General features: G+C 73.8%; 52 protein-coding genes and 1 tRNA gene (2 of these 53 only partly in view). 20 read left to right on the top strand and 33 right to left on the bottom strand.

Annotation, left to right across the window (positions count from 1 at the left end; all coding sequences use genetic code 11):
* From O2W53_RS00795 to O2W53_RS00770, 6 genes are all read right to left on the bottom strand, one after another.
* A protein-coding gene (locus tag O2W53_RS00795; protein ID WP_269161141.1) for a glycoside hydrolase family 3 protein crosses the window boundary here: on the bottom strand, positions 1-906 show its 5' portion. 582 nt of this gene lie to the left of the window's left edge; only the first 906 of its 1,488 coding nucleotides appear in the window; its start codon is at positions 904-906; its stop codon lies off the left edge, out of view.
* 44 nt (positions 907-950) lie between these two features.
* Positions 951-1,931 carry an ROK family protein gene (locus O2W53_RS00790; protein ID WP_269161140.1) on the bottom strand — a complete coding sequence of 327 codons (981 nt, stop codon included), beginning with the start codon at positions 1,929-1,931 and terminating at the stop codon, positions 951-953.
* Positions 1,928-2,836, bottom strand: a complete 909-nt coding sequence (locus tag O2W53_RS00785) for a carbohydrate ABC transporter permease (protein WP_269161139.1) — start codon at positions 2,834-2,836, stop codon at positions 1,928-1,930. The genes O2W53_RS00790 and O2W53_RS00785 overlap by 4 nt, the downstream gene beginning before the upstream one ends.
* Entirely contained in the window at positions 2,833-3,822 is a 990-nt protein-coding gene (locus O2W53_RS00780; RefSeq protein ID WP_269161138.1) for a carbohydrate ABC transporter permease, read from the bottom strand. The genes O2W53_RS00785 and O2W53_RS00780 overlap by 4 nt, the downstream gene beginning before the upstream one ends.
* Before the next feature lie 113 nt (positions 3,823-3,935).
* Positions 3,936-5,273 (bottom strand): extracellular solute-binding protein, encoded by a 1,338-nt coding sequence (locus tag O2W53_RS00775; RefSeq protein ID WP_269161137.1) that lies wholly within the window; start codon positions 5,271-5,273, stop codon positions 3,936-3,938.
* A 91-nt stretch (positions 5,274-5,364) separates the two neighbouring features.
* Entirely contained in the window at positions 5,365-6,543 is a 1,179-nt protein-coding gene (locus O2W53_RS00770) for an ROK family transcriptional regulator (RefSeq protein ID WP_269161136.1), read from the bottom strand.
* Between the two features lie 437 nt (positions 6,544-6,980).
* Between O2W53_RS00770 and O2W53_RS00765 the strand changes: the two genes are divergently transcribed.
* From O2W53_RS00765 to O2W53_RS00760, 3 genes are all read left to right on the top strand, one after another.
* Complete coding sequence (locus tag O2W53_RS00765; protein WP_269161135.1) at positions 6,981-7,184, top strand: hypothetical protein; 204 nt, start codon at positions 6,981-6,983, stop codon at positions 7,182-7,184.
* A 127-nt stretch (positions 7,185-7,311) separates the two neighbouring features.
* Positions 7,312-7,569: a PASTA domain-containing protein gene (locus tag O2W53_RS23850; protein ID WP_442929265.1), complete on the top strand. Its 258-nt coding sequence runs from the start codon at positions 7,312-7,314 to the stop codon at positions 7,567-7,569.
* 172 nt (positions 7,570-7,741) lie between these two features.
* Positions 7,742-7,927 carry a hypothetical protein gene (locus tag O2W53_RS00760; RefSeq protein ID WP_269161134.1) on the top strand — a complete coding sequence of 62 codons (186 nt, stop codon included), beginning with the start codon at positions 7,742-7,744 and terminating at the stop codon, positions 7,925-7,927.
* A gap of 617 nt (positions 7,928-8,544) precedes the next feature.
* Here O2W53_RS00760 and O2W53_RS00755 read toward each other — a convergent pair.
* The 4 genes from O2W53_RS00755 to O2W53_RS00740 form a co-directional block, all read right to left on the bottom strand.
* Positions 8,545-8,784 carry a hypothetical protein gene (locus O2W53_RS00755; protein ID WP_269161133.1) on the bottom strand — a complete coding sequence of 80 codons (240 nt, stop codon included), beginning with the start codon at positions 8,782-8,784 and terminating at the stop codon, positions 8,545-8,547.
* A 383-nt stretch (positions 8,785-9,167) separates the two neighbouring features.
* Positions 9,168-9,860, bottom strand: a complete 693-nt coding sequence (locus tag O2W53_RS00750; protein ID WP_269161132.1) for a hypothetical protein — start codon at positions 9,858-9,860, stop codon at positions 9,168-9,170.
* A gap of 86 nt (positions 9,861-9,946) precedes the next feature.
* Entirely contained in the window at positions 9,947-10,324 is a 378-nt protein-coding gene (locus O2W53_RS00745; RefSeq protein ID WP_269161131.1) for a PadR family transcriptional regulator, read from the bottom strand.
* Positions 10,325-10,929: 605 nt separating this feature from the next.
* Entirely contained in the window at positions 10,930-11,358 is a 429-nt protein-coding gene (locus O2W53_RS00740; protein ID WP_269161130.1) for a VOC family protein, read from the bottom strand.
* A 60-nt stretch (positions 11,359-11,418) separates the two neighbouring features.
* On the opposite strand from O2W53_RS00740, the gene O2W53_RS00735 reads away from it, so the two are divergent.
* Positions 11,419-12,387, top strand: coding sequence for a helix-turn-helix transcriptional regulator (locus tag O2W53_RS00735; RefSeq protein WP_269161129.1), 969 nt, complete (start codon positions 11,419-11,421; stop codon positions 12,385-12,387).
* 272 nt (positions 12,388-12,659) lie between these two features.
* Here O2W53_RS00735 and O2W53_RS00730 read toward each other — a convergent pair whose 3' ends face one another.
* The 3 genes from O2W53_RS00730 to O2W53_RS00720 all read right to left on the bottom strand — a co-directional run bounded on the left by O2W53_RS00730 (position 12,660) and on the right by O2W53_RS00720 (position 15,851).
* Positions 12,660-12,935, bottom strand: a complete 276-nt coding sequence (locus O2W53_RS00730; RefSeq protein WP_269161128.1) for a hypothetical protein — start codon at positions 12,933-12,935, stop codon at positions 12,660-12,662.
* A 1,019-nt stretch (positions 12,936-13,954) separates the two neighbouring features.
* Positions 13,955-14,042, bottom strand: a tRNA-Ser gene (locus O2W53_RS00725).
* Between the two features lie 90 nt (positions 14,043-14,132).
* A complete protein-coding gene (locus O2W53_RS00720) occupies positions 14,133-15,851 on the bottom strand; it encodes a hypothetical protein (RefSeq protein ID WP_269161127.1) in 1,719 nt (572 codons plus the stop codon).
* Positions 15,852-16,218: 367 nt separating this feature from the next.
* Between O2W53_RS00720 and O2W53_RS00715 the strand changes: the two genes are divergently transcribed.
* Positions 16,219-18,039, top strand: coding sequence for a helicase-related protein (locus tag O2W53_RS00715; RefSeq protein WP_269161126.1), 1,821 nt, complete (start codon positions 16,219-16,221; stop codon positions 18,037-18,039).
* A 28-nt stretch (positions 18,040-18,067) separates the two neighbouring features.
* Here the strand turns inward: O2W53_RS00715 and O2W53_RS00710 are convergent, their stop codons facing one another.
* Both O2W53_RS00710 and O2W53_RS00705 read right to left on the bottom strand, forming a co-directional pair.
* Positions 18,068-19,126: a hemolysin family protein gene (locus O2W53_RS00710; RefSeq protein WP_269161125.1), complete on the bottom strand. Its 1,059-nt coding sequence runs from the start codon at positions 19,124-19,126 to the stop codon at positions 18,068-18,070.
* Entirely contained in the window at positions 19,123-20,523 is a 1,401-nt protein-coding gene (locus O2W53_RS00705; RefSeq protein WP_269161124.1) for a hemolysin family protein, read from the bottom strand. Before O2W53_RS00705 ends, O2W53_RS00710 begins: the two co-directional genes overlap by 4 nt.
* Positions 20,524-20,761: 238 nt before the next feature.
* Here O2W53_RS00705 and O2W53_RS00700 point away from each other — a divergent pair, with 238 nt between their 5' ends.
* Complete coding sequence (locus O2W53_RS00700) at positions 20,762-23,419, top strand: phosphatase domain-containing protein (RefSeq protein ID WP_269161123.1); 2,658 nt, start codon at positions 20,762-20,764, stop codon at positions 23,417-23,419.
* 57 nt (positions 23,420-23,476) lie between these two features.
* On the opposite strand, the gene O2W53_RS00695 is transcribed toward O2W53_RS00700, so the two are convergent.
* Genes O2W53_RS00695 through O2W53_RS00675 form a run of 5 tightly spaced genes read right to left on the bottom strand, consistent with a single transcriptional unit; the run spans position 23,477 to position 28,093 of the window.
* Entirely contained in the window at positions 23,477-23,635 is a 159-nt protein-coding gene (locus tag O2W53_RS00695) for a hypothetical protein (RefSeq protein ID WP_269161122.1), read from the bottom strand.
* Entirely contained in the window at positions 23,635-24,507 is an 873-nt protein-coding gene (locus O2W53_RS00690) for a class E sortase (RefSeq protein WP_269161121.1), read from the bottom strand. Before O2W53_RS00690 ends, O2W53_RS00695 begins: the two co-directional genes overlap by 1 nt.
* Positions 24,508-24,560: 53 nt before the next feature.
* Entirely contained in the window at positions 24,561-25,415 is an 855-nt protein-coding gene (locus O2W53_RS00685) for a MaoC family dehydratase (RefSeq protein ID WP_269161120.1), read from the bottom strand.
* 1 nt (position 25,416) lies between these two features.
* Positions 25,417-26,772 carry a 3-oxoacyl-ACP reductase gene (locus tag O2W53_RS00680; protein ID WP_269161119.1) on the bottom strand — a complete coding sequence of 452 codons (1,356 nt, stop codon included), beginning with the start codon at positions 26,770-26,772 and terminating at the stop codon, positions 25,417-25,419.
* Between the two features lie 37 nt (positions 26,773-26,809).
* Positions 26,810-28,093: an acetyl-CoA C-acetyltransferase gene (locus O2W53_RS00675; RefSeq protein ID WP_269161118.1), complete on the bottom strand. Its 1,284-nt coding sequence runs from the start codon at positions 28,091-28,093 to the stop codon at positions 26,810-26,812.
* Positions 28,094-28,192: 99 nt separating this feature from the next.
* On the opposite strand from O2W53_RS00675, the gene O2W53_RS00670 reads away from it, so the two are divergent.
* Both O2W53_RS00670 and O2W53_RS00665 read left to right on the top strand, forming a co-directional pair.
* Positions 28,193-28,873, top strand: coding sequence for a TetR family transcriptional regulator (locus tag O2W53_RS00670; RefSeq protein WP_269161117.1), 681 nt, complete (start codon positions 28,193-28,195; stop codon positions 28,871-28,873).
* Positions 28,870-30,927, top strand: coding sequence for an acyl-CoA dehydrogenase family protein (locus O2W53_RS00665; RefSeq protein ID WP_269161116.1), 2,058 nt, complete (start codon positions 28,870-28,872; stop codon positions 30,925-30,927). Before O2W53_RS00670 ends, O2W53_RS00665 begins: the two co-directional genes overlap by 4 nt.
* 42 nt (positions 30,928-30,969) lie before the next feature.
* Here O2W53_RS00665 and O2W53_RS00660 read toward each other — a convergent pair whose 3' ends face one another.
* Positions 30,970-33,798 carry a SpoIIE family protein phosphatase gene (locus O2W53_RS00660; RefSeq protein WP_269161115.1) on the bottom strand — a complete coding sequence of 943 codons (2,829 nt, stop codon included), beginning with the start codon at positions 33,796-33,798 and terminating at the stop codon, positions 30,970-30,972.
* A 196-nt stretch (positions 33,799-33,994) separates the two neighbouring features.
* On the opposite strand from O2W53_RS00660, the gene O2W53_RS00655 reads away from it, so the two are divergent.
* Both O2W53_RS00655 and O2W53_RS00650 read left to right on the top strand, forming a co-directional pair.
* Positions 33,995-35,086, top strand: coding sequence for an EAL domain-containing protein (locus O2W53_RS00655; protein WP_269161114.1), 1,092 nt, complete (start codon positions 33,995-33,997; stop codon positions 35,084-35,086).
* A gap of 89 nt (positions 35,087-35,175) precedes the next feature.
* Positions 35,176-35,349, top strand: a complete 174-nt coding sequence (locus O2W53_RS00650) for a DUF1059 domain-containing protein (RefSeq protein ID WP_269161113.1) — start codon at positions 35,176-35,178, stop codon at positions 35,347-35,349.
* A gap of 43 nt (positions 35,350-35,392) precedes the next feature.
* Here the strand turns inward: O2W53_RS00650 and O2W53_RS00645 are convergent, their stop codons facing one another.
* Entirely contained in the window at positions 35,393-36,316 is a 924-nt protein-coding gene (locus O2W53_RS00645; protein ID WP_269161112.1) for an aldo/keto reductase, read from the bottom strand.
* A gap of 347 nt (positions 36,317-36,663) precedes the next feature.
* On the opposite strand from O2W53_RS00645, the gene O2W53_RS00640 reads away from it, so the two are divergent.
* The 3 genes from O2W53_RS00640 to O2W53_RS00630 all read left to right on the top strand — a co-directional run bounded on the left by O2W53_RS00640 (position 36,664) and on the right by O2W53_RS00630 (position 39,337).
* On the top strand, positions 36,664-36,951 hold the full coding sequence (locus O2W53_RS00640; RefSeq protein WP_269161111.1) for an HU family DNA-binding protein: 288 nt from the start codon (positions 36,664-36,666) through the stop codon (positions 36,949-36,951).
* A gap of 132 nt (positions 36,952-37,083) precedes the next feature.
* The gene (locus O2W53_RS00635) at positions 37,084-38,331 is read left to right on the top strand and encodes a serine hydrolase domain-containing protein (protein WP_269161110.1); all 1,248 of its coding nucleotides are present in this window, start codon (positions 37,084-37,086) and stop codon (positions 38,329-38,331) included.
* Positions 38,332-38,383: 52 nt separating this feature from the next.
* The gene (locus O2W53_RS00630) at positions 38,384-39,337 is read left to right on the top strand and encodes an acetamidase/formamidase family protein (RefSeq protein ID WP_269161109.1); all 954 of its coding nucleotides are present in this window, start codon (positions 38,384-38,386) and stop codon (positions 39,335-39,337) included.
* A gap of 62 nt (positions 39,338-39,399) precedes the next feature.
* Here O2W53_RS00630 and O2W53_RS00625 read toward each other — a convergent pair whose 3' ends face one another.
* The 3 genes from O2W53_RS00625 to glsA form a co-directional block, all read right to left on the bottom strand.
* Positions 39,400-39,939: a DinB family protein gene (locus O2W53_RS00625; RefSeq protein WP_269161108.1), complete on the bottom strand. Its 540-nt coding sequence runs from the start codon at positions 39,937-39,939 to the stop codon at positions 39,400-39,402.
* A 133-nt stretch (positions 39,940-40,072) separates the two neighbouring features.
* Positions 40,073-40,618, bottom strand: coding sequence for a DinB family protein (locus tag O2W53_RS00620; protein WP_269161107.1), 546 nt, complete (start codon positions 40,616-40,618; stop codon positions 40,073-40,075).
* Between the two features lie 26 nt (positions 40,619-40,644).
* Positions 40,645-41,577: a glutaminase A gene (gene glsA / locus O2W53_RS00615; protein WP_269161106.1), complete on the bottom strand. Its 933-nt coding sequence runs from the start codon at positions 41,575-41,577 to the stop codon at positions 40,645-40,647.
* A gap of 48 nt (positions 41,578-41,625) precedes the next feature.
* On the opposite strand from glsA, the gene folP reads away from it, so the two are divergent.
* The 4 genes from folP to O2W53_RS00595 all read left to right on the top strand — a co-directional run bounded on the left by folP (position 41,626) and on the right by O2W53_RS00595 (position 45,720).
* On the top strand, positions 41,626-42,486 hold the full coding sequence (gene folP, locus O2W53_RS00610) for a dihydropteroate synthase (RefSeq protein ID WP_269161105.1): 861 nt from the start codon (positions 41,626-41,628) through the stop codon (positions 42,484-42,486).
* Between the two features lie 37 nt (positions 42,487-42,523).
* Positions 42,524-42,949, top strand: a complete 426-nt coding sequence (locus tag O2W53_RS00605; RefSeq protein WP_269161104.1) for a PaaI family thioesterase — start codon at positions 42,524-42,526, stop codon at positions 42,947-42,949.
* A gap of 92 nt (positions 42,950-43,041) precedes the next feature.
* Entirely contained in the window at positions 43,042-44,637 is a 1,596-nt protein-coding gene (locus O2W53_RS00600; protein ID WP_269161103.1) for a 4-coumarate--CoA ligase family protein, read from the top strand.
* A gap of 90 nt (positions 44,638-44,727) precedes the next feature.
* Complete coding sequence (locus O2W53_RS00595; RefSeq protein ID WP_269161102.1) at positions 44,728-45,720, top strand: NAD(P)H-quinone oxidoreductase; 993 nt, start codon at positions 44,728-44,730, stop codon at positions 45,718-45,720.
* 3 nt (positions 45,721-45,723) lie between these two features.
* Here O2W53_RS00595 and O2W53_RS00590 read toward each other — a convergent pair whose 3' ends face one another.
* The gene (locus O2W53_RS00590) at positions 45,724-46,941 is read right to left on the bottom strand and encodes a cysteine desulfurase-like protein (protein ID WP_269161101.1); all 1,218 of its coding nucleotides are present in this window, start codon (positions 46,939-46,941) and stop codon (positions 45,724-45,726) included.
* An 88-nt stretch (positions 46,942-47,029) separates the two neighbouring features.
* On the opposite strand from O2W53_RS00590, the gene O2W53_RS00585 reads away from it, so the two are divergent.
* Positions 47,030-47,560, top strand: coding sequence for a bacterial proteasome activator family protein (locus tag O2W53_RS00585; RefSeq protein WP_269161100.1), 531 nt, complete (start codon positions 47,030-47,032; stop codon positions 47,558-47,560).
* Positions 47,561-47,566: 6 nt separating this feature from the next.
* On the opposite strand, the gene O2W53_RS00580 is transcribed toward O2W53_RS00585, so the two are convergent.
* The 5 genes from O2W53_RS00580 to O2W53_RS00560 are packed head-to-tail and all read right to left on the bottom strand — an operon-like array spanning position 47,567 to position 52,563.
* A complete protein-coding gene (locus tag O2W53_RS00580) occupies positions 47,567-47,929 on the bottom strand; it encodes a glycerol dehydratase reactivase beta/small subunit family protein (protein WP_269161099.1) in 363 nt (120 codons plus the stop codon).
* Positions 47,914-49,800: a diol dehydratase reactivase subunit alpha gene (locus tag O2W53_RS00575; RefSeq protein WP_269161098.1), complete on the bottom strand. Its 1,887-nt coding sequence runs from the start codon at positions 49,798-49,800 to the stop codon at positions 47,914-47,916. The genes O2W53_RS00580 and O2W53_RS00575 overlap by 16 nt, the downstream gene beginning before the upstream one ends.
* A 1-nt stretch (position 49,801) precedes the next feature.
* Positions 49,802-50,386, bottom strand: coding sequence for a propanediol/glycerol family dehydratase medium subunit (locus O2W53_RS00570; protein ID WP_269161097.1), 585 nt, complete (start codon positions 50,384-50,386; stop codon positions 49,802-49,804).
* Positions 50,387-50,388: 2 nt separating this feature from the next.
* Positions 50,389-52,101 (bottom strand): propanediol/glycerol family dehydratase large subunit, encoded by a 1,713-nt coding sequence (locus O2W53_RS00565; RefSeq protein ID WP_269161096.1) that lies wholly within the window; start codon positions 52,099-52,101, stop codon positions 50,389-50,391.
* Between the two features lie 12 nt (positions 52,102-52,113).
* A complete protein-coding gene (locus O2W53_RS00560; protein ID WP_269161095.1) occupies positions 52,114-52,563 on the bottom strand; it encodes a diol dehydratase small subunit in 450 nt (149 codons plus the stop codon).
* 126 nt (positions 52,564-52,689) lie between these two features.
* On the opposite strand from O2W53_RS00560, the gene O2W53_RS00555 reads away from it, so the two are divergent.
* Positions 52,690-53,094, top strand: a complete 405-nt coding sequence (locus tag O2W53_RS00555) for a GlcG/HbpS family heme-binding protein (protein WP_036339425.1) — start codon at positions 52,690-52,692, stop codon at positions 53,092-53,094.
* A gap of 168 nt (positions 53,095-53,262) precedes the next feature.
* The gene (locus O2W53_RS00550) at positions 53,263-54,762 is read left to right on the top strand and encodes a GAF domain-containing protein (protein WP_269161094.1); all 1,500 of its coding nucleotides are present in this window, start codon (positions 53,263-53,265) and stop codon (positions 54,760-54,762) included.
* An 18-nt stretch (positions 54,763-54,780) separates the two neighbouring features.
* Here the strand turns inward: O2W53_RS00550 and O2W53_RS00545 are convergent, their stop codons facing one another.
* Positions 54,781-56,301: a chemotaxis protein CheW gene (locus O2W53_RS00545; RefSeq protein ID WP_269161093.1), complete on the bottom strand. Its 1,521-nt coding sequence runs from the start codon at positions 56,299-56,301 to the stop codon at positions 54,781-54,783.
* Between the two features lie 23 nt (positions 56,302-56,324).
* Positions 56,325-57,084: the 3' portion of a methyl-accepting chemotaxis protein gene (locus O2W53_RS00540; protein WP_269161092.1), read on the bottom strand. It continues 1,331 nt past the right edge of the window; 760 of the gene's 2,091 nt are visible here — the last part of the coding sequence; its start codon lies off the right edge, out of view — the gene reads right to left on this strand; it ends in the stop codon at positions 56,325-56,327.

The raw sequence follows: 57,084 nt of genomic DNA, 5'->3' as shown, positions 1-57,084 counted from the left end.
GTGCTCCTCGCCGTCCTCGGCACCCAGCAGCAGCAGGTCGGCACCGGCGGCCAGGGAGAGCACGGCGGCCCCGGCCAGCCCGTGCGCGGCCCGGACCCCCGCCATGTCGAGGGCGTCGGTGACCACGACTCCGGTGAAGCCCAGCTCGCCGCGGAGCACGTCGACCAGCAGCCGGCGGCTCAGCGTGGCGGGCGCGGTGTCCAGCGCCGGGAAGACGACGTGCGCCGTCATGACCAGGTCCACCCCGGCCCGGACGGCGGCGGCGAAGGGCGGCAGCTCGCGCTCCCGGAAGGTGGCCTCGTCGGCGTCGATCACCGGCAGGCCGAGGTGCGAGTCGACCGTGGTCGCCCCGTGCCCGGGGAAGTGCTTCGCGGCGGCGGCGACGCCGGCCGAGCGCAGCCCCTGCACGTAGGCCACCCCGTGCCGGGCGACCAGCGCCGGGTCGGCGCCGAACGAGCGGACGCCGATGACCGGGTTGGCCACGTCGCTGTTGACGTCCACCGACGGCGCGAGGTCGACGTCCACCCCGACCCGGCGCAGCTGGGCGCCGATCCCGGCGGCCACCGCGAAGGTGACCGCCTCGTCGTCGACCACGCCGAGGGCGGCGTTGCCCGGCCAACTGCTGCCGACCGCGTACTCCAGGCGGGTCACGTCCCCGCCCTCCTCGTCCAGCGCCACCAGCACGTCGCCGCGCACGGCCCGGGCCGCCGCGGTGATCGCCGCGACCCGCTCGGCCACCGGCGGGCCCTCACCGGTGAGGTTCTGGCCGTACAGGCAGACCCCGGCCAGGCCGTCGGCCAGTGCGTCGGCGACCCAGGCTGGGAGGGTCGCGCCGCTGAAGCCCGGCATGAGGCAGGCGTTCACCAGCCGGTCCAGGTCGGTGCTGTTGCGGTGCTCGGTGGCCATGCTGCGGTGCTCCTCGTCGGGGGAAGGGGGTGCCGCCGGACCGGTCACGACGGGGTGGGCACCGGGCGGCGTCCGCCGGCGGCGACCCGGTCCCGCACGGCGAGCGCGGCCCCGATCGGGGCCACCGGGACCCCGTCGGGCACCAGCTGGACCCGGTCGGCGATCTGCAGGCTGTCCAGGAACGGCGATCCGGAGGCCTGCCGCCGGCACTGGTGCGCCACCGCCGCCATCAGCGGGGCACCGACCTCGGCGACCCCGCCCCCGAGCACCACGTGCTCGACGTCGCAGGTGAGCACCAGCAGCCGGACGGCGGCGGCGACCGCCCCGGCGAAGGCGTCCCGGACCCGCACGGCGGCGGCGTCCCCGGCAGCAGCCGCCCCGAACACCTCCACGGCCGCGGGCCGACCGGTGCGGCTGGGCCAGGCCGCGCCCAGCGCCGCCCCGGAGGCGTAGAGCTCCAGGCAGCCCCGCTGACCACACGGGCAGCGCGGGCCCGCCGGGTCGTACGGGATGTGCCCGATCTCCCCGGCGCCGCCGCGGTGGCCGCGCCGCAGCTCCCCGCCGAGCAGCAGCCCCGCGGCCACCCCGGTGCCCAGGGAGAGGAAGGCCAGGTCGCCGCGCAGGCCGAGCACCCGGGCCGCGCCGACGGCGGCGACGTTCAGGTCGTTCTCCACGGCGACCGGCACACCCCCCAGCCGGTCGGCCAGCAGCGGGGCCAGCGCGACCGGCTCGTCGGAGATGCCCAGGTTCACCGCGTGGGAGACCTCGCCGGTCAGCGGGGCGACCAGCCCGGGCACCCCGGCGCCGACCCCGGTCAGCTCGCCCGGGGGGATGCCGGCGGTGCGGCACAGCTGCGCGACGACCTCGGCCGCGGCACCGACGACCCCCTCGGTGCCCGGCCGGCTGGGCACCCGCACGCTGGCCCGCACCGTCGCCGCGTCGTCCAGCAGCACCCCGAGCACCTTGGTGCCGCCGATGTCCAGCCCGACCGTGCACCCGCGCGCGCCTGCCGAGAGCGCGGTCACCCCTTCACCGCCCCGGCCACCAGACCGGAGCTCATCCGCCGTTGGACGAACAGGAAGAACACGATGACCGGCACGGTGATCAGCGCGGCGCCGGCCATGACCACCCCCCAGTCGGTGGCCCGGTTGGCCTCGACCAGGCCCTGCAGCCACAGCGGGAGGGTGCGCTCGGCCGGGTCGGTCATCACGACCAGCGCGAGGGTGTACTCGTTCCAGGCCTGCAGGAACCCGTAGACGCCGGAGGCGACCAGCCCGGGCGCGAGCAGCGGGAAGGTGATCCGGAAGAACGCGCCGGTCCGCGACAGGCCGTCCATCATCGCGGCCTCCTCCAGCTCGATCGGCACCCCGCTGACGAAGCCGCGCAGCATCCAGACGGTGAACGGCAGGACGGCGGCGACGTAGACGATCGACAGGCCCACCACCGAGTTGACCAGCTGCCAGGTGTCCAGCATCTGGTACTGGGAGATGAACAGCCCCTCGGCCGGGATCATCTGCACGACCAGCACCGTCACGACGAAGCTCTTGCGGCCCCGGAAGCGGAACCGGCTGATCGCCAGCGCCGCGACGAAGGCGAAGAGGATCGCGGCGGCCAGGGTCAGCCCGGTGACGGCGAGGGAGACCTTGACGGCGTCGTAGAACGACGGGTCGGTGAGCACCCGGCGGAAGTTGGCCAGGGTGCCGCCGAAGGGCAGGAACGACGGCTCCGGGGTGCGCAGCCGGTTGGTCGGCAGGAACGCGCTGTTGATCATCCAGTAGACCGGGAAGACCCAGGCCAGCGCGGTCAGCACCGCCAGCACGTCGAGCAGCCGGCGGGCCGCGGTGCCCCGGCGACGCGGCCGACGCCGGGCGGGCACCTCCCGGGCCCTGGCCGGCACCGCAGTGGCCGGCGGCGGGACGACGGAGGTCATGCCTCCTCCTCGCGCAGCATCCGGCGGATGTATGCGGTGGTCAGCACCAGCGTGATCACCAGCATGATCGTCGCCATCGCCCCGGCCATCGAGAACTCCTTGGACAGCGAGTAGATGTAGGTGCCCAGCAGGTGGGTCTCCCGGGTCGGCGCACCGGCCCGCTGCAGCACGTGGATCTGGGTGAACACCCGCAGGTCCCAGATCACCTGGAGCAGGGCCACCACGAAGAGCACCGGCTTGATCATCGGGAGCGCCAGCCCCCACAGCCGCTGCCAGCTGCTCGCCCCGTCCAGCTGGGCCGCCTCCATGCACTCCTCGGGCACCTGGAGCAGCCCGGCGTAGACGGTGAAGACGACGAACGGCACGCTCATCCAGACCACGATCACCGTGGCGACCGCGTAGAAGGACAGCGGCTCGATCAGCCAGGAGTGGCCGCGTTGCCCCTCCATCCCCAGCGGCTCGGCCAGCACCCAGTTGACGACGCCGTACTGGGAGTCGAACAGCCACTGCCAGACGGTCATCGTGGCCAGCACCGGCGTGCCCCAGGCCAGCAGCATGCCGACCTGCAGGGTGATCCGGGCGCCCCGACCGACCTTGGTCATCAGCACCGCCAGGGCGATGCCCAGCGCCATGGTCAGCGCGGCGTTGACCAGGCAGAAGGCGATCGACCGGGCGATCACCCCCCAGACGTAGGGGTCGGAGAGCAGGGTGACGTAGTTGTCCAGGCCGACCCACTCGGCCGGGCGGCCGAACTGCTGGGCCAGGCCGTACTCCTGGAAGGAGAAGACGAACTGGCGGACCAGCGGGTAGCCCAGCCCCACCCCGAGCGGGACCAGGGCCGGGACGAGCAGGAGGTAGGGCACGAGGCGGGAGCGGAGCGGCCGACGGCGGCGGCGCAGCGGGGCCGCGGAGGTGCTCCCCGTCGCCGGGGGCGACGTGCGGGGCGGAGGGGGTGCGGTCGCGGCAGGTGCGGGTGGCGCGGACATGGCGGGCTCCTGGATCCGGGCAGGACCGGGCCGGGCCGGGGACGCGATCGCGGCGCGCGGGCGCCGGACGGCGGGCGGGCGCGGTCGCGCCCCCGGCGGACGGGGTCAGGCGGTCAGTTGAGCGTGTCGGTGATCAGCTGGTCCGCCTCGGCCGCGGCCGTGGCCGGGTCGGTGCCGCTGGCGATCTCCTGGAAGAGGTCCTCCAGGATCCGGGCGCCCTCGACGTCGGCCCACTTCTCGGCCGGCGGCGTGAGCTCGGCGTCGACCGCAGCGGCCAGCGCCGCCTGGGCGTAGACGTCGTCGCCGAGCGCGTCGGCGTACTCCGTGTTGCCCGGGATCAGCCCGTTCTCGGCCAGCATCGTCTGGTACTCGGGGCTGAAGATGATCCGCAGCAGGTCCCGGGCCAGCTCCTGGTTGCCCGACTTCGCCGGGATGCCGATGTTCGAGCCACCGGAGAACACCGGCGCGACCGAGCCCTCCTCGAGACCGGGGAGGGCGAAGATGCCGGTCTTCTCCTCGTTGCACGCCTGCTGCTCGTCCAGCAGCGCCTTCGCGGCCTCGGACTCGTCGTCGGCGGCCACGCCCTTGTTGCACTCGGGCAGGTTGATGCTCCAGCGCGCCCAGGTCGGGGCGGAGAACATCGCCGCCTCGCCGTTGTTGAATGCGATCCACGGCTCGTCGGAGTCGGCGTCCCGCGGTGCGCTGGTGGCCGTGGTGAACAGCTCCTGGACCTCGGCCAGCCCCTCCTGCGACTCGGGGCTGGACAGCGCCCCGGTCCACTCGCCGTCCTCCTCGACGGCCAGCTCGCCGCCGTGGCTGTTCAACCAGGCGACGCCGTTGTACCAGTCCTGCCCGGGCAGCCAGAACCCGGAGAAGCCCGGCTGCCCGGACGGGTTGGCCTGCTGGAGCGTCTGCGCGACCTCGGTGAACTCGGCCAGGGTGGTGGGCACCTCGACCCCGGCGGCGGCGAAGAGCTCCTTGTTGTAGAAGACCGCGCGGGCGCCGGAGTAGTAGGGCACCGCGTAGAGGGTGTCGTCGACCGTGCCGGCGTCGACGAAGCCCTGCAGCAGGTCCTCGCCGCCCAGCTCCTCGTACATGTCGGTGATGTCGCTGAAGGCGCCGGCGTAGGTGAACGTCGGGCTCTGCGTGTTGCCGAGCTCGACCAGGTCCGGGGTCTGGCTCTCCGACGTCAGCGCCGTCTGCAGCCGCGGGACCAGCCCGTTCCAGTCCTGTTCCTCGATCACCAGCGTCGAGTCGGGGTGCTGCTCCTCGAAGGTCTCGACGAGGTGGTCGCGGAGCTCCTGCGGGGTGTCGGAGCCGGCCAGCCACAGCCGCAGCTCGCCACCGCTCTCACCGCCGGCCTCGGCGGCGTCCTCGCCGCCGCCGCAGGCGGTCAGTGCCAGCATCCCGGCGGCCAGAGCAGCCAGGCCTCTCGTGCGTACCCTCTTCATGTTGGGGTTCCTTCCCGATGCGCGGACGGTGCCGGACAGCGCCGTTCCAGGGGGCGTGCTCTCCCGACGTGCAGGGGTCGGCTCGGGGTCCTCACGTGACCCCGAGCTGACCGGACAGCACGAGCACGGCGGCCCCGGACAGGGCGCCGTGCTCGCCGAGCGAGGTCATCCGCAGCTGGACGTGGCTGCTGACGACCGGGATGGTGCGCTCGCGCAGGGTGGCCAGCGCCGCCTCACGCAGCGGCCCACCCAACAGCTCCTCCGGGCCGCAGAGAACGACCTCGGAGAGGTTCAGGGCGCTGACCACGGGGGCCAGCACGATCCCCAGCCGGCGCCCGACCGAGGCCAGCGCGGCGTCGGTGGCGGCTGGGTCGAGCCCGGCGATCCGCCGGCGCATCGCCGGCACGGACAGCACCGTCTCCAGGCAGCCGCGGCGCCCGCAGGCGCAGGGCTCGGGGCGGCCGAGCGGGGCCTGGTCGTGCTCGTCGCGCTCGTCGAGGGCGGTCACGTGCCCGAGCTCGCCGGCGGCGTGCTCGTTGCCCTGGACGAGGGCGCCGTCCAGCACGATCCCGGCGCCCACCCCACCGCCGACGGTGAGCACCAGCAGGCCGTTGCCGGAGGCGCCGCCCCAGGTGAACTCGCCCAGGGCCGCGGTGTCCGCGTCGTTGGCCACGTGCACCGGCAGCTCCAGCGCAGCGCTCAGCTGCTCGGCGAGCGGCAGGTCGTACCAGCCGCGGTTGGGGGCCTGCAGCACCCGGCCGGAGGGGTCGATGACGCCGGGGGAACCCACGCCCACCCCGAGCACCGGGCGGGTGGTCGCCGCGACGAGCTCCCGGCACAGCTCCAGCAGCACCTCGACCGCTGCGGCGCCGGTGCGGCCGCCGACCGCCGCCGTCCGGCGTTCCTGGACGGCGCCGGACAGGTCGAGCACGGCACCGTGCACCCGCTCGTCGTCGGCCAGGTCGACGGCGACGATCTGGAAGGCCTCGGCGTCCAGGCCGACCAGCGTGCCGGGCTTGCCGACCTTGCCGTCGGCCTGCTGACCCAGCTCGGTGACCAGGCCCTGGGCGAGCAGGGAGGACACGAGGTCGGAGATCGTCACCCGGGTCAGGCCGGTCGCCCGGGCCAGCTCGGCCCGCGACCGCGGCCCGGCGTGGAGGAGCAGCTGGAGCACCATCGACCGGTTGCTCGCCCGGGCGTGCTCGGGCAGCACCTTCGCGGTCGAGCGCAGGGCTCGTCGGTGCTGCGGAGTGTCTGCGACGGCGGTCACATTTGTTAGGCAACCGTCCTTACAAACAACTGTCAAGGGGGTGGCGCGCGGGTGAGCAGAACGAGACCTGCGGATGACCTGGGCACATCGGCCCGGTACCGGCGGCACGGCCGGCGGTGATGCGGAGGGCGTGGGATTCGAACCCACGAAGAGCTGTGAACTCTCAGCGGTTCCCAAGATCGCTCCGACGCACTCCTCTCACGTGTTCTTTCCGCAGTATCTGCAGCTCAGCGCGCTGATGGGACTCGCCGTCAGTCACCCCCGCTGACCCTCCCGTGCCCGTCCTACGGGCACGTAGCGGGCACGGCCAGGGAGTTGATCGGTCCGTGCTGTTCTGTATCTGAAACGGGCGGTCGACGCTCGAGCACCTGCGAGTCACCTCCTGGGACAACCTCCCTACAGCCCTTGAGGAAGCCGACCGGATCCTCGACCCGCCCATGCCCGTACGTGTCCGGTGGGGCCGTGAATGGCACACGCCCGCGCTGCTGCACGCCTGGGCGCAGAGCGAGGAACGCGGCGACGGCTGGCTCGGCTACGTCGAATACCACCGCGAGACCGCGCCCGGATTCGCCTTCGCCGTAGGCCGCTGGACGCCGGCGTGGAACGTCCAGCCAGAAGGCGCGACCACCCCGCCCTTCTGACTCCCACCCCTACGCTGAAGCCAGCCTCCGCCGGTACCCCCGTATCGGCGGGGTCCCGCGCCATCCAGCGGCACAGGAGGTCCATCCCGTGGGTCGAGGACGAGCCAAGGCCAAGCTGGCAACGCCCATGCGAGAGCTGGCAGGCGCGGCGCTGGTAGCAGTGCCGGCCGTGACCGGGCTGACGGTCCCCGAGGCCCTCATGGTCGCCGGACCGTTCGGGCTTTCGCTGGTGAGCGTGAGCGGCGAACCACCCCTCGCACTGACCGGCCTGATCACCGCACAACGGCCCGCACCAGGCACAACCGCGCCCCCTGGCACCGCCCTCACCATCTGGACGACCGGGCCGGACGGACCCGACGGACCCAGTCCCTCGCTGGTCTCGTGATCACGGTCGGCTCACGCCGGCGCAACCAGCCGGCGCCACCGCACGTGCTCTACGAAGCGCTGACCACGCCGAACCACGACCTCGCCCGTCCGTGATTGCTGCTGCTGGATGACGAGCTGCAGCCCGACATCCTCACAGCCGAAAAGCCAGACCTGGTGGTCTGGTCATCGCTGTGGAGCGCAGACCCGAGGCGCGGATCCGGTTCGAGCTGCCCGGTGATCGCAGCGGCTACGGCACCGACCTGAGCTGGGAGCTGCTGGTCAAGGAACCACCGCCCGACGCCTCACTGCTGGGTCACATGCGACGACGGATCAACGAGCTCATCAACGCCAACCTGCGCTACACGTTCGGCCAGTAGCGTCCCGAGCAACCGACGATGACTCCTCTTGCGCAAGCTGACAGAACAGCTCTTACGGCGCCTTGATGTTCGCTTCACGATCACGCGGTGCGCTACTGGGATGTTCCGCTGCAGCGGAGGCGACGATCGGCAAGCAAGCGTGGCAGGAGGGCACCGTATGACGCAGTTCAGCCCGGGCAGTTGGGTGCCACCGCCCGGAGTGCTGCCGGGATGGAACTGGCTTCCTCCGGAACACGGTGTGCGACCAGACCTCGACCGCGTGCCGCTGTGGGTGCGACTTTGGTACCGGACACCGCTGATCGACCGGAACGCCTACGCCTGGATGTGGCGCCACGGCGGCCTGGAGATCCTGCCGCCACATCAGGGGCCCGCCGATCCAGCCGGCGACCGCGAGCCCCTTCGCCCACTTCCGCGCACCGATGATGGTGCAGCCGACCGCGTAGACCGAAGGCAGGACAGAGGAGGCCGCGAGCCAAGGCCGACCAGCAACCTCTGAGCTCGCCCGTGCGGCGATGAGCGGCTCTCCGGGTACCCGGCCCGGCCGCCGTGGGTCCCAGGTCGCCGTGGCATCGCGCTCCGGGCGCCAACCACGCTGGTATGACGCCGCCCGGTCTCGCTCAGCCAGCCAGCGGCGCGGTGCGGTCGGGACGTCGGTCGGCCCAGGACACGAAGGTGGCCGTCACCATGAGCAAAGACGGCAGGAGGAGCTGGGCGAAGCCCAGCGCCACGATCAGCGACCACCCGAGCGACACAGCCGCGAGCACGCCGGCAAGGACCGGGGCGGCCGTCCCACGGCCCGCACGGTCGGTCCAGAGGGCACCGGCCGCGCACAGCAGGGGCACGCCGAACAGGGCCACGGCGAACGTCCCGCCTCGGTGCCGGTCGAACAGCAATGTGAAGGCCTCCCCACCACCGGGCACACTGCGTGACCTCGTCCCAACCCGGCTGACCGGAACCGCCCGTCAACGGACTGCCCGAAACCTGACCGTTTTCGGGACGACAAGCGCTGGCGCCCCTGCGGGTGCGGTTCACGATTGCCTCACCCGGTGTGCCAGGAGAGCCGGGCGACCTTCGAGAGCCCGCGGGTGATGGAAAGGCGTTTCGCGCGTGTCGCCCTGGCTGGTGGCACGCGTCGTGCGCGACTCAGCGACGGCAGGCGATCAGATCGAGACCAGTCCGACAACTGCCGGCGGAACGCTGTCGCCTCAACGCGGCACGCCGTCGGACTGGTTCACGTGCTTCAGCCGAAGACCCAGGAGAGGATCCCCACCGCAAGGTAATAGGTGGGGATCATCAGGGCCGGCACCAAGGCGATCCAGCCTGATCGCTGGGCTGCCCTGTTCGCTCGCGGCTCAGGGGCGAGAGGGGAGGTGACGAGATCGTCGGCGGAGTCACCAGTCAGCTCGCGGTACTCGAGCCAGGACAGGGCGAGCACCACCACGAAGAGCCCGATCGCGATCACTGCCGGTGACACCGGAACAACGGTCGCTGACGAAGTCCCACTGGCTGCTGCGGCTCCGACACCAGCCGCGGCGACCACGGCGACGAGGGCGAAGAGGGCGGTGCCCAACACCCAAGGGCGCGCCATCAGCGGGCGCAGCACTCGAGGTAGGCACAGCAGCGCGGCCGCGACCACGGCGAGACAGCCGAGTTGCACCAGGTTGTAGGTCAGTGGCTCACCACTGACCCAGTTTCGGACCGCAGCGGTGCCCACGAGCATGGCCAGCACCTGACCGGCGCCGAGGGCGGCGATGGTCCACACCCCGGACACGCGCTCGGGAGAGCTCTCCGCATCGATCTCCCGGGCGTAGTCGGTGGGATCACCGAACGCTGCCGATGGGGGTTCACCGGTCTCCGTGCAGTGGCCCTCCACCTCGCCCAGGCGCTCCCCGATCACCGGACCGGGGACGTCTCGCAGCCGCAGCTCGAGCACGAACGCACTGCACCACTCCTTGTGGGCCCGGACGAACGGACGCTCCCAGACCTCCTGCGGTGCAGCCTGCACGCCGGGGGACTCGCTCATGCTGAACTCCTCGAGGAGTGGGTGGAGTGGACGAAGGCGTTGCCGCCCGCGGCAAGGTGGACGCCGACCCGGGCCGAGAACGCCTCCCACCGGGTGACGCCGTGCTCCAGCTCGGCGCGGCCGGCGTCGGTGAGGGTGAAGTACTTGCGCCCCGGACCGGTGTCACCGGTCCGCCAGTCGACGATGACCAGCTCGTTCTTCTCGAGCCGGGCCAGCAGCGGGTAGAGCGTGCCGCCCTTGATGTCGCCGAAGCCCGCGTCGGCCAGCCGACCGGCGATGGCATAGCCGTAGGTGGGCCCATCAGCCATGACCCGCAAGACGCACAGCTCGAGGACCCCGCGGAGCCACTCGCTGGGCTGCGGTCCGGTCGGCACACCTTGATAGTGCCTCTACTCAGAGCGCCTGTCTAGTAGCTTCTGGCCGGACTTCCCGGCGTGTCCCGGGCGCGGACCGTCCGCCCGCCCCAACGAAGTCCGAGCTCGCCACGCCGCCCAAGAGCTCGAACGCCCGTTAGCGGACTGACCGGTACATCAGCGTTCTCGGCATGCAGAGCCGCCAGTGGCCCAAGGTGAGCGCTGCGTCCTGCTGCGGCCGACCGGCCTGCTACTGGCCGTTCTGCCGAGAGCAACTAGCGGAAACGGCCATCCTGCTCTGCGTGACCAGAAACGGGTTCCGAAACTGCAGCTCACAACCACCCGTTAACGGACTGACCACTACCGGACCGTTTTCGGGCCGCCCAGCACCCTTGGCCCGGCGTCCGCGGCGGCGCCGAGGGGGACACCGGAGTCAGGCGCACCCCGCAGCGTCGCCTGGGAGACAGCCAGCCCGAGCTTCATCCACCACGCCCTTCGTCGTTCCTCCCGACCGTGACCGTTGCCGCACTGCCCAGGCGCTGCCACCGTCCCACAAGTGGACTGAAGGCCCGGCGACGGACTGGGTCCGCCACGGCTCTCCCCATCCCCACGAAGTGGACGGGCCGTCACCGTCCGGCTCGCGCCCGGGCCTCCGGCGTGACCGGGGTGAAGAGGTTGACGAGGTTGCCGTCGGGGTCGCGCAGCAAGAGTGAGCGGTTGCCCCAGGGCATGGTCGTAGGCTCGTTGACGAACTCGGGTGCGAACTCCTGGAGGCGCACGTACTCGGCGTCGACGTCCTCGACGAGGAACTCGACGATCACCGTGTGGTTGTCCGCCGGCCGTGCCGACCCGGCCCCGAACAAGGCCACGGTGCGCGTGCTGCCGATGGCCACGGTCCCGATGGGGGTCCGCAGCTCGGCGAAGTCGGGGGTCGACCACGCGACGGGGGCGCCGGTGACCTGTTCGTAGAAGGCGGCCAGGCCGGCGACGTCGTCGGTGATGACCCGGATCGAGACCAGGGCCGGGCGGGCGGGGGGCGGCGGTGGCTGCGTCATGTCCGGCACGCTAGGAGCGCTACCGGACAAGATCCGCCCGGTTTGGGCGACGATGTCTGCGTGACCCGTCCCACGGCCAGGGTGCTGGCCCTGCTGGAGATCCTGCAGACCGGTGGCATGCACACGGTGGGCGATCTGGCGGCCCGGCTGGGTGTCGACGAGCGGACCGTCCGCCGCTACGTGGGCCACCTCGTCGACCTCGAGATACCGGTCGAGACGGTGCGTGGCCGCTACGGCGGCGTCCGGCTGGTCCCCGGGTACCGGATGCCGCCGCTGATGCTCACCGGGGAGGAAGCGCTCGCCGTCGTCCTGGGGCTGGTCGCCGGCCGCCGCGCCGGACTCGTCAGCACGTCGGTCCTGGCGGTCGAGAGCGCCGCCGCCAAGCTGCGGCGCGTGCTCCCGACGGCCCTGTCGTACCGCCTGGAGGCGGTACTGCAGACCGCGGGGTCCACCTCCGCACCGGGGCCGCAGGTGGCCGAGACGACGACCCTGCTAGCCGTTGCCGAGGCGGCGCGCGACCGCCGCGCGGTCGACCTGGCCTACGTCGACGGCCGTGGGCGGGCCAGCCGGCGCACCGTGCACCCCTACGGGATCGTGGCGCACGCCGGACGCTGGTACCTGACCGGCGCCGACGCATCGACCGGGGAGGCGCGCACCTTCCGGATGGATCGGGTCGCGGCGATCGAGCTGCTGCCCGGCACGTTCGAGGTCCCTGCCGGCTTCGACGGGGCGGCCGCGGTCGTGACCGCCATCGCCGAGGCGCCCCGGCAGCACTTGGTCTACCTGATCGTCGACGGCACGGCCGAGCAGGTGCGCCGGTCGTTGCCCGCCACGCTGGCGACCGTAGAGGAGCATCCCGACGACTCGGACCGGGTCCGCGTGCTCATCCGGGCGGAGCGGCTGGACTGGGTGCCCGGACTGCTCGCCGCGATGGACCTGCCCTTCCACGTCGAGGGCCCGGACGCCCTCCGGCCGATGCTGCGGGCGCTGGCCCAACGGCTCACCACAGCCGCCGGGCCCACGCCCTGACGAGGAAACGGGCCCTGCTGAGCGAGTTCTCCACCGATCGAATCGAGCGATGTCCTCACACGCCACCAGATCGAAGGGAAGATCATGCGCTACCTCAGCGCGCGCCAGGTGCGCCTGCCAGAACCGGACGGCTCGGCTAGGGCGCTGATCAAGATCGCCCGTTTCCGGACTGCCCGATACCGAACCGTTTTCGGGCCGATCAGTACCCAGGGGGCGGCGCGAGCGCCTCGTACGCATCCAACGCCCGAGGGTGGCTGCGGGTGACCGGTAACTCAGCGCGGTTGGGCGTCAGTCGACATGCCGATGAAGCGGACGCCGGGAACTGAGGGATAGGCGAACTGGCCGGTGACGAGGGCCAGGGACGCCTCCGGAGTCAGCGACACATCGTCGGCCTCTCCTGAGGCACCCTCGGCTACTGCTTCGCCATCGGACCGGACCGCCCACCCTTCGGCGGCTGACCCATTCCAGGCAGCAGCACCAGCGGTCGACAGCTGTTCTTCGTCCAGGACCTCGACGATGTAGGTGATTGTCACCGTGCAGTTCGCCACCTGGCCGAGCTTGCACCCAACCCACCGGCCACCGCGCATCCGGCGCTCGGAACAGCCAGCAACCGATGCCGCCGCAGAGCAGTTGCAGTCGGCCTCCCGATGGCGAGGGCCCAGGCGTCTTGCTCATCGAGGTCGACGGCCAGCCACATGGCTTCTTCCGGCAAGTGATGTTCTAGGCGCACCATCGGCTACGCGACTAGCGGAAATCGGCCGGCTCGCTGCGAGTGACCAGAAAGGGGTTCCGAAACACCGGCTCACAACCACCCGTTTCTGGGCCGCTCTTCGGACCACTGGACTCGTCGGGCGTTTGCGCAGGTCGTCCGACGGGTCAACCGGCCCAGAACCCGTGCCCGAAATCAACGGCCCGAATCCTCCGGCCTCTGACGTTTGTGGGCCGCTCCCGTTGGCCTCCGGGCGCGAACATGGTCGGCTCGCCGGCGCTCGGGTTGCGCCAGGTGCCCTTGTGGAACCCGGTTTCGATCGCTCCGGCGACGTGGCCCAACAGCGCGACCGGCAGCCGCCGTCGCTCAGCTGCTCACCGCTGGTCAGCGTCGGCTCGCCCTTGACCGTCGACCACAGGCCGGGGGCCTCGATGGGCAGGTCCGCGCTCGCCCCGTCTTGGGCGGCGTTGGACTGCCCCGACAGCCACCGCGACAGCGACCGGGGGTCGGTGGTCATGGTCTCGACGGCGAACCGAAGCGCGCCCTTGGGCGACGCGCACGCCTCAGCCGACGGCAGGGCGCTTGAGCGGGCTCAGGGGCGCCGGCCAGCGAGGGAGCACGCCGCGGGTGAGGGGCGACGGCAGGCCAGCCACCTAGCGCCCCCGCCGCTCAGAAGACGAAGACGGCCTCTGCTTGGCGGAGCCGCACGTTCCGGGCGGGCGTCGCTCTCCGTGATCGACGGCTGAGCTGCATGGAGGCACACGAGGAGCCGCACCCGCTGCGATGGCTGCATGTTGGCTGCGCGAATGTCCGAGCGACGTCAGCGCTGTCCAGTCCACGCGCGGACGCGCAGGTCAGCGGAGGGCGTGGGATTCGAACCCACGAAGAGCTGTGAACTCTTAGCGGTTTTCAAGACCGCCGCCATCGGCCACTAGGCGAGCCCTCCTGGCGGTCTGAGGCTAACGCCCCGGCCTGGAACGGGTCCGGCCCCGCCCCGCGCATGCGGGACGGGGCCGGAGTGGTGCAGTGGAGCGGGTTACTGCGCGCGGCGGCGCGAGGCGACGAGCAGACCGCCACCGACCCCGAGGGCCAGCACACCGGCGCCGACGAACGGCAGCGGCGAGAAGCCGGTGAAGGCCAGGACGGCGGTGCCTCCGGAGACGGTGACCTCGACGACCAGGTTGCGGACGTTGCCGTTCACGTCGACACCGGTGGCCACCAGGTGGTGGACGCCGTTCGCCAGGTCCTTCGGCAGGGTCACCGTGGCACTGAAGGTGCCGTCGGACAGGACGGTGACCGTGCCCAGCGAGACCGGGTCGGAGTAGACGAGCAGCTGGACCGTGGAGCCGGGCAGGAAGTCCTTGCCGGAGATGGTGACCTTCTCGCCGGCGACGACCTTGCCGTCGGCGTCGTCGCTGGTCAGGGTGCCATCGGCCTTGGGCAGCGAGGCGGCGACCGCAGTGGCCGGGACGGCCTCGGTGGTCACCCGGTCGGAGACACCGATCCGGTTGCCGTCGGCGTCCAGCGACTCGACACCGACGACGTACACGACACCGGGGGTGGCGCCGAGGACGCAGGAGGTGCCGAGCGCGGTCGTCGGCATGCAGAAGACGCTGCCGTCCGAGGACTGCTGGCCCTGCGGACCCGCGAAGGCGCGGTAGCCGGCGACGCCGGTCGCGTTCTCCGGTGCGGTCCAGCTGACCTTGATCTGGGACGCGCCGGCGACGGCGGTGACGGCAGCCGGGCCCGGCACGGCCGGCGACCCGGTGAGCACCGAGGAGGCCGCGGTGTGGCCCTTGGCGGTGGCGAAGCGGAAGGTGACCGAGTACGTCTTGCCGGTCGTCAGGCCCGTGATGGTGCCCTCGTACTGGTAGTCGCCCTGGTTGACCGTGGTCACGGCGGTCCACGTGGTGCCACCGTCGAGGCTGTACTCCACGCCCTTGACGAGGTCGTCGGAGGCGACCGTGGACGTGGTGAGCTGGAAGTCCAGGCCGTTCTTGACGCCGTACACCCACTTGGCCTGCGGTGCGCCGGTGACCTGCGTGTCCACGGGCGCCGGGGGTGCGGGGACGGCACAGGGGATGACGATGCCGGTCACGGCGCCGGGGCCGCTGCCGGCGACGGTGTCATCGGCGTCGGGGTCGGCCGGGAAGACGTCGGCCTCGTTGCCCGCGCCGGCGCCGCCGTTGGCGGGCTTGCCCGCGTCGGACCCGCCGTCGCCACCGAAGGCGCTCATGAAGGACGCGCCGTTCTTCGTCACCGTGGTGAGCCCGCCCCCGCCACCTCCCAGGCCGTCGGCGTCGTTGCCGGTGCCGGCCGCGCCCCCGGGGGCACCCCCCGCACCCGGCGTGCCGGGGACCGCGGGCTGCAGGACGGTGACGCCGTCCTGCTCGTAGGTCTCCGGGGTCCCGGGCTCGGCGTCCCCGCCCTGCTCGCCGACCGTGAAGGCGAAGACGTCGCCGGCGACCACGGTCGTCATGGTCTGGAAGCCGCCCCCGTCGACACCGAACGAGTTCTCGCTGGAGCCACCGGATGCGCCGTAGACCAGCCAGTCGATGCTGCAGTACCCGTCCGGGACGGTGAGGGACGCGAGCTCGTCCTGGCTGTAGGTGGCGTCGGTGTCGGTGGTGAAGTCGAAGGGCTCCAGCGGGGCGGCCGAGGCGACGCCGGTGACGCTGAGGACGGCGGTGGACAGGCCGATCGTGGTGACGGCCAGCAGGCCGGCCGCACGACGGGCCGGAGACGTGAGACGCACGTCGAACTCCAGGTGAGGGTGCCCGGAACGCCGGGCGCGTCTACCCGGAGGTCCGGGCGCTGCACGGAACCTGGCACCGACCCGGGAGCCGACTGTGCGCCGCCGAGCCGATGGTGCGTCGCGTTACCTGATCGTTATCTGCTGACGAATGTGCCGGTCCTCGGCATTACCAGACGTAGGACTCGCTCAGTGTGGAGCCGCTCCACTTCCGCTCACCCCAAGTTGTGCCAGTGAAACGGCACGATGGTCTCCAGTCTCGCAATAGGGCATGATGGGCGCGCTGGCGGTGTTCCACCCAGCGACGGTCCGCGCACGTGCGCGTCGACCTCCCACCGCCTGATCCCTCAGCGAAGGACACTCCCTGCCTGTGACCGGCCCCCAGCACTCCCCCACCCGGCGCCGTGAGCGCAGCGCGGCCCGCGAGACCGCCTCCCGTGACGCCGACCGGGTGGCCGCGCGCGACGAGAAGCGCGCCCAGCAGATCTGGGTGGACGGCGCCGCGCCCGAGCTCCCCACCCGCGCCACCCGCCCGGAGAAGGTGGTCTTCCACCTCGGCCCGACCAACTCCGGCAAGACCTACGAGTCGCTCCAGGCGCTGGCCGCCACCGGCTCGGGCGTCTACGCCGCCCCGCTGCGGCAGCTGGCCCACGAGGCCTACGCCAAGCTCTCCGCCCAGCTCCCGCCGGGCACCGTGGGCCTGTCCACCGGCGAGGAGGAGATCGACCCCAACGCGGCGATCGTCTGCTGCACCGTGGAGAAGGCCCCCGACCGCGGCGAGCTGCTCGTCCTCGACGAGTCCCACTGGGTCACCGACCCCGACCGCGGCCACCACTGGGCCCGGCTGCTGCTGACCGGCGAGTACCGCGAGATGCACCTCATCTCCGCCGCCGAGGCCTATCTGGTGCTCAAGCCGCTGGTCACCGACGCCCAGCAGGTGCAGGTCGTCAACCACAAGCGGCTCTCCCGCCTCGACGTCCTCAAGGCCCCGGTGCGCACCGACGCCGTCCGCCCGCAGACGCTGGTCGTGGCCTTCTCCCGCAAGGCCGTCTACGCCGTCGCCGCCGAGCTCGACCAGCACCGGCCGGGCAAGGTCGGCGTGCTGTACGGCGCGCTGCCGCCGGCCACCCGTCGCCAGGTCATCGACCGGTTCACCCGCGGCGAGCTCGACGTCCTGGTGACCACCGACGTCATCGGCCACGGCATCAACGTGCCGGCCACCACGGTGCTGTTCGCCGAGACCACCAAGTTCGACGGCCAGGAGCTGCGCCCGCTGCGCACCTGGGAGGTCGCCCAGATCGCCGGGCGCGCCGGCCGGTACGGGCTCACCGGGCACGGCCAGACCGGGATCCTGATCGGGGTCGCCGGGCTCAAGCCGGTCGGCGCGCTGGTCGGTGCCGGTGCCGCAGTGGCCCGGGGTGACGAGATGAGCGACCTGCCCAAGCGCCGGCCCCGGCTCCGCCCGGAGCTGGAGGACCTCGGTGCCCACGAGGCGGTCGACCTGCCCGAGGCGCTGACCCGCTGGATGGCCTGGGCGCGGGTGGCGACCCAGGGCGAGGGCATGACCGCCGACGACGTCACCGGCCTGGTGCTGCGCGTGCACGCCCTGCTGCCGATGCTGCGCGGGCCGCTCGGCGAGGCCGGCGACCTGCAGACGGTGTGGCGGCTGATCAACCTGGCCATCGACTACAACCCGCCGCGGCGCACCCGCTGGCTGGTGCTGGCCCGGGCCGCCCTGCAGCACGCGGTGGGCCTGCCCGTCCCGGTGGCGACCGTGCTCCCCGAGTACCCGGTCAAGGGCTCGGTCGAGGAGTACGAGCAGGCCGCGGCCGCCGCGCGGGACGCCCAGACGCTGCTCCGCCAGTTCCCCGGCGTGGCCGGGCTGGACAGCGACGACGCCGCCGAGCTCGAGGAGGCGTGCGCCGAGACCATCACCGAGCTGCTGCCCGACGCGATCGCCATCGGCCGCTCGGGCACGTGCACGGAGTGCGGCACCTCGATCGCCCCGTGGTTCACCACCTGCCGCCCGTGCAGCGGCCCGCGGTCCGGCCGGGGTGCCGCCGAGCGCTCCCGGCCGGCGGGGAGTCGTGGCGGTCGCGGTCGCTCCGACGGTCGCCCCGCCCCAACCGCGAACACCGGCGGGGGCGCCGGACGGCGCAACCGCTCGTCCCGGGGGTCGCGCCACAGCTGACCGTGGTCGCCGGTGGGGGGACGTCCCCCTACCGGCGCCCGGCCGCCACGGTCTGCGCGGCGTCGCGCACCTCGCCGACCAGTTCCTCCAGCACGTCCTCCAGGGCCACCACACCCACGGTCCGGCCGGTGTCGGCGTCGCGTACGACCGCCAGGTGGGCGCCCTCCCGCTGCATGGTCGCCAGCACCTCCCGCAGCCCCTGGTCGGTCGTCGCACCGGCGAGCGGGCGGATGAGCGCGGGGTCGACCGGTGAGTCCCGCTGCTCGACCGGGACGGCGAGGAAGTCTTTGAGGTGGACGTAGCCCTCGAGGTCGCCGTCGCCGTCCACCACCGGGAAGCGCGAGTAGCCGGTGGCGCCACAGACCTCCTCGAGCTCGCCCACGGTGATCCGGGACGGCACGGTGACCAGGTCCGCCGTCGCGATCGCGACGTCCGCGGTCCGCTGCTCGTCGAACTGCAGGGCGCCGGTGAGCAGCTGGTGCTCGCGCTCGTCCAGCAGCCCCTCGCGGTGCGACTCCCCGATCAGGCCGGTCACCTGGTCCCGGGTGAACGTGGAGTTGACCTCGTCCTGCGGCGTGACGCGCAGGACGCGGAGCACCAGGTTGGCGACCTGGTTGAGCAGCCAGATCAGCGGGTGCAGCACGCGGACGACCCAGTACAGCGGCGGCCCGAGCAGCAGCGCCGCGCGCTCCGGGCCGGCCAGCGAGATGTTCTTCGGCACCATCTCCCCCAGCACCATGTGCAGGAAGACCACGACGGTGAGCGCGATGGCGAACGCCACCGGGTGCACCAGCGCCTCGGGCATGCCGGCCGCGGCGAACGGTCCCTCCAGCAGGTGGGCGACGGCGGGCTCACCCACGGCACCCAGCCCCAGCGAGCAGACCGTGATGCCCAGCTGGGCGCCGGCCATCATCAGCGAGACGCTCTCGATGGCCTTCAGCGTCGTCCGGGCGCCGCGTGCACCCTCGGCGGCACGCGGCTCGATCTGCGTGCGGCGCGCGGAGACGAGCGCGAACTCCGCCCCGACGAAGAAGGCGTTGCCGGCCAGCAGGGCCAGGCCCACCAGGATGGCGACGGTGTCGCTCATCGGCCGACCTCCTCTGTCGTCAGTGCGTGCTCCGTGCGGGAGGCAGCGGTCGCGCCGCCGGTCCGCCGCAATCGGACGCGGTCGACCCGGTGCCCGTCGAGCCGGGTCACCGTCACCGCCACCTCCGTCGGGACGGGGACGCCGTCGGGGTCGGGGTGGGCGACGTCGTGGGCCTGGAGGACGACGCGGTCGCCGACCTGCGGGAGCCGGCCGAGCCGCTCGGTCAGCAGTCCGCCCAGCGTCTCCGACCCCTCGCCCTCGGGGAGCTCCAGACCGACGGCGTCGCCGGCCTCGTCGGGCCGGAGGAGCCCGGAGAGCACCCACGACCCGTCCGGTGCGCGACGTTGCCGGGTGACCGGTGCGTCCTGCTCGTCGTCGATCTCCCCGACGATCTCCTCGATGAGGTCCTCCAGGGTGACGATGCCCGCGGTGCCGCCGTACTCGTCGACCACGACGGCGAACTGCAGCCCCGGCTCACGGAGGGTCTCCAACAGCGGGTCGAGCTCCACCGTCTCGGGCACCGCGCGCACCGGCACCATCACCTCACCGACCGTGCGGGTCGCCCGCTGCGCGGCCGGGATCTTCATCGCGTGCTTGAAGTGCACCACCCCGATGACGTCGTCGACGCTCTCCCCCTCGACCGGGAACCGCGCGTGACCGCTCGACGCGGCCAGCTGCAGCAGCTCGGCGACCGACTGGTCGGCGCTGAGGAAGCGGACCCGGGGGCGCGGCGTCATCACGTCGGCCGCCGTCCGGTCGCCGAACTGGATGGACCGGGCGACGAGGTCGGCCGTGCCCACGTCCAGCGTGCCGGCCTGGCCGGACCGGCTGACCAGGGACGCCAGCTCCTGGGGCGCCCGGGCCGAGGCGAGCTCCTCGGTCGGGGTGATGCCCATCAGGCGCAGCAGCCGGTTGGCCGACCCGTTGAGGAAGGCGATGAGCGGCCGGGTGGCGGTGGTGAAGGCCCGCTGCGGCCCGGCCACGACCTTGCCGACCCGGGTGGGCTCGGCGATCGCCCAGTTCTTCGGCACCAGCTCGCCGAACACCATCTGCACGCCGGTCGCGACCGCGAGCGCCAGCCCGACCGAGATCGCGGTCACCGCCCCGTCGCCCAGCCCGGTCAGCCCCACCGGCCCGCGCAGCAGGGTCGCCAGCGACGGCTCGGCGATGAACCCGACGACCAGGCTGGTCACGGTGATGCCCAGCTGGGCGCCGGAGAGCTGGGTGGACAGCGACCGCATCGCGGCCACGACGCCGGCCGCCCGGCGGTCGCCGGCGTCCGCCTCGCGCTCCAGCGTGACCCGGTCGGCGGCGATGAGCGAGAACTCAGCGGCGACGAAGAGCGCGTTGGCGGCGACGAGCAGGACGGCGGCGAACAGCAGCAACCACTCGATCACCGGCTGCCGTTCCCTGCGACGTGGGTCCGTGAGCCGTGCGTCAACACGCTGTGTTCCTCTCGAGGGGCGGTCCGGGGTGCCGCACGGCAGGTGGGTGCCCAGCGCGCGGCGTCCGCACGCATGGCGGAGGACATCAGCGAGCGCAACGCCCGCGCGGACCAGCCGGTTCCACGGTAGGACTGAGGACTGGCCCACACCGGCCGGCACCGCTGCGCGCGGGACCGCCCGGGGAGCACCGATGACGCAGGGAGCCGCCTGGATGACCGAACAGCCCCGCCCCGAGCACGCCGTGCCGGACCCGGGCAGTCTCACCGACGAGGCCCCCAGCCGACTGGTCCGGATCGCCTACCGGCTGGAGAACGGCCTGCGGGACCAGCTCGCCCGGGTCGCCCGGCGGCGGGGCTGGCACCCGGCGGCACTCAGCTACCCGGGCTACGGGGCGAGCGGCAGCGCACGGGTGCTGGGCCGGTTGCTGCTCGCCCCGGCCGGCACCGACCCGGGGGCCCGGCGGGACATCCCGGGCTGGCGGCGGCTGCTCACCCTCGAGCAGCCGCAGGGCGAGGTGGAGATCGAGCTGGGCGGGGTGCGGCACCGGGCCCGGTCCGACGCGGCAGGGCTCGTCGACGTCACCCTGGACGTGGAGCTGCCCCCGGGCCGGGCAGAGGCCCAGTTGGTCGTGCCCGGGCGCGAGCCCGTCCGGGCCACCGTGCACCTCGCCGGCCCGGACGTGCGCCGGGGCGTGGTCTGCGACGTCGACGACACCGTCTGGGTGACCGGGCTGCGGCACCCGCTGCGGGCCGCCTGGCGCACCCTCGCCCGGTCCAGCAGCGGGCGCACGATGGTGCCGGGGATGGCCGGGCTGCTGACCCGGCTGGTCCAGGACCATCCGCACGCCCCCGTGGTGTACCTGAGCAACGGACCGTGGAACCTGGCGGGGCCGGTGGCCCGCTTCCTCGACCGGAACCGCTTCCCGGCGGGGGCGCTGCTGATGACCGACTGGGGGGTCACGCCGCGCGGCTGGTTCCGGGACGGCCGGGCCCACAAACGCGGCGCCCTGGAGCGGCTGACCACCGATCTGCCCGGCATCCGCTGGGTCCTCGTGGGGGACGACGGCGAGCACGACCCGGAGATCTACCGCGACTTCGCCCGCCAGCACCCCGACCGGGTCGAGGCCATCGCGCTGCGCCAGGTGCACCCGGCCGACGCTGCGGAGCCGGACGGCGACGTCGACGGTGTACCGGTCGTCCGGGCTCCCGACGGCGCCCAGCTGGCCGCCCACCTGGACGGCGCGCTCGACCTGCCACCCGCGGCCCCGGTCGGTCTGGAGGCATGGTTCCTCTCCGCCACCGAGCGCGGCAACGACGCGACCCGGCTCCAGGCGTGGACCGAGGGCAACCGGGTCCGGCCCCTCGTGCACGGCCGCAGCTACCTCCCCGTCCTGGCCGACGTGCTGGCCGACGCAGGACGCGGCGACCTGGTCTACCTCGCCGGCTGGCGGGGCGACACCGACGAGCTGCTCACCGACGACGGCCCGACGGTGGGCAAGGCCCTGTCGGACGCCGTCCGTCGCGGTGCCCTGGTCAAGGGGCTGATCTGGCGGTCACACCTGGAGTCGATGGCGTTCTCCGCCGAGCAGAACCGCGACCTCTCCCGCGACGTCAACGAGACCGGCGGCGAGGTGCTGCTCGACCAACGGGTCCGGCCGATGGGCAGTCACCACCAGAAGTTCGTCGTCGTGCGGCACCGCGACCGCCCGGACGAGGACGTCGCCTTCCTCGGCGGGATCGACGTCGCGCACAGCCGCCGGGACGGCGTGGCACACGAGGGCGACCAGCAGCCCCGGCCGTTCGCCGACGCCTACGGCGACACCCCGGCGTGGCACGACGTCCAGGTCGAGCTGCGCGGTCCGGTCGTCCGCGAGGTCGAAGCGGTCTTCCGGGAGCGCTGGGAGGACCCCGCTGCGCTGTCCCGGATGCCGTGGCACGTGCTCCCCGACCTGTTCCGCGGCCAGGACCGGGCGCCCTCCTCCCTCCCCGAGGCGCGGCCGGCGCCGCCCGGCGAGGGGTCGTGCGCGGTGCAGCTGCTGCGCACCTACCCCAACCGCTGGCCCGGGTACCCGTTCGCACCGGACGGCGAGCGCAGCGCGGCCCGCGGTTACGCCAAGGCGCTGGCCCGGGCCGAGCGCCTGGTCTACGTGGAGGACCAGTACCTGTGGTCCACCGACGTCGCCCGGGTGTTCGCCGACGCGCTGCGCGCGCGACCTCGGCTGCAGCTGGTCGTCGTGGTGCCCCGCCACCCGGACAAGGACAGCCCGGTCAGCGTGGTGCCGGTGGCCCTGGGGCACGCCCGGGCGCTGGACATGGTCCGCGAGGCCGGCGGGGACCGCGTGCAGGTCTTCGACGTGGAGAACGAGCAGGGCGTCCCGGTGTACGTGCACGCCAAGGTGTGCATCGTCGACGACGTCTGGGCCACGGTCGGCAGCGACAACTTCAACCGGCGCTCCTGGACGCACGACTCGGAGCTGACCGCGGCCGTCGTCGACAGCGACCGCGACCTGCGGGAGCCCTTCGACCCGGGCGGGCACGGGGACGGAGCCCGTCGGTTCGCCCGGGACCTCCGTCTGCGGCTCATGCGCGAGCACCTGGGCCGGGCCGACGGCGACGACGCCGACCTGCTCGACCCGGACGAGGCCGTCGCCGCGGTGCGGCACGTCGCCGCCGCCCTGGACGCCTGGCACGCCGGCGGACGTCGCGGCCCTCGCCCGGCCGGCCGGCTGCGCGCGCACGTCGTCGAGCGCCCGCCCCTGTGGCAGCGGGTCCTCGCCGTCCCGCTCTACCGCTACGCCATCGACCCCGACGGCCGCCCGCCCCGGCTCAAGGTGCGCCGCAGCGTGTGAGATGCGGGCCGTCCGGGCGGCGGCGGGCGCCGGCCGGCGGCCGGCGGCCGCGTCAGCTCACTGGTCGATGGTCACGTCGTTGAACGGGAGCATCGGCTCGACCCACGGGAAGACGACCAGCAGCAGCAGCGCGCAGACGGCGAGCACCAGGACCAGGGAGAGGAACGCCTTGCTCGCCCGTCCACCGGGGAGGGCCCGCCAGAGCCACCCGTACATCAGGCCTCCCCTCCGCCGTCGCGCAGTGCCGGCGGGCCGTCGGGTGCCTCGGCCTTGGAGACCGCGGCGCCGTCCAGCCGGGCGTGCACGATCAGGCGCTGCCGCGCGGAGTACTTGGGGTGGCAGGTGGTCAGGGTCAGGTACTCACCCGAGGGCGGCGCACCGGCTGCGCCCGGCGTCGGGGCGATGACGTCGATGTCGGCCGGCGTGACGATGTGCTGGCCGGGGATCCCGCTGGGGTCGGTGGTGGCGTCGCCGGTGGCCGGGTCGCCGAGCACCCGGTAGACGAACCAGCTCTGCGCGGTCTCCACCACGATCGGGTCGCCGGGCCGGAGCTGGTCGAGGTCGAGGAACGGCGACCCCTTGCCCACCCGGTGCCCGGCCAGCGCGACGTTGCCCGGCTGCCCGGGCATCGCCGTCCCGGCGTAGTGACCCGGCCCCTGGGCGAGCTGGGCCTCCTCGGTGCCCTGCAGGACGACCTGCTGGTAGTCCTCGCCCAGCCGGGGGATGCGCAGCACGGCGATCGGCTCGCCGGCCGCCGGTTCGACCAGCACCGGCGGCGGGCCCGACGTCGGGGTGTCCGCCCAGACGTCGCGGATCTCCTCGGTGAGCTGGTCCTGCCGGCGGTCGTTGAGCAGGTCGGTGACGTAGACCTCGTAGACGACGAACAGCAGCAGGACCAGCCCCGCCGTCACCATCAACTCGCCGAACCCGCGGGTCAGCACCCGCCAGACCGGCTCCCGTGCCGGCGACTCCGCCGCGGGCTCGTCCCACTCGGGCTCGTCCCACTCCGGCTCGTCGAACGACGACTCGTCCCACAGCGGCGGCAGGGCGCGCTGGGGACCCACCTGCTGGATCGGCTGCGTGTCCATGACGGACCGATGCTAGGGGCCGAACGCTCCGTGGTCGTGCGCCGCGCGGGTGGTCAGGCCGGACGGATCGTGCCGAGCAGGTGCTCGGTGCCCGCCTTCGCGTTCCGGACGGCGACGTCCCAGCCACCCTCGACCGGCTCGGTCGACAGCGTCACCGTGCCGGGCAGCAGCAGCGGCTTGCGGAACGCCACGTCCACGCTCACGGCGTCGGGCAGCCGGCCGGCCAGCGCCGCCAGGGTGCGGCCCTTCACCCACATGCCGTGCGCGATCGCCCGCTTGAACCCGAACGCCTTGGCGGTGACCCCGGAGAGGTGGATCGGGTTCACGTCCCCGGAGACCGCTGCGTACCGGCGGCCGGTGTCGCCGGGCACCCGCCACTGCGCACCGACCCGGTCCAGCGCCCCGACCGACACACCGACGTCGGCCTCCGGCGCGCCCTCGGGCGCCGTGGCCCCGCGGGCCAGGTACGTCGACCGGCTGCGCCAGACCTCCGCACCACCCGCGGCGACCGAGGCACACAGGTCGACGGTCGCCCCGCGCACGTGTGCGGCGAACCGCTCGGCCCACACCTCGACGTCCAGCGCCTCACCGGCGCCGATCGGTCGCAGCTGGTCGACCTGGTTGCGCACGTGCACCAGGCCGGGCAGTGCGAGCGGGAACTCCCGCTCGGTCATCAGCGCCACCTGCAGCGGGAAGGCGACCAGGTGCGGGTACGTCACCGGCAGGCTGTCGGCGAGCGGGAACCCGCAGACCCGGCTGTAGGCCGCCACGGACGCCGGGTCGACCTCGACCCCGAGCCGGGCCAGCCGGGTGTCGGGCAGGTCTCCGCTCCGGCCGCGCGCGGTCAGCGCGGCCCGGGCGAACAACGCCGGCAGCGCCGGCGGGGCGTCGAGCACCGTCCGCGTCACGTCAGGCCCCCAGCAGGGACTGGCCGCAGACCCGGACGACCTGGCCGTTCACCCCGGCGCTGCCCGGCTGCGCCAGCCAGGCGATCGTCTCGGCGACGTCGACCGGCAGGCCGCCCTGCTGCAGCGAGTTGAGCCGGGAGCCGACCTCGCGGGTGCCCAGCGGCATCTTCGCCGTCATCTCGGTGACGATGAAACCGGGTGCGACGGCGTTGATCGTGGCCCCGCGCTCGGCGAACTCCGGTGCCCAGCTGCGCACCATGCCGATGACACCGGCCTTGGACGCCGCGTAGTTGGTCTGCCCGCGGTTGCCGGCGATGCCGGACTGCGAGCTGACGCAGACCACCCGCGCATCGGGCTTGAGCGCCCCGTCGGTGGCCAGCAGCGCCTGCGTGAGGTCGAGCTGGGCCTGCAGGTTGACCGCCATCACCGAGTTCCAGCGGGCGGCGTCCATGTTGACCAGCAGCTTGTCCCGGGTGATGCCGGCGTTGTGCACGACGACGTCCACCCCGCCGTGCCGGGCCACCAGCTGGGCAGCCAGCCGCGGGCCGGCGTCGTCCCCGGTGATGTCCAGCGCGACCGCCGTCCCGCCGACCTCGTTGGCCACCTGGGCCAGCTGCTCGCCGGCCGCCGGCACGTCCACGGCGACGACGTGGGCGCCGTCCCGGGCCAGCACCCGGGCGATGGCCGCACCGATGCCGCGCGCGGCACCGGTCACGACGGCGACCTTGCCGGCCAGCGGCTGCTCGGCGTCCGCGGCGGCGGGCAGCTCGGCGGCCGTGACCGCGAGCACCTGGCCGTCGACGTAGGCCGAGCGGCCGGAGAGGAAGAACCGCAGCGGGCTGGCCAGCGAGCCCTCCGCGCCGAGGGGCACGTGCACCAGGTTCGCCGTCGAACCGCTGCGCAGCTCCTTGGCCAGCGAACGGACCAGCCCCTCCAGCGCCTGCCGCGCGGCAGCCTGGGCCGGGGAGGACGTCTCCGTCGGCGGGTCGGCCAGCACCAGCACCCGGCCCGACGGCCGCAGCCGCTTGAGCGCGGGGGCGAGGAAGTCGTGCGCCGCGGCCAGGTCGGCCGGCCCGGTCAGCCCGGTGGCGTCGAGCAGGACCGCCGCCAGCTTCTCCCCGTCGGTCGAGCCGTCGGCGGCCACCGGGGACACGACGGTGACCCCGGCGTCGCGCAGCAGCCCGGTCACCTCCTCGCGCAGCCGGCCCTCACCGGCCGAGCCGACCACCGCCGGGCCCGGCAGCAGTGGCTGCCCGGGCTCGTAGCGGCGCAGCTCCGCCGGCCGGGGCAGGCCCAGCTGCTTGGTGATGGTCGTGCCGAGGCCGGAGTTGGCGAAGTCGCGGTACCAGTCGCTCATGGGGCTCTCCTCAGGGACGTGCGCGCGGGGCAGGGGATCAGGACTCGAGGATCGCGACGACGCCCTGGCCGCCGGCGGCGCAGATCGAGATCAGGCCGCGCTTGCCCGGCCCCGCCTCGTGCAGCGTCTTGGCCAGCGTCGCGACGATCCGGCCGCCGGTCGCGGCGAACGGGTGCCCGGCCGCCAGCGACGAGCCGTGCACGTTGAGCTTGGCCCGGTCGATCGAGCCCAGCGGCGCGTCCAGCCCCAGCTTGTCCTTGCAGAACGCCGGGTCCTCCCAGGCCTTCATCGTCGCCAGCACCGTGGAGGCGAAGGCCTCGTGGACCTCGTAGAAGTCGAAGTCCTGCAGGGTCAGCCCGTTGCGGGCCAGCAGCACCGGCACCGCGTAGGCCGGGGCCATCAGCAGCCCCTCGCCGCCGTGCACGTAGTCGACCGCGGCGGTCTGCGCGTCGACCAGGTGGGCCAGCACGGGCAGGTCGTGCTCGGCCGCCCACTCGTCGGAGGCGAGCAGGACGGCGGAGGCGCCGTCGGTCAGCGGGGTCGAGTTGCCCGCCGTCATCGTGGCGTCCGCACCCTGCCCGAACACCGGCTTCAGCGTCGCGAGCTTCTCCAGCGAGCTGTCCGGCCGGAGGTTCTGGTCGCGGGTGAGGCCGAGGAACGGCGTCACCAGGTCGTCGAAGAAGCCGCGGTCGTAGGCCGCGGCCAGGTTCTGGTGCGAGCGGACGGTCAGCTCGTCCTGCTCCTCCCGGCCGATCTCCCACTCGGCGGCGGTGATCGCCGCGTGGTCGCCCATCGCCAGGCCGGTGCGCGGCTCGGCGTTGCGGGGGATCTCCGGGACCAGCTGACCGGGCCGGATCCCGGACAGCGCCTTGAGCCGCTGCTGCAGCGTCTTCGCGCTGTTGACCGCCAGCAGCGCCCGTCGCATGTCCTCGTTCAGCGCCATCGGCGCGTCGGAGGTGGTGTCGACGCCCCCGGCGATGCCGGACTCGAGCTGCCCCAGGGCGATCTTGTTGGCGACCAGGACGGCCGCCTCCAGACCGGTGCCGCAGGCCTGCTGGACGTCGTAGGCCGGCGTCGCGGCCGACAGCCGGGAACCGAGCACGCTCTCCCGGGTCAGGTTGAAGTCGCGGGCGTGCTTGAGGACGGCGCCGGCGACCACCTCGCCCACCTGCTGCCCCTGCAGCCCGAAGCGGGCGACGAGCCCGTCGAGGGTCGCGGTGAGCATGTCCTGGTTGCTGGCCCGCGCGTACGCGCCGTTGGAGCGGGCGAACGGGATGCGGTTGCCGCCGACGATCGCGGCCTTCCGGGTCTGCGGTGCCATGGGGACCTCCAGGAGGTGGTCACCACCAAAATGGCCATTTTGGTGGGGGGTGTTCCAGTCGCGATTCCGATACCGAGAGTATCAGGTACCGTCGGTGTCGTGAACACGGAGACGGCGGCCAGCCCGCGCGACCGGCGCGACTCCCGGTGGGACGAGCACCGTCGGGCCCGCCGCGAGCAGCTGGTCGACGCCACCCTCGTTGCGGTCGGCAAGCACGGCGCCCGCGTCGGCATGGAGGAGATCGCCGCCGAGGCCGGCACCAGCAAGACCGTCGTCTACCGGCACTTCGCCGACCGCAGCGAGCTGTACGTCGCCGTCTGCGCGCGCGTGGCGGCGCAGCTCACCCGCAAGCTGCGCGAGGCGATGGGCAGCAGCGACCACCCCCGGCAGATGGTCACCGCCGCCGTCGAGACCTACCTGGCCTTCATCGAGGCCGACCCGGAGGTCTACCGGTTCGTCGTCGGGCAGGCGCTGGTCGACCGCCCGGTCGATGCCGACCCGATCAGCAGCCTGTCCGACCTGGTCGGCGACGAGGTCGGGGCGCTGGTCGGCGCCGCGCTGACCAGCGCCGGACAGGGGACCGCCGCGGCCGCCCCGTGGGGGCACGGCGTCATCGGGCTGGTCCGGGCCGCCGCCGACTGGTGGTTGCGCGCCGACCGCCCCATGCCGCGGGCCGAACTGGCGACCCACCTCACCGACCTGGCCTGGACGGGGTTGCGCGGCGTCGTGACCCCCGACCCCTCAACTCCTGCACCCGCGAGTCCGATGGAGGAATCATGACCAGCACCCCCACCCCCCTGCCGCCGGTCGACCCCGCCCGGCTCACCGAGGTCCTCGACGGCCGCTGGGCGCAGGTCCGCCGGGACAGCCGTGCACAGCTCGACGACCCGCGATGGGCCCCGGTGTACGGCGAGTCGATGACCGAGGCGCGGGAGCGGGTCACCGCACTGACTGCGGAGCTGGCCTCCACCGGCCGGGTCGCCTACGGCTTCCCCGTCGAGTACGGCGGCGCCGACGACGCCGGCGGCTCGGTCACCTCCATCGAGATGCTCGCCTACGCCGACCTGTCGCTGATGGTCAAGGCCGGCGTGCAGTGGGGGCTGTTCGGCGGGGCGGTCCAGGCGCTCGGCACCAAGCGCCAGCACGACCGGTACCTGCCCGACATCATGAGCTTCGCGCTGCCCGGCTGCTTCGCGATGACCGAGACCGGCCACGGCTCCGACGTCCAGCAGCTGCGCACCACCTGCACCTACGACCCGGCCACGCAGACCTTCGACCTGCACACCCCGCACGAGGCCGCCCGCAAGGACTACATCGGCAACGCCGCGAAGGACGGCCGGATGGCCGTCGTCTTCGCCCAGTTGGTCACCGGTCGCGAGGGCCAGGCAGCTGAGGGGAAGGGCGTGCACGCGTTCCTCGTGCCGATCCGGGACGCCGACGGCGCTCCGATGCCCGGCGTCACGATCGGGGACGACGGCCCCAAGGCCGGGCTGCTCGGGGTGGACAACGGGCGGCTGACCTTCGACCACGTCTCCGTGCCGTTGGACATGCTGCTCGACCGCTACGGCCAGGTGGCCGCCGACGGCACGTACACCAGCTCGATCGAGAACGAGACCCGGCGCTTCTTCACCATGCTCGGCACCCTGGTGCGCGGGCGGGTCAGCGTCGGCGGATCGGCCGCGTCGGCGACGAAGGTGGCCCTGGAGATCGCCGTCCGCTACGGCGACACCCGCCGCCAGTTCTCCGCCCCCGGCGAGGACCGGGAGGTCGTGATCAACGACTACCTGGTGCACCAGCGCAAGCTGCTGCCGGCCCTGGCGAAGACCTACGCCCTGAGCTTCGCGCAGGAGGAACTGACCTCGACCATGCACGACGTGCTGGGCGCCGCCGACCTCGACGAGGCCGCCCAGCGCGAGCTGGAGTCCCGGGCCGCGGGGATCAAGGCCGTGAGCACCTGGCACGCCACCCGGACCATCCAGCTGTGCCGTGAGGCCTGCGGCGGGGCGGGCTACCTGGCGGAGAACCGGCTGCCCACGCTCAAGGCCGACACCGACGTCTTCACCACCTTCGAGGGCGACAACACCGTGCTGATGCAGCTGGTCGCCAAGGGCCTGCTCACCGGCTACCGGGACGCCTTCGGCTCACTCGACGGCTGGGGCCGGGCGGCCTTCGTCGCCGAGCAGGTGCGCGAGACCATGCTGGAGCGGACGGCGGCCCGCGGGCTGATCCAGCGACTGGTCGACGCCGTGCCCGGGCGGGACGAGGACGTCTCGATGCTCGACCGGGGCTGGCAGCTGGCCGCCTTCGAGGACCGCGAGAAGCACCTCCTGGAGAGCGCCATCCGGCGGCTCCGCGGGGGCGCGGCGGCCAAGAAGGACCGGCCGTTCGAGATCTTCAACGACGTGCAGGACCACGTGCTGACCATGGCCGAGGCGCACATCGACCGGGTCGTGCTGGAGGCCTTCGTCGCCGGCATCGAGCGCACGACCGACCCGGCCGCGAAGGCGCTGCTGGCGAGGGTCTGCGACCTCTACGCGCTGAGCACCATCGAGGCCGACAAGGGCTGGTTCCTCGAGCACGGCCGGCTCACCCCCACCCGGGCCAAGGCGCTGACCGGGGTGGTGAACGACCTGCTCAAGGAGCTGCGGCCGCACATGCGCACCCTGGTCGACGGCTTCGCCATCCCCGAGTCGTGGCTCAACTGCGCGATCGTGGCCGAGGAGCCGGGCCGGCAGGAGGCGATGGCCGCGCACGACGCCGCGCTGCGGTCGGCCGGGGCCCAGCCCCAGCAGGACGCCACCGCGACCGCCCTGGAGATGGCCCCCGCCCAGTAGCCGGAGGGACCACCGGAATGGCCGTTCTGGTGGTCCCGGCCGTCAGGCGGGGCCGGCCACCGCCGGGTGGACGTCCGGGGACGGCTCGATGCCCGGCGGGACCCGCTGGGGGCCGGCCTCGGGGGGCCGCGGCGCGTCCTGCGGGTGCAGCCGGACCGCCAGCAACGCGACGTCGTCCTCGGTGTCGGGCAGGTACATCCGCTGCAGCAGCCGGTCGCACAGCGCCTGCAGCGGGAGCTCGGTGAGCCCGGTCAGCACCCGGCACAGCTCGGCGACCCCGGCGTCGAGGTCCCGGTCGCGCCGCTCCACCAGCCCGTCGGTGTAGAGCAGCAGCGTGCCGCCGCGGCCGATGACCGCGACCCGGTCGTTGCGCGCGGTGCCCGGCTCCACCCCCAGCAGCAGGTCGGGGTCGTCGCCGTCCAGCACGGTCACCTCGCCGTCGGCGCTGATCAGCACCGGCGGCGGGTGCCCGGCGGTGGCCCACCGCACCCGGGTCTGCGCGGCCGACAGCTCCGGGTCGTCCTGCTCCAGCCGGGCGATCAGCGCGGTGGCCATGACGTCGAGGTCCAGGCCGGCACTGGCCCGGTCCAGGCCGGTGAGCACCTCGGCCGGGGTGCCGCCGGTGTGGTGCCCGATGCCGCGCAGCAGCCCGCGGAGCTGGCCCATCGCCGCCGCGGCCCGGCTGTCGTGCCCGACGACGTCCCCGATGACCAGCATGGTCGCGCCGTCGGGCTGGACGAACGCGTCGTACCAGTCACCGCCGACCTCGGCCCCGGCCGCGGCCGGCACGTACCGGACGGCGATCTCGCAGTGGTCCGGCGCCGGCGGTGCGGTCAGCATGCTCCGCTGCAGCGTCTCCGCCAGCTGCCGCTGCTGGCCGAACAACCGCGCCTGCTGCAGCGCCACCCCGGCCCGCCGCCCGAGCTCCAGGGCGGTCTCCAGCGCGGCGTCGCTGTGCCGGCCCCGTTCGGCGCTCACGTACAGCCCCAGCGCGCCGAGGGTGCGCCCCCGGCTCACCAGCGGGACGACGATGCCGGAGTCGGGGTGCAGCCGCGCCAGCTGCTCACGGGCGACCGGGTCCGGCAGTGCCCGCGCGATGTAGGCCTCGTCCAGGCCGGGCACCCGCAGCGGTCGCCCGGTGCGGGTGACGACCCGGGCGGCGGCGTGCTCGGTCATCCCGCCGACCATCGCGCGCACGTAGTCGGCCAGCTCGCCGGACCTGGCCGGGTCGCGGTGCGCCGAGGCGATCTGGTGCATCCGGCCCTGCTCGTCGGTGACGACGACCCAGCACCAGTCGCCGAGCGCCGGCACCACCAGCTCGGCCAGCCGGCCCAGCTGCTCGGTGATCTCCAGCGTCCCGGAGAGCACCCGGCCGGTCTCGGCCAGCAGCTCCAGCCGGGCGTTGGCCGCGGCCATCTCCGCGACCGCGGCGTCCCGCTGGGCGTCGGCGTGCAACCGGGAGACGCTCAGCCCGATCTGCGCGGTGAGCGCGCCCAGCAGCTCGACGTCCTCGGGGCTGAACGGGTGGTCCTCGGCCCACACCGCCACGAAGCTCCCCAGCACCCGGCCCTCGAGCCGGAGCGGCAGCGCGGCCAGGGCGCGGACCCCGACCAGGTCCCCCACATGGGCCATCCTGGGGAACCGGGCCACCGCCGAGGCGCGGTCGGGCAGCAGCACCGTCTCCCCGTACCGGGCCACGTACTGGGTGGGGAGCTCGTCGTCGAGCGGGAGCTCCACGCCCTCGTCGGACAGGACGGCGTCGGTACCCGACTCGACCGCGTCGACCAGGCGGCGGGTCATGTGCAGCCGCAGCGGCCCGCGCCCGCCGGCGAAGACGGCCAGCGCGCTGGCGTCGGCGCCGAGCACGGCCACGCCCCGCAGGGCCGCCTCCGCCAGCTGCGACATCCGGTTGGCATTGGCCAGCTCAGCAGCGACCTCGGCGATCACCGCGGCCCGCTGGACCGCCGCCAGCCTCAGCTGCGCCTGTCGGCGGGCCTCGGTGACGTCGACGGTCGTACCCAGCAGCCGGACCGGCTCGCCCGACTGGTCGCGTTCCAGCCGACCGCGGGAGACCGTCCACCGCACCTCACCGTCGGTGCGCAGCACCCGCATCTCGACGACGAACTCCCCCGTGCCGGCGAGGGCGGTCTGCATCGCCTGCTCCACCGCGCCGTGGTCGTCCGGGTGGATCCGCTGACTGATCAGCTCGTCGCCGGGCATCTCGACGGGGCCCCGGAGCCCGAAGATCGCCGCGTTGCGCTCGTCCCAGGACGCCACCCCGGTCTGCAGGTCCCGCTCCCAGCTGCCGACCTCGCTGGCTTCCAGTGCGACCTCCAACCGGCTCAGCGAGGACTGCACGGCGATCGATGCGGCGACCAGCTCCAACTCGGTGACGACGGTGGCCGCGACCTCCCCGGCGAGGGCGACGTCGTCCTCGCTCCAGGACCGGGGTTCCGGGGAGAGCAGGGTCAGCGCGCCCACCACGTCACCGCCGGTGAGCACCAGCGGCAGGGACAGGCAGGCGCACACCTCGCCGGAGGCCACCGCCGACAGGTCGGCGACCCGGGGGTCGGTGGCGGCATCGGGCACCACCAGCGGCGCCCGCAGGCGGGCGGCGACGCTGCCGGGCACCTGGTCCAACGGGGTGGCCGACCCCATCGCCGTCGGCCGGCCGAAGCCACCCACCCGCACGGCGACGTCGGTGAGCAGCACGACCTGCGCCGTCGGGACGCCCAGCAGCCGGGTGGCCAGGTGGGCCAGCCGGTCGAACGGCGCGCTCCCGTCCAGCGCGGCGAGCAGCCGGCGGACCACCGCGACGCGGGCCGGGACGGCCAGCGGGTCCGGTTCGGCAGGCGTGCTCGGTGGGGGCACGGCTGGCAGCCTCCCCTGCTGGCGCCGGCGGTGCCGGACACGGGTGTCGGCGGCCGCCGACACGCCCGACTCGGAGCGGGCTGCCCCATGCTGGCACGTCCGGCCCACCGAGCCCGGCACCGACGGCCGTCGCGGTGTCCGCTGCCGGATCGTGGGCGGCCTCAAGCAGCTGGGCGGTTCGGCCGATCCAGAAGGGGTGACGTCGACCCTCCCGGACCACTGGGACTGCCGCCCGCTGCTCGCGGGTGAGGAGGACCTGACCGTCGTCTTCCAGCCGATCGTCGACCTGGCCGCGGCCGAGGTCGCCGGCTACGAGGCGCTCGCGCGGTTCCCCGGCACCGCCTCCCCCGACGTGTGGTTCGCCGCCGCCGCCGAGGCCGGCCTGGGCGCCGAACTGGAGGCGCTCGCCCTGCGGAAGGCCCTGGCCGCCCTGCCGGACCTGCCGCCCAACACCTTCCTGACCGTCAACGTCAGCCCGCACCTGCTGGGCACCGCGCCGGTCGCCGCCGCCCTCGCCCAGCCGGCCACGCTGCGCCGGGTGGTCGTCGAGCTGACCGAGCACATGCCCACCCCGGACCTGGCGGCGCTGCGGGAGCAGACCGCCGCGCTGCGGGGCCGCGGCGCGCTCATCGCCATCGACGACGCCGGCTCCGGCTACGCCGGGCTCCAGCAGCTCGCCGAGGTCCGGCCGCAGCTGGTCAAGCTGGACCGGGCCCTCGTCTCCGGCGCCGACACCGACCCGGTGAAGGCCGCGCTCGCCGAGATGGTGGGCACCTTCGCCAGCCGGATCGACGCCTGGCTGCTCGCCGAGGGCGTGGAGACCGCAGGTGAGCTCGCCGTCTTCGCCCGGCTCGGCGTCCCGCTGGCCCAGGGGTGGCTGTTCGGCCGCCCCACCCCGCACTTCGCCCCGCTCACCCCCGAGGTCACCCAGCTGGTGCGCACCCAGGTGGCCCGCGCCCAGCTGACCGAGAGCGTCGCCAGCCTGCTGCGCCCGATCCGCCAGCGGGAGGCGTTCGACTCCGACGACGGCCCGCCGCCCTACGTCGTGCTGGACCGCACCGAGGTGCCCACCGAGCTGGTGCTCGCCGACCCGCGGACCGGTGCGCCGTACCGGGCGCCGGTGTCGCTGCGCGTGCACCCGTCGGCCGGGGTCACCGAGACCCTGCACCGCGCGCTCACCCGCCCGCCCGTGCACCGGTTCGACCCGGTGCTGTGCACCGACCGCAGTGGCGCCGTCCTCGGCCTGCTGCGGGTCGAGGACCTGGCGGCGGCGGCCGCCACCTGCTGAGCTCCCGGGGCCCTGCCCCAGCCCCGGCGCACTGCCCCGACCGTCGTCCGGCGGCCGGGTCCCCGCACCACCTGCGCATCGGAGCCCACATGAAGGCCTTCGCCTGCGGGGACGTCGTCCCCGGCTGCACCATGACGTTCACCGGCCCGGACGAGGACGCCGTCCTCGGTCAGGTCGCCGCACACGCGACCGCCGACCACGGGCTGGGCAGCGTGCCGCCCGAGCTCGTCGAGCAGGTCCGCGCCCACATCGTCGCCGTCTAGAGGCAGCTCCCCCGGCCCCTGGCCCGGGGCCGGGGAGCCGACCTCATGCGCTGGCGTCGGTGAGGCGCTGCCGCTCCTCGTCGGTGAGCACCAGGTCGAGCATCGGCAGCAGGTCGGCCAGCTGCTCGACCGAGCGGCCGCTGGCGATCGGCGCGGTGACCGCCGGGGAGTCGGCCAGCCAGCGCAGCGCCACCGCGGCACCGGTCACCGCGTGCGCGTCGGCGACCTCGGCCAGCGCGGCCAGCACCCGGTCGCCCTTCTCCCCCACGTACTGCGCGGCACCCTTGGCCCGCGGCGAGTCGATGGTCTCGCCCGCCCGGTACTTGCCGGTCAGGAAGCCGCGGGCCAGCCCGAAGTAGGGCATCGACCCCAGCCCGCGCTCGGTCACCACGCCGGCCAGCTCGGCCTCGTAGACCTCACGCTCCATCAGGTTGTAGTGCGGCTGCAGCGCGACGTAGCCGGTGACGCCGAGCTGCTTCGCGGTGTCCAGTGCCTCGGTCAGCCGCTTCGCCGAGTAGTTCGACGCCGCCGCGTACCGGACCTTGCCGGCCTGCACCAGCTCGTCGAAGGCGGTGAGCGTCTCCTCCAGCGGCGTCGTCTCGTCGTCGTAGTGCGCGTAGTACAGGTCGATGGTGTCGACCTGCAGGTTGCGCAGCGAACGCTCCGCCGCGGCCTGGATCTCCGGGGCCGAGAGCGGGTGCTCCTTCTCCCCCGGCGAGGCCTTGGTGGCCACGACCAGCCGGTCGCGCACCCCGCGCTCGGCCATCCAGTTGCCGAGGATCGTCTCGGAGACGCCGTTGCCGTACATCTCGGCGGTGTCGACGAACGGCGACTGGGTGCTGGGGACGGCGTCGAGGAAGCGGTCGAGCAGGGCGAAGGACGTCGGCTCGTCGGCCGTCCAGCCGAACACGTTGCCACCCAGGCAGAGGTCGCTGACGGTCAGATCGGTCCCGGGGAGCTGAGGCATGGCTCCAACGCTAGGACGACCGTGGGCGGGTCGCGCGCCGGGCGGGAGGGCCACGGAACGTGACGGTTGTGACCAACGAGCAGGAAATCCCCGGAAATCCGGGGTCACCGCTCGCCAACACCCAGGTCGGCATGGCAACGTGCCCGCCGTTCCTGGTCGACGACGGGGTCGGCCAGATCCGCCCACCGGACCCCCGCTGCACACCTGGTGTCCAGCGAGTTGGCACGGTGGAGACTCGGAGGTCCACCAGGACGACCGGGGAACGCACCCGGTCGACCAGGCGTGACACCACGTCTGCGCCCACCCCGCACCGGGGTGGGCTGCTCCACCCACGCGAGAGGAACACCATGAACAAGGCCGAACTCGTCTCCGCCATCTCCAAGCGCGCCGACGTCCCGGCGTCCACCGTCGACTCGGTCCTCAACGGGCTCCAGGAGGAGCTCGTCGAGGCCATCACCCGGGGCGACAAGGTCGCCGTCCCCGGCCTGCTGACCGTCGAGCGCTCGCAGCGTTCGGCGCGCACCGGCCGCAACCCGCAGACCGGCGAGTCGATCGAGATCGCCGCTGCGCACACCGCCAAGGTGACCGCCGGCTCCAACCTCAAGAAGGCTGCTGCCGCCGTCCCGGTGCAGTGAGCTGAGGCCCCGGCCCGGGGCCGCACCGAGCACCACCCGACGCCCTCGTCGCGCTCCTGGCACCCCGTGCCAGGATGCCCGGCGGGGGCGTCGCTCATCGGGGAGCGGTGCCCGCGACGAGCGGAGTGCCGCGTGACGGCTGTGCAGACCGACCTGTCCGTGACCACCGACCCGGCCGAGGTCGGGCTGGACGCCGGCCGGCTGCAGCGGCTGGACCGCCGGCTGGCCCGCTACGTGGACGAGGGCCGGCTGCCCGGGTTCCTGGTCACCGTCGCCCGGCACGGCCGGTTGGTGCACGTCGGCCGGCACGGGCAGCGCGACGTCGAGGCCGGCCTGCCGGTCACCGACGACACCCGCTGGCGCATCTACTCGATGACGAAGCCGGTCACCTCGGTCGCGGCGATGTCGCTGTACGAGGAGGGCGCCTTCGAGCTCACCGACCCGATCAGCCGCTGGCTGCCCGAGTTCGCCGACACCCGGGTCTGGACCGCCGGCCCGGCGCAGAAGCCGGTGACCGTGCCGCTGCTGGAGCCGATCCGGGTCTGGCACCTGCTGACGCACACCTCCGGGCTGACCTACGGCTTCCACCACGCCCACCCGGTCGACGGGCTGTACCGGCTGCGCGGGCACGAGTGGGGCACTCCACCCGGCGCCGACTCGGCCGAGGTGGTGCGCCAGTTCGCGGAGATGCCGGTGCTGTTCCAGCCGGGCACCGAGTGGAACTACGGCGTCTCCACCGACGTGCTCGGCCGGCTGGTCGAGGTGATCGCCGGCAAGCCGCTGGACGAGGTCTTCGCCGAGCGGGTGTTCGGGCCGCTGGGCATGACCGAGACCTCCTTCGGGCTGCGCCCAGAGGACGACGTCGACTCCCTGGCCCAGCTCTACGGCCCCGGGGTGACGCTGCTGCCGGCCCCGTTCGCCCAGGCGGCGCTGCGCAAGCCCACCTTCCTCGCCGGCGGCGCCGGACTGGTCTCCACGGCGGGTGACTACCTGAGGTTCGTCGAGATGCTGCGCCGCGGGGGTTCGGTCAGTGACGACCCGGACGCCGGCCGGGTGCTGGGCCCGCGCACCGTGGCGCACATGGTGCGCAACCACCTCCCCGGCGGGCTGGACCTGGAGACCGCCGGCCGGCCGCTGTACGCCGAGACCCCGCTGCGCGGCGTCGGCTTCGGGCTCGGGTTCTCCATGGTGCTGGACCCGGTGCGCTACGGCGGGGTGTCCAGCGTGGGCACGTACAGCTGGGGCGGGGCGGCGTCCACGGAGTTCTACGTCGACCCGGTGGAGGACCTGACGGTCACCTTCTACACGCAGCTGCTCCCCTCGAGCACCCTGCCGGTGCGCAACCACCTCCGCCCCCTGGTGCAGCAGGCGTTGGTCTGAAGAAGGACCCCGCGACAGAAATGGCCATTTCTGTCGCGGGCAGGATGAGGGCATGGAGCCTGGTCACGTCCTGTTGCCCGACGAGCGCACGCTGCACGGGTACTGGGACCCGTCGCTCCCGCCTGCCCTGACCGTCGAGCCGGGGACGACGGTGCGCATCGGGACGCTGGACTCCGGCTGGTCGACCGGTCCGTACACCGGCGCCGACACCGCGGCCGACCTGGCCGAACGGCCCCGGCACCCGTCGTACGACCCGGCGGCCGGGCACGCGCTCACCGGCCCGGTCTGCGTCCAGGGCGCCCAGCCGGGGCAGGTGCTCGCCGTCCGCATCGACGACGTCGTCCCGGGGGCCTTCGGGACGACGTACTGCGGGCTGCGGTCCACCGCGCTGAACGAGCGACTCGGGGTGACGGCGGCGCCCGTCGTCCACCGCTGGACGCTGGACGGCACCGCCGGGATCGGGCGCAACCAGGCCGGGCACTCGGTCGCGCTGCGGCCGTTCCTGGGCGTGATGGGCGTGCCGCCGGCCGAGCCCGGTCAGCACTCGACCATCCCGCCGTACTGGCACGGCGGGAACATCGACTGCCGCGAGCTGGTCGCCGGCTCGACGCTCTACCTGCCGGTGACCGTGCCCGGCGGGCTGCTGTCGGTCGGCGACGGGCACGCCGCGCAGGGGGACGGCGAGGTGGCCGGGACGGCGATCGAGTGCCCGATGGACGCCGTCGACCTGACCCTGGACGTGCTGCCGGACCTCTTCGGCGCCCCGGTCACCACGCCGATCGCCCGCACCCCCGCCGGCTGGGTGACGATGGGCGTGGCCGACGACCTGGACGAGGCGATGGCGATCGCTCTGGACGCGATGCTCGACGTCCTGGCCGCACTGCACGGCATCGGCCGCTCCGACGCCCTCGCCCTGGCCAGCGTGGTGGTCGACCTGCGGGTCACCCAGGTGGTCAACCAGGTCGTCGGCGTCCACGCCGTCCTCCCCTGGGGCGCCATCCGCTGACCCGAGGGGCCAAAATCGCGACTTTGGCCCCCACCAAAATGGCCATTTTGGTGGGTTCGGGGCTAGTCGCCGGTGGCGCCGTCGATGCACTCGCGGAGCAGGTCGGCGTGGCCGTTGTGCCGGGCGTACTCCTCGATCATGTGCAGGTACACCCAGCGCAACGACACCCGCTCGCCGTACCGGAGCCCGGCGGCGACGTCGTCCAGCGAGGTGTGCTCGGCGGCGATCGCGCGGCTGGCCTCGACCTCGGCGGTGAAGGCGGCCAGCTCGGCCGGGACGGCGGCGGTCGGGTCGTCGCCGTCGGCCCCGACCCCGTCGAACTCCGCGTCGTCCTCGTCGGCCCAGTAGACCGTCGGCGCCTCGCGTCCGGCGACGACCCGGGTGAACCAGTACCGCTCGACGTCGGTCATGTGCCGGAGCAGCCCGCGCAGGCTGAGACGCGAGGGCGGCACCGACCGCTCACCCAGCTGCTCCGGTGTCAGGCCGGCGCTCTTGGTCAGCAGCGTCGCCCGGTGGAAGTCCAGCCAGGCCTCCACCGCAGCGCGCTCGCCGTCGGTGAACGGCGGGTCGACCCGGGTGGGCGCAGGCGGCAACGCAGTCACCCGACCAGTCTGCCGGGCTCAACGCCCTCCCCGGAGGCGCCCTCCGCTGAGGCCCCTGGGCCTCAGCGGGTCCGGCGCCGTCGCAGGGGCCCGCCACGAGCCTGCGAGTGGTGGGGGGCGACGGGGTCCTTCCTCAGTCGCCGGTGGCGCCGTCGATGCGTTCGCGGAGCAGGTCGGCGTGGCCGTTGTGCCGGGCGTACTCCTCGATCATGTGCAGGTACACCCAGCGCAGCGAGACCTGCTCCCGGCTCCGGCTGGTGCGGCCCCGCCCCAGGTCGTCCAGCGACCCGAACCCGTCGGCGATCCCCCGGCTGACCTCGCACTCCTCGGCGAACCGGGCGAACTCCCGGGCCACCGTGTCCGGCTCGTCGGCGTCCCGGCCCACGCCGTCGAAGTCCCCGTCCGGGTCGTCGGGCGTGCAGTACAGGTCCGGGGCCTCCTGCCCGGCCAGCACCCGGCGGAACCAGCCGCGCTCGACCTCCGTCATGTGCCGGACCAGCCCGCGCAGGCTGAGCGACGACGGCGGTACCGACCGCTCGCCCAGCTGCTCGGGGGTGAGACCGGCGCACTTGGTCAGCAGCGTGCCCCGCTGGTACTCCAGCCAGGCCCGCACGGCGGCCCGTTCGCCATCGAGGTAGGGCGGGTCCACGCGCTCGGGTGCGTCCACGAAGTCGTCCATGACCGCAGATCATGGCGGGCCGGGCGTTACAGCAGGGACAACCCCAACCGTTCGCTGAGCAGGTGCAGCGCGGCCCGGCCGGCCCGGGAGTTGCCGGCGGCGTCCAGGGGCGGGGACCAGGCGCAGACGCCGAACCGGTTGGGCACGTCGCCCATCACCGCGCCACCCACCCCGCTCTTGCACGGGAAGCCCACGTCGTAGGCGAACTGCCCGGCCGCGTCGTAGGTGCCACAGGTCAGCATCACCGCGCTGACCCGCCGGGCGAGGGGCTCGGTCAGCACCCGGTCACCGGTCCGTGGGTCCACCCCGTCGTGTGCTAGGAACCGGGCGGCCCGGGCCAGCTGCCGGGTGGTCACGGTCAGCGCACACATCTGCGCGAAGGCGTCCACCACCTCGGCCACCGGGTGGTGGAAGTTGTCGAACGACCTCATCAGGTGGCCCATCGCCGTGTTCATGGCGGCGCTGGCACGTTCCTCCTCGAGCACCTCGGGGTCGATCTCGAGCCGCTCGCCGACCAGGTCGGACAGCAGGTCGGTGACCGCGTCCACCGCTGCCTCGGCCGACCCGGTGGCGCCCACCAGCACGTCGCAGACGACGACCGCGCCTGCGTTGATGAACGGGTTGCGGGGCAGGCCGCGCTCGCGTTCGAGCTGGACCAGGGAGTCGAACGGGTCGCCCGAGGGCTCTCGGCCGACCCGCTGGAAGACGTCCTCGCCGACGCAGCGGAGCGCCGCGGTGAGTGCGAACACCTTGACCACGCTCTGCACCGGGAAGCCGACGTCGGCGTCGCCGGCGACGTGCTCGGTGCCGTCGAGCTCGCACATCGCCAGTGCGAACCGCTCGGGCCCGGCCCCGGGTGAGGCGACCTCGTCGTCCTCGGCCAGCGGCCGGGCCTCGGCGGCCACCTGGTCGAGGACGTCGGTGAGGTCGTCGGGCACGTCATCGGGGGTCGTGGACACCCCTGGACGGTGTCACGGCGCGCCCGACCGGGCTGGTTGAGTGGGTCCGTGCTGCGCATCGGTCCCCTGGACGTCCCGGACGGCGGGCTGGTCGTGATGGCGATCGTCAACCGCACCCCGGACTCGTTCTACGACGGCGGCGCGACCTTCGCGCTGGAGGCCGCGCTGGCCCGGGTGGAGCGGGTGGTGGCCGAGGGCGCGGACATGGTGGACGTCGGCGGGGTGAAGGCGGCGCCGGGCGCGGAGGTGGACCCGGCCGAGGAGATCCGCCGCACCGTCGACCTGGTCGCGGCGATCCGCGCGGCACACCCGCAGCTGCCCATCTCCATCGACACCTGGCGGGCCGAGGTCGGCCGGGAGGCGCTGGCCGCCGGCGCCGACGTGGTCAACGACGCGTGGGGCGGGGTCGACCCGGAACTGGCACACGTCGCCGCCGAGGCCGGTGCCGGGATCGTCTGCACCCACGCCGGCGGCCTCCCTCCCCGCACCCGTCCGCACCGGGTGACCTACGACGACGTCGTCGCCGACATCGTGCGGCGGACGACGGCGCTCGCCGAGGCCGCGGTGGCCGCAGGCGTGGACCGCGAGCGGGTGCTCATCGACCCCGGGCACGACTTCGGCAAGAACACCCGGCACTCGCTGGAGGCGACCCGGCGGCTGGACGAGCTGGTCGCGACCGGCTGGCCGGTGCTGGTGGCACTGTCGAACAAGGACTTCGTCGGGGAGACCCTCGACCTGCCGGTGGACCAGCGGCTGACCGGCACGCTGGCGGCGACCGCGGTCAGCGCCTGGCTCGGGGCCCGGGTGTTCCGGGTGCACGACGTCGCCGCGACCCGGCAGACGCTGGACATGGTGGCCTCCATCCGCGGCGACCGTCCGCCGGCCCGCACCACCCGCGGCCTGGCCTGAGGAAGGACCCCGGAGGTGCGGGGATAGGTTGCCCGGCATGGCCGCCACCGGGTTCCACACCGCCGACGAGCTCAACGACCTGCTGCCGGGCACCTTCCCGGGGTTGCTCGGCATCGTCGTCGACACCCACGAGCCGGGCCGGCTCACCGCCCACCTGGACGTCCGGTCCGAGCTGCTGGCGCCCAACGGCTACCTGCACGCCGGCACCGTGGTCACCCTCGCGGACACCAGCTGCGGCCTGCCCACCCGGGCCCTGCTGCCCGAGGGGTCCAGCGGCTTCACCACCATCGAGCTGAAGAGCAACCACCTGAGCACCGCCCGGGAGGGCCGCATCTCCGTCGTCGCCACCAACGTGCACGCCGGCCGGACGACGCAGGTCTGGGACGCCGTGGTCACCGCCGAGGCCACCGGGAAGACGCTCGCGCTGTTCCGCTGCACGCAGTCCGTCCTCTGGCCTCGCTGAACCGCGGAGCTACCGGCGGGTAGCCCCGGCTGTGGCGCGCGACACGCCGAATGTGAGACTGGCGTCACCGCACCTGAGTCGAGGAGGACCCCGTGGCGTTCGCCAGTCGCTATCCCGATGTCGAGATCCCCGAGCTGTCGGTACCGCAGTTCGTGCTGGGCGGTGCCGCGGAGCGCGCCGACCGCCCGGCGCTGATCGACGGCCTCTCCGGCGAGACGATCACCCACGGTGAGCTCGCCTTCTACGTCGAGCGGGTGGCCGCCGCGCTGCACGCCCGGGGCCTGCGCAAGGGCGACGTCGTCGCCGTCTTCAGCCCGAACACCATCTGGTACCCGGTGGTCTTCCACGGCATCGCCGCGGCCGGCTGCGTGATCAGCCCGGTCAACGCGCTGTACACGCCGGAGGAGATCGCCTTCCAGCTGAAGGACTCCGGCGCCAAGGTGCTGGTCACCGTCTCGCCGTTCCTGGACCGCGCGTTGGCCGCGGTGGAGAAGGCGCCCGTCGACGAGGTCATCGTGATGGACGGCGCCGAGGGCCACACCTCACTGCGCGACCTGATCACCGCCGACGCCCCCGCGGTCCAGGTCGACATCGACCCGGCGAACGACCTGATCACGCTCCCGTACTCCAGCGGCACCACCGGGCTGCCCAAGGGCGTCATGCTCACCCACCGCAACCTGGTGGCCAACGTCAGCCAGTCCCGCCCGCTGGCCGGCGTCGACGAGGGCAACGAGCGGATCATCGCCGTCCTGCCGTTCTTCCACATCTACGGCCTGACCGTGCTGATGAACCAGGGCCTGCAGTGGGGCGGCGCCGTCGTCACCCTGCCCCGGTTCGACCTGGAGCAGTTCCTCCGCACCATCCAGGACCAGAAGATCACCCGGGCCTTCGTGGCCCCGCCGATCGTGCTCGCGCTGGCCAAGCACCCGATGGTCGACCAGTTCGACCTGTCCTCGCTGCGCAGCGTCACCTCCGGCGCCGCCCCGCTGGACGAGTCGCTGGCGCAGGCCGCCCAGGACCGGCTCCGCAAGGGCGCCGCCGAGGGCACCGCGGTGGGCCAGGGCTACGGCATGACCGAGCTCTCCCCGGTCTCGCACACCACGCCGGAGGCCGGGCTCGAGCCGGCCGGCGCCGGTGAGACCCCCAAGGGCACGGTCGGCTACGCGCTGCCCAACACCGAGTGCCGGCTCATCGACCCGGCCACCGGCGAGGACGCCGCCCCCGGCGAGCGCGGTGAGCTGTGGGTGCGCGGGCCGCAGGTGATGAAGGGCTACCTGAACAACCCGCAGGCCACCGCCGAGACGCTGGACGACGAGGGCTGGCTGCACACCGGTGACGTGGCGATCGTCGACGACGAGGGCCGCTACACCGTGGTCGACCGGGTCAAGGAGCTGATTAAGTACAAGGGCTACCAGGTGGCGCCGGCCGAGCTGGAGGCCGTGCTGCTGAACAACCCGCAGATCGCCGACGCCGCGGTGATCGGGGTGCTGGACAAGGAGAGCGGCGAGGAGCTGCCCAAGGCCTTCGTCGTCCGCGCCCCCGGCTCGGAGATCACCGAGGACGACATCAAGGCCTACATGGCCGAGCACGTCGCCCCGCACAAGAAGATCCGGCTGGTCGAGTTCATCGAGCAGGTGCCCAAGTCGATGGCCGGCAAGATCCTCCGCAAGGACCTCAAGAACCGCTGAGGCACCCGGGACGGGGCCGCGAGCAGGTCTGCGGCCCCGTCCCGGGCCCTGCGAGGGGTGGGAACGACCGAGTCCTCCTAGGGTCGAGGCATGCGTGCGGTGACGATCTCCTCCCCTGGCGGCCCCGAGGTGCTCGGCTGGGGTGAGGTGCCCGACCCGGTCTGCGGGCCCGGCGAGGTGCTGGTCGACGTGGCCGCCACCGCGGTGAACCGCGCCGACACGTTGCAGCGCCAAGGCCACTACCCAGCCCCGCCGGGCGCCAGCGAGGTGCTCGGCCTGGAGTGCAGCGGCGTGATCAGCGAGGTCGGCGCCGAGGTGACCGGCTGGTCGGTGGGCGACGAGGTGTGCGCCCTGCTGTCCGGTGGCGGGTACGCCGAGCGGGTCGCCGTCCCGGCCGGGCAGCTGCTCCCCCGGCCGGCCGGTGTCGAGCTGGCCACCGCCGCGGCACTGCCCGAGGTCGTGTGCACCGTCTGGTCGAACGTCTTCATGCTCGCCGGGCTGCGGGCCGGCGAGGTGTTCCTGGTGCACGGCGGCTCCAGCGGCATCGGCACCATGGCGATCCAGCTGGCCGCCCGCGCCGGGGCCCGGGTGGCGACCACGGCCGGCAGCGCCGAGAAGCTGGCCTTCTGCCGCGAGCTGGGCGCCGACGTCCTCGTGAACCACCGCGAGCAGGACTTCGTCGACGTGGTGCGGGAGGCCACCGACGGGCACGGCGCGGACGTCGTCCTGGACATCATCGGGGCCAAGTACCTGGCCCGGAACCTCGACGTGCTGGCCACCGGCGGCCGACTGGTGGGCATCGGCATGCAGGGCGGCACCAAGGCCGAGATCGACCTCGGCAAGCTGATGCGCAAGCGCGGCTCGGTGCACGCGACCACGCTGCGCTCGCGACCGGCGACCGGGCCCGGCGGCAAGGCCGAGATCGTGGCGGCGGTGCGGCACGACGTGTGGCCCGACGTCGAGCGGGGCGTCGTCCGGCCGATCGTGGACCGCCGGCTGCCGATGTCCCGGGCCGGCGAGGCGCACGCCCTGCTGGAGTCCAGCGCCCACATCGGCAAGGTCCTGCTCGTCCCCGACGCCTGACGGCTACCGCAGGTCGGCGACGGCGTCGACGAGGCGGTCGACCTCCTCGACGGTGTTGTAGTGCATCAGGCCCAGCCGCACGGCGCCGCCGGTCTCGTTGACCCCGATCGCGTCGAACAGCTCGCGGGAGTAGAAGTCGCCGTCCCAGGCGCAGACGCCGCTCCGGGCCAGCTCGGTGGCCGCCTGCCGGGGGCGCAGCCGGTCGACGGTGAAGGACAACGTCGGCGTGGTCCACGCCGGGTCGCCCAGCACCTGCACGTGCGCCATCGACCGCAGCGCCCCGTCCAGCCGGGTGAACAGCTGCTCCTCGTAGCGGCTCACCGCGGCCATCGAGGTGCGCAGCCGCTCCCGCCGGGAGCCGGTGGCCTCCAGGCAGAGGGCCGCCAGGTGGTCCACCGAGGCCGCGACGCCGGCGTAGAGCTCGAACGGCGGCGCGCCCGTCTCGAACCGGTCGGGCACCCGCTCCGACGCGGGCAGCAGCTTGTCCGGCCACAGCTCCTCGAGCAGCCCGGGGTGGGCGACCAGGGCGCCGACGTGCGGACCGCACCACTTGTAGGCCGACAGCAGGAGGAAGTCCGCACCCAGCTCCTCGACGTCCAGCGGGGCGTGCGGCGCGGCGTGCGCGGCGTCGACCACGACCAGCGCCCCGACCCGGTGCGCGCGCTCGGCGATCGAGGCGACGTCAGGGCGGGTGCCGATGGCGCTGCTGGCCGCGGTGACGGCGACCAGCCGGGTGCGGTCGGTGACCAGCTCGTCGTACTGCCAGTCCGGCAGCTCCCCGGTCTCGATGTCCACCTCGGCCCACCGCACGGCCATGCCGAGCTCCTCGGCGACCGTCAGCCACGGGCGGATGTTGGCGTCGTGGTCCAGCCGGCTGACCACGAGCTCGTCGCCGCGGCGCCAGTGCTTGGCCAGCGCCCGGGCGACGGCGTAGGTCAGCGTGGTCATGTTCGGCCCCAGGACGACCCCGCCGGGTGCGCCGCCCACCAGGTCGGCCACCGCGGACCGCGCGCCGGCGACCAGCTGCTCGGCCCGGGCGGAGGAGGCGAAGACGCCACCCCGGCCGGCGATCGGCACCCGCATGGCCTGGGAGACGGCGCGCACCACGCTCTCCGGCACCAGCGCGCCCCCGGGCCCGTCGGCGTGCACCAGGCCGTCGGACAGCCCCGGGAACAGGCCCCGGACGCGGGCCACGTCCAGCTGGCCCTCCCCCGACGACATGCGGGGAGCGTAGTCAGTCGGCCGCCCGCGCCGGACCGGCGCGGCCCCTCGACAGGCAGCTCGACGACACCGGGGCAGGATGGGGGGCATGACAGCACCAGGCACCGGTGAGCCAGGCCGCCAGCAGGTCCTCGTCGTGGGCCCGGACGGGCAGCCGGTCGGCGGCATGCACCTGCCGGAGGGCGACGAGGGCGGCATGGCGGGGGTCGGCGACCTCGTCGAGCAGCCGGCGAAGGTCATGCGGATCGGCACGATGATCAAGCAGCTGCTCGAGGAGGTCCGGGCGGCGCCCCTGGACGACGCGAGCCGCAACCGACTGCGCGACATCCACGCCTCCTCCATCCGCGAGCTGGAGCAGGGGCTGGCCCCCGAGCTGCGCGAGGAGCTGGAGCGGATCACGCTGCCCTTCACCGAGGGCGAGACCCCCTCGGACGCCGAGCTGCGGATCGCCCAGGCGCAGCTGGTCGGCTGGCTGGAGGGCGTCTTCCACGGCATCCAGACCGCGCTGTTCGCCCAGCAGATGGCCGCCCGGGCGCAGCTGGAGGAGATGCGCCGCAAGGCCCTCCCACCCGGCGCACCGGCCCAGGAGCACCGCCCCGGTGGAGGCCAGTACCTCTAGCCGGGCTCAGCCCAGCGGCAGGCCCTTCACGATCCGGGCCGCAGTCCGGCCGGTCCTGCGCCAGTCCCGGGGGCCGGCGTCCGGGCCGGTCGTCGTCGCCGGACGGTGAGGGGGCAGCTTGCCGTGGTGCACCGCGACCGCCCCGGCGGCGTCGACGCCGACGCCGACCTCCAGCTGGGAGTCCCGGGCGGCCGCGTGCGCCAGCCCGACGGCGTCCGCCGGCTGATCCGGGGCGTCGACGACGTCGGTCGGCACCCCCTCCTCCTCCGCGCCGGCGCAGACCTCACGCAGCACCGCCGCCGGCGCGGCGGGGGAACGGTGCACGAGCACGGCCGGCCGCTGCCGGGCGTCGGTCACCCGGCCGGGCACGGCGACGACGCAGCTGCGTGCGCCCGGACCAGCCCCGACGCGACCGCGTTGCGCGGGCCCTGGGTGCCCAGCACGTTGCCCGTCCCGCAGACGATGCCGTAGGGCGCGAGCTCGTCGGCGATCAGCTCGGGGATCTCGAAGTCCAGCGCGGAGCCGCCCAGCAGCACCACGAAGTCCAGGGCCCGCAGGTCGCCGCCCGGCGCCACCTGCTGCAGCGCCCGGACGGCGTTGACCACGAACACCCGGCTCTTGGCCGCCCGGCGCACCCGGCGGACGTGGTCCAGGCCGTGCCGGGTGTCGACGGGCACCGGGCCGTCCGGGGTGAGCACCACGACCCGGGCGAACACGTGCGGCGGGAAGGGCTGGTCGAAGAACTGGACGGTGCCGTCCTCGTGCCGCAGGTGGAAGAAGCTCTCCACCTTGGCCAGCGGGTGCCACTTCACGCCCTCGGCGACCTCCCGGTCACCCAGCGCCAGCTCGGAGTCGATCAGCTTGGTGACCAGCTCCCCGGCGCCGGCCACGTGGACGGCGGTGCACACGCCGTCCACGGTCATCAGCGCGGCGTCGGTCGACCCGCCGCCCAGGTCCAGGACGGCGACCGGCCGGTCGACGCCGGGGGTGGTCAGCGCCCCACCCACGGCCATCTCCCCCTCGACGCCGCCGATCTCCGTCCGCGCCCCGAGCTCGGCGGACACCTGGTCGGCGACCAGCTGCATGCGGCTGCGACTGGTCCGCACCATCGCCGCGAGCGCGACGGCGTTCTCCAGCGCGATCTCTCCGGCCAGTCCCCCGCGCACCTCGGCCGGCACGAACGTGTCGACCGCCAGGACGTCGCGGATGGCGATCTCGGACGCCGGCTGCGCCGATCCGTCGGCGCCGTGCAGCACGTCGGACATGGTGTCGCGGACCTGGGCGAGCATCCCGCCGACGTGGGTGCCGGGTTCCCCGTGCACGTCGTCGAGCGGCTGCAGCCGGGCGACGGTGGCCATGATCGCCTCGGCCCCGGCGTCGACGTCGATGCGGAGCTCTCTCCCCGCCCCGCGCAGCACCAGCTCGCCCACCGGGATCCGCCGGTCGGTGACGTCCCCGGACGGGGTGCGCACCACCACCGCCGACCGGTTCCCGGTGAGCGCACGCGCGACCGGTGAGACCGCCCGGGTCTGGTCCGGGTCGAGGTCGAACACCGAGGCCAGGCCGTAGGAGTCCGACAGGGTCCGGATGGTCCGCCCCGGTGCGGCCACCTCGACCGCGGCCAGCATGCCCAGGGGCACCTTCTCGACCGCCCGCACCTCGTCGACGACGGGCACCGCCCGGTCCAGCCGGTTGGTGACCAGCACGGCGTCGTCCCCGGCGAGGACGGCGGCCACCACCGCCACCCCACCGGCGACGGCGGCGTTGACCGCCCGCGCCACGTCGTCGAAGTCCCATCCGGCCGGGACCACACAGACCACCGGCTCGCCCGGCGGCTGCGCGGTGAGGTCGGCGATCGACACGGTGGTGCCGACGGCGAGCCCCTCGCCGCCCGGGGTCGTCGGGTTGTGCCCGATCATCGTGGACTCGGTGATGATCGTCTCGGTGATGGTCTCCATCGCCAGGCCGCTGATCACCGGGGTCGCCTCGTTGAGCAGCACGGTGTGCACCTCGTCGGGGCGCCGGCCGGCCCGGGCCAGCACCTCGCGGACCACCCGGAGCGCGCCGACGGTGTTGTCCGGCGTGCCCTTGACCCCGGTGGTCCGGGTCAGGTCGGCGCCCAGGTACGTCAGCGACCCGTCCGGGGCGAGCGCGGCCAGGCACGCCTCGGTCGTCGAGTTGCCGATGTCGACGCCGACGACCAGCCGGGCCGACGACGGGTCGTGGCCGGGCGCACCCACCTCAGCCCGCGTCGGTCAGCTCGAACACGGCCTCGACCTCCACCGGGCCCTGACCTGCCGCGATGCACTCGAACTCTTTGAGGTGCAGGAGCGCCGCCTTCGCCTGCCAGCGGGGTCGCGCCATCTGGTCGTTGCGGGTGGGCACCGGCTGGGGCGACTCGCCCTTCGCGTACTGCGCGGCGTTCGAGCCGATCATGCGGAACACCGCCGGGTCCAGCAGCGGCGACTGCGGGAACAGCTCCAGGTTGCTCAGCCGGGCGAGGTCCTTCTGGTGGATCATCGTCGTCCCGCGGGACAGGATCCCGACGGAGATGCCGGAGCCGGAGAGCTTGGCCCCGATGTGCGCGATGGCCGCCAGGTCCGCGGTGTCCTGGACCCGCACCAGCCGGACGCCCACGCCCTGCTCCTCGATGCCGGCCATCAGCTGGCGCAGCACCTCGGCGTGCGGGACGTCGACGATCGTCTTGGTGAAGTGCCCGGCGAAGGCCGGGGACACGGCGATCACCACCTCGTCGGGCCGCGTCCCGCGGGTCGCCGGGGACAGCTCGCGGAGGCTGACGGTGCGGGTGGGCGTGGAGAGCGTCATGGTCAGCCGACCTCGGTCTCGGGGTCCGTCGCCGACGTGACGTGCCGGAGCTTCTTCAGCTCCGCCCAGCGTTCTCCCTGCAGGCGGTAGCCGGTGCCGGGGCCGGCGTAGTCGTTCGGGTCGTTGATGGCCGACAGCGGGGTGAAGTCGGCGGTGAGCACCGCGGAGGTCTGCAGCAGGTCACCGGACACCCGCTGGCGCAGCACGGTCAGCAGGTTCTCGGCGACGTCGTGGAACCCGCTCGCCTCCAGCCCCTTGACGATGTCGAGGCCGGTGATGCCGCGGTCCATGACCGCCTGGGCGCCCTTGAGGTCGGCCAGCACGTCCCGGAAGGGGTAGTCGGCGGAGGAGTTGGCGTAGGTGGCCGCCTCCACCTCGTCGTCGGTGACGGCCGGCAGGTCGAGGTACGCGAACAGGGCCTGGAGGGCGCGGGCCGCCTTGCTCCGAGCCAGGAGGATCTCGTCCTCGCGCACGTGCCGCAGCCCGCCGTCGACCTGGAAGTCGCGCTGGATGGTGTTCCAGTCGTCGTAGTCCTCGGTGTCGAAGTTCGACCCGGCGAACATGTTGTCCGCGTTCGGCACCGCGGAGAAGCCGGAGCAGACGAAGTCGGTGCCGGGCAGCAGCTGCGGCATCATCCGGGCGGTCCGGCGCATCGCCGAGTGCGAGAAGGACTGGTCGTTCCCGGAGGCGCACTCCAGGTCCATCATGCTGGCGACCAGGTTCTCCGCGGCCACCGCGCGCAGCCCGCCCGGCACGGCACCGGGCACCCCGATGCAGCTGATCGAGCCGTTCTGCAGCCCCTGCACCCCCGCGCCCTTGGCCATCAGGATGCAGCGGATCTCCAGGTAGAGCATCGACTTGCCCTCGGCGTTGCCCATCTGCACCTCCGACCCGGTGCCGGAGGTGAAGCGCATCTTGATCCCGCGGGAGGCGTAGGCGGAGGCGAGGAATGCTTTGGACCAGGGGGTGTCGTCCCCGTCGATGAACACCGACTCGGTGCCGTAGATGGAGATCGTCTCGGCGTAGGCGGTGATCCCGCGCATGCCGAGCTCGAGCTCGGTGGCCTCCTCCAGCGCGCACTGGGTCAGCACGCCCCCGCGCCCGACCTGGGCACCCACCTGCAGCGCGATGGCCACCAGCGGTGCGTAGCGCAGCACGCCCAGCGTCGTCTCCAGCTCGGCGAAGCCGCGCAGCGCTCCCTCCGCCGCGTCGGCGGCGACCTGGACGGGGTTGTCCCGGGCGCTGGTGGAGTGCGCCTGGTTGGCCGGCGTCCGCCGGGCCCGCATCTTCTGCATCCCCTGCATGATCTCGACGACGTTCATCAGCTTGAGGACGTCGAGCACCTTCGCCGGGGTCAGGCCCCGGGTGACCGCGAGGACGTCGTCCCGGGAGGCCCGGGGGTCGATCAGCATCCGGGCGATCTCGGCGGAGGGGAGGGCGTTGGACTCCTCGGCCGAGGCCACGTCGATGGCGTGGTCGGCGATGAAGGTGTCCATGAAGTCGAAGTCGGCGCGCTGCCGGCCGTCCAGCTCGACGATGCGCCCGTCCTCGACGCGCACGCTGGGCGCCGGGTCGTACGCGCTCTCCATCGCGACGAGGCCCTTCTCGGGCCACTCCTCGACGAACCCGTCGAGGTTGACCGGCCGCGCTTCGAGGACGTCGGTGCGCAGCGAGTGCCGTGGCTCGGGCGAGCGCCGCGGTTGGGTGGTGGTCATGGACGTGTCCTCTCAGCTCTCGGACCCGGCGGCGGGCCGGGCGAGCAGGTCGCGACGGGCGTAGACCTCGGCCGCCTCTCGGACGAGGGCCGCACAGACGGGCGCCGACCAGGTCCCCTCCAGCCGATCGGCCATCGCGGCCAGCTGATCGGCGGTGGAGGCGCGCGGGCGGAGCGCGTTGTACATCCCGAGCACCTCGGCGTCGGGGATCGCGCACATCTCCGCCGCCCGCCGGAAGTTCATCGCCAGCTGCGGGCGGTTGCTCGCGTCGGCCAGCTGGGCCTGCAGCTCCAGCGTCTCCGGGGCGATCCGCAGGTCCTCGGCCGACAGCTCCCCCGACAGCACTGCGTCCATCGTCAGCGCGGTGATCGGCTTGCCGGTCGGGGTCCGGAGCAGCTCCGGTCGGTTGACCGACAGCGGGTAGTCCCCCGTGCCCAGCCTGGTGTCCTGCGAGGTGCTCATCGGGACTTCCCTCCTCGTCCGCCAGTTCACCGAGACTGTGACACAGGACACGTTGCCTGTTCGTTGCCTCCGACGGCTCGAGGGCGGGGCTGTACCGGGGGCCACCCGGACTGCTTGGGTGTGACGATGACCACATCGCTCTCGCACGCCGACGCCCGCCGGGTCCTGGACGCCGGCATCGCCCGGGCCGAGGAGATCGGCCAGCCGATGAACGTCGCCGTCGTCGACGACGGCGGCCACCTGCTCGCGTTCGGGCGGATGGACGGCGCCATCAAGGCGAGCATCGACATCTCCACCCGCAAGGCCGTCACCTCGGTGCTGATGGCCCTGCCCACGGCCGCGCTGACCGACCTGGTGCAGCCGGGCGCCGAGCTCTACGGCCTGGAGCAGACCGCCGGTGGGATGGTCGCCTTCGGCGGCGGGATCCCGCTGGAGCGGGACGGCGTGATCGTGGGTGCCGTCGGGGTGAGCGCGGGCTCGGTGGCCCAGGACGTCGACGTCGCCACCGCCGCGGCAGCGGCCCTCGGCTGAGGCGCGGCAGCGGCCCTCGGCTGAGGCGCGGCAGCGCCCTCCCGCTGAGCTGAGGCCCTGGAGCGCGGAGCGACCTCCCGCGGCTGGTTGCCCGGGGTCCGGGCGTGAGCGATGATCCGCACCGACGCCAGTGCCGGCGTCTGGGCTGCGAGGCCGCTCGGGGGTGCGATGTCGTGCGATGCAGAGCACCTGGCCGGCGAGGACGAGCACCTCGACCCCCGCGAGCGCGCCCGGGCGCTGGCTGAGACCTTCGACGCGGTGCTCGGTCAGGACACCGTCCGCCGCGCCCCCCGGCCGGTGGTCTCCGCGTCCTGGGAGCGGAGCCTCGCCGCCCGGGTCGACCCGGAGCGCCGGACCCCGCCGGTGGTCCACGCACCCGACGAGCTGGACGACCTCCGCGCCGCCCATCCGTTGAACGTGGTCATGCCCCTGCTGCGCAGCGCGCTGGCGGGCGTCGCCGACGAGGTGGCGCACCTGGTCCTGGTGACCGACGGCGCCGGCCACGTCCTGTGGCGCGACGGCGACCGGGAGCTCCTCGGGCGAGCGGACCGGGTCGGCCTCTTCCCCGGCACCGACTGGAGCGAGGGGGCCATCGGGACCAACGCGATGGGGACGGCGCTCGCCGTCGGGGCGCCGGTGCAGATCCACTCGGCGGAGCACCTGGTCCGCACGTACCACTCCTGGACGTGCGTCGCGGCCCCGGTGCACGACCCGGACACCGGGGCGGTCATCGGCGTCCTCGACGTGAGCGGCCCGCTGCAGACGGTGCACCCGGCCCTGGCGCAACTGGTCGCGGCCACCGCACGACTCGCCGAGGACCAGTTGCGGGTCCGGCTCGCCATCGCCGACCACAACCTGCTGCTCCGGCTGTCGCTGCCCCGCCGGGACGGCGAGGCCGCGGCCTTCGTGACCCCCAGCGGCCGGGTGCTGGCCGCCGAGCCCGACGGGCGGTGGCCGGCGCGGGTCCAGCTGGACGACACCGACCAGGTGCGGCTGCCCGACGGACGGGAGGCGCAGGTCGAGCGGCTCCCGGACGGCTGCCTGCTCCGGACCGCGGCCCGCCGCGCCCGGCCGGCCCCCCGCCCGGCTGCGCACGCGCTGTCGTTGCGGTGCACCGGGGAGGGGACGCCCACGGTGGTCGTCGACGGCCGCTGGATCCCGCTGCCCCTGCGACTGGCGGAGGTCCTCCTGCTCCTCGCCCGGCACCCCGACGGCCTCACCGGGGAACAGCTCGCCCGGCTGCTGTACGGCGACCGCGGGAACCAGACGACGGTGCGCGGCGAGATCCGCCGGCTCCGCGCGGTCCTCGGCGCGGACCTGCTGCAGACCCGGCCGTACCGGTTGGTGGCCGAGGTCGCCAGCGACGTCGGGACCGCGGGTCGGGCGCTGGCGGCCCGGCACGTGGGCGCCGCCCTCAGCGCCTGCCGCGGCCCGGTCCTGCCCCGGTCGGAGGCGCCGACGATCCGTCAGCTGAGCGACGAGCTCACCGCGGGCCTGCGCCGCGCCGTGCTCGCCACCGACGACCCCGAGCTGCTGCACACGTTCAGCACGCACCCCCTGGGCGAGCACGACGGCGCGGTCCACGACCGGCTGGCCGAGCTCCTGCCGCCGGCCGACCCACGGTCTGCCGCGGTGGCCGCCCGCCGGGCGCGACTGCTCATCGACTGACCACGGAGCCGGTCCCGCTCAGTGGACGAGGAGCTCCTCGTCCACGGCCGGCCGGGGCACCGGCACGGCGGACTGGCCGTGCATCGTGCGGGCCACGTGCTGCAGGTCCAGACACGGCAGCAGCCGGGTGTCGGCACCCACCTGCACGAGGGGCGAACGCCGCAGGAGGTCCGCCAGCCGGTCCGCGCCCGGCCGGCCGGGCTGGTCGGGGTCGGTCCAGGTCAGCGGGTCGATGCTGCGCAACGCGTCGACGGCGAACGCCACCGGCTCGCCGACGTCCACCACCAGCAGACAGCTGGCCGCCGTCACCTGCAGCTGGGGCAGCCCGAGCAACGTGGCCAGGCACAGCACCGGGACGGCCGCGCCGCGGTGCACCACGACGCCCAGCACACCCTGGCCGACCGACGTCCCGGTGACCTCGGCCGGGTACGGGACGATCTCGCCGACCTGCTCCAGCGGCGTCGTGACGTCGATGCCGACGGAGAAGGTCAGGTACGGCGGCGCACCGGTGGCGCTCGCCCGCCCGCTGCCGCCCGGCGAGCCGGGGTCCGCACCGGCCGCCGGGGTGTTCATCGCGGCGAGCGCCAGCACTCGCGGATCGGCCAGCAGCGCGGCGCCGTCCAGCACCAGGCAGGTCGTGCCGTCCACGTCGGCCAGGCCACGCAGCAGCTCCGGCCGGGGGACGGCGAAGGCCGGCACCGGGAGCACGGCGCCCTCGGCGAGGTCGGTGAGCGCGATCAGCGCGTCCACGGCGAGGACGACGTGACCACTGCCGGTGTCGACCACGACCCCGGCCTCAGCGGTGGCGGTGCCCAGGCTCCCCAGCCCGAGCAGGGCCAGTGGGTCGACGACGGCGACGTCCTGCCCGGCGAACCCGGTCACCCCGGCGCACACACCGCCGGACAGCACCGAGGGCCGCGGCGACGGGCTCGGCAGCGTGGTGTGCACCTGGGCGACGTCCAGCGCGAGCACGTGCGGGCCGCACCGCAGCAGGGTGACCGACGTCCGGTCGCCCGACGGGACCGGACCGCCGGCGCCGACCGACGAGGCCGACCGCGCCACGTCGGCCACGGTGGGCAGCCCCGGCCGGCACACGACCGCCGCCGCGTCGAGCACGCTGGTGGCCCGGCCGGTCTCCGGGTGCTGGAAGGTGTGCGAGAACAGCAGCTCCCCGGCCGCCACCCGCATCGGCAGCAGCGCGGTGTGCGGGACCCTGGCGACCCCGCACACCTCGTCGGCCAGCAGACCCAGCGACTGCCCGTCCACCGCGACGACGACCACGACCTGGCCCGGGTGCCGCGCCGCCGGGCGGCCGAGCACCAGCCGCAGGTCCACGACCGGCAGCACCGTCGTCCGCAGGTCCATGGCCCCCAGCAGGCCCACCGCATCGGCCGGCAGGCCGGCCAGCTCGGCCGGGCACGGCACGACCTCGCGCAGCACCGCCAGCGGCAGCGCAACATCGACCCCGGCCAGCCGGATCATCCCGTAGACCTCACCGGCCGCCGCCCCGGTCGACGCGGCCGGCTGCACCCCGGTCATCGCCCAGTCCTCGCCGGGCCGGCTCAGCGGGCCGGGTCGGCGGAGGTCAACTGGGTGATCAGGGCGTCGACCTCCTGCGAGGCGGCCTGCTGCCGGCAGGTGGCCGAGGAGATGGACTTGATGACCTCGTTGGTCTGCCCGACGCTGTCGACGATCCGGGCGAACGCCGCCTCGGCCCGCTGGGAGACCGTCGACCCCTGCTCGACCCGCTCCGCCGACTCCTCGATCAGCTTGCCGATCTGCTGGGCGGCGTCGAACGACCGCTCCGCGAGACGGCGGACCTCACCGGCCACGATCGAGAAGCCCACCCCGTGCTCGCCGGCCCGGGCGGCCTCGATCGAGGCGTTGAAGGCCAGCAGGTTGGTCTGGTTGGCGATCTCCCCCATCACCCGGACGATCTCGGAGATCGAGACCGAGGAGCGCTGGATCAGCGCGATCGCCTCGAGCGAGGCCCGGAGCGCCTCGACGCCCTCCGCGGCGTCCCCGTGGGTCTTCTCGGCCAGGCCGGTCGCGGCGGCCGAACTGCGGGCGATCTCGTCGATCGAGGTGGCGAGCTTGCGGACCGAGGCCGTCATGTCCCGGGTGCCGTCGGACACCCGGCGTTCCCGCTCGACCTCGTTCGTCACGTCGTAGGCGTACTTCACCACCTTGACCGGAGCGCCGGACAGGTCGAGCACCGGGTTGTAGGTGGCCTGGATGTGCACGTCGCGGCCGAACTTGCCCTTGCGGTGGAACCGGCCGGCGATGAGCTCGCCCTTGCCCAGCCGCAGCCAGAAGTCCCGG

Source organism: Modestobacter sp. VKM Ac-2978 (assembly GCF_026968025.1).
Taxonomy (GTDB): domain Bacteria; phylum Actinomycetota; class Actinomycetes; order Mycobacteriales; family Geodermatophilaceae; genus Modestobacter.
This window is presented reverse-complemented; position numbering and strand designations above follow the sequence as displayed.

Coding starts and splice junctions, on each gene's coding strand:
- O2W53_RS00565 (WP_269161096.1), bottom strand. CDS start 52,101: ATGACCACCACCCAACCGCGGCGCTCGCCCGAGCCACGGCACTCGCTG.
- O2W53_RS00590 (WP_269161101.1), bottom strand. CDS start 46,941: ATGTCGTCGGGGGAGGGCCAGCTGGACGTGGCCCGCGTCCGGGGCCTG.
- O2W53_RS00595 (WP_269161102.1), top strand. CDS start 44,728: ATGCGTGCGGTGACGATCTCCTCCCCTGGCGGCCCCGAGGTGCTCGGC.
- O2W53_RS00765 (WP_269161135.1), top strand. CDS start 6,981: ATGCCCGTACGTGTCCGGTGGGGCCGTGAATGGCACACGCCCGCGCTG.
- O2W53_RS00680 (WP_269161119.1), bottom strand. CDS start 26,772: ATGAGCGACTGGTACCGCGACTTCGCCAACTCCGGCCTCGGCACGACC.
- O2W53_RS00550 (WP_269161094.1), top strand. CDS start 53,263: ATGTCGTGCGATGCAGAGCACCTGGCCGGCGAGGACGAGCACCTCGAC.
- O2W53_RS00700 (WP_269161123.1), top strand. CDS start 20,762: ATGACGCAGGGAGCCGCCTGGATGACCGAACAGCCCCGCCCCGAGCAC.
- O2W53_RS00620 (WP_269161107.1), bottom strand. CDS start 40,618: ATGGACGACTTCGTGGACGCACCCGAGCGCGTGGACCCGCCCTACCTC.
- O2W53_RS00740 (WP_269161130.1), bottom strand. CDS start 11,358: ATGACGCAGCCACCGCCGCCCCCCGCCCGCCCGGCCCTGGTCTCGATC.
- O2W53_RS00710 (WP_269161125.1), bottom strand. CDS start 19,126: ATGAGCGACACCGTCGCCATCCTGGTGGGCCTGGCCCTGCTGGCCGGC.
- O2W53_RS00555 (WP_036339425.1), top strand. CDS start 52,690: ATGACCACATCGCTCTCGCACGCCGACGCCCGCCGGGTCCTGGACGCC.
- O2W53_RS00690 (WP_269161121.1), bottom strand. CDS start 24,507: ATGGACACGCAGCCGATCCAGCAGGTGGGTCCCCAGCGCGCCCTGCCG.
- O2W53_RS00785 (WP_269161139.1), bottom strand. CDS start 2,836: ATGACCTCCGTCGTCCCGCCGCCGGCCACTGCGGTGCCGGCCAGGGCC.
- O2W53_RS00775 (WP_269161137.1), bottom strand. CDS start 5,273: ATGAAGAGGGTACGCACGAGAGGCCTGGCTGCTCTGGCCGCCGGGATG.
- O2W53_RS00560 (WP_269161095.1), bottom strand. CDS start 52,563: ATGAGCACCTCGCAGGACACCAGGCTGGGCACGGGGGACTACCCGCTG.
- O2W53_RS00630 (WP_269161109.1), top strand. CDS start 38,384: ATGGAGCCTGGTCACGTCCTGTTGCCCGACGAGCGCACGCTGCACGGG.
- O2W53_RS00780 (WP_269161138.1), bottom strand. CDS start 3,822: ATGTCCGCGCCACCCGCACCTGCCGCGACCGCACCCCCTCCGCCCCGC.
- O2W53_RS00665 (WP_269161116.1), top strand. CDS start 28,870: ATGACCAGCACCCCCACCCCCCTGCCGCCGGTCGACCCCGCCCGGCTC.
- O2W53_RS00650 (WP_269161113.1), top strand. CDS start 35,176: ATGAAGGCCTTCGCCTGCGGGGACGTCGTCCCCGGCTGCACCATGACG.
- O2W53_RS00640 (WP_269161111.1), top strand. CDS start 36,664: ATGAACAAGGCCGAACTCGTCTCCGCCATCTCCAAGCGCGCCGACGTC.
- O2W53_RS23850 (WP_442929265.1), top strand. CDS start 7,312: ATGCGAGAGCTGGCAGGCGCGGCGCTGGTAGCAGTGCCGGCCGTGACC.
- O2W53_RS00585 (WP_269161100.1), top strand. CDS start 47,030: ATGACAGCACCAGGCACCGGTGAGCCAGGCCGCCAGCAGGTCCTCGTC.
- O2W53_RS00605 (WP_269161104.1), top strand. CDS start 42,524: ATGGCCGCCACCGGGTTCCACACCGCCGACGAGCTCAACGACCTGCTG.
- O2W53_RS00675 (WP_269161118.1), bottom strand. CDS start 28,093: ATGGCACCGCAGACCCGGAAGGCCGCGATCGTCGGCGGCAACCGCATC.
- O2W53_RS00545 (WP_269161093.1), bottom strand. CDS start 56,301: ATGACCGGGGTGCAGCCGGCCGCGTCGACCGGGGCGGCGGCCGGTGAG.
- O2W53_RS00570 (WP_269161097.1), bottom strand. CDS start 50,386: ATGACGCTCTCCACGCCCACCCGCACCGTCAGCCTCCGCGAGCTGTCC.
- O2W53_RS00695 (WP_269161122.1), bottom strand. CDS start 23,635: ATGTACGGGTGGCTCTGGCGGGCCCTCCCCGGTGGACGGGCGAGCAAG.
- O2W53_RS00645 (WP_269161112.1), bottom strand. CDS start 36,316: ATGCCTCAGCTCCCCGGGACCGATCTGACCGTCAGCGACCTCTGCCTG.